Source organism: Mesorhizobium sp. CAU 1741 (assembly GCF_039839275.1).
Taxonomy (GTDB): domain Bacteria; phylum Pseudomonadota; class Alphaproteobacteria; order Rhizobiales; family Rhizobiaceae; genus Aerobium.
On the sequence record NZ_JBDOQP010000002.1, the window covers coordinates 1,189,318 to 1,245,154 of the forward strand.

The 55,837-nt window shown below is 63.2% G+C and carries 57 protein-coding genes and 1 pseudogene (1 of these 58 cut by a window edge); 25 read left to right on the forward strand and 33 right to left on the reverse strand.

All coding sequences use genetic code 11. The features are described from left to right. The 6 genes from ahcY to AAFN84_RS12570 form a co-directional block, all read right to left on the reverse strand. A protein-coding gene (ahcY, locus tag AAFN84_RS12545) for an adenosylhomocysteinase (protein WP_347514883.1) crosses the window boundary here: on the reverse strand, window positions 1-1,223 show its 5' portion. It extends 175 nt beyond the left edge of the window; 1,223 of the gene's 1,398 nt are visible here — the first part of the coding sequence; its start codon is at window positions 1,221-1,223; the stop codon falls past the left edge of the window. A gap of 149 nt (window positions 1,224-1,372) precedes the next feature. Continuing rightward, window positions 1,373-1,672, reverse strand: a complete 300-nt coding sequence (locus tag AAFN84_RS12550; protein ID WP_347514884.1) for an HPr family phosphocarrier protein — start codon at window positions 1,670-1,672, stop codon at window positions 1,373-1,375. After that, on the reverse strand, window positions 1,669-2,070 hold the full coding sequence (locus AAFN84_RS12555) for a PTS sugar transporter subunit IIA (RefSeq protein ID WP_347514885.1): 402 nt from the start codon (window positions 2,068-2,070) through the stop codon (window positions 1,669-1,671). The genes AAFN84_RS12550 and AAFN84_RS12555 overlap by 4 nt, the downstream gene beginning before the upstream one ends. Window positions 2,071-2,379: 309 nt before the next feature. After that, window positions 2,380-2,832 (reverse strand): HPr kinase/phosphorylase, encoded by a 453-nt coding sequence (locus AAFN84_RS12560; protein WP_347514886.1) that lies wholly within the window; start codon window positions 2,830-2,832, stop codon window positions 2,380-2,382. Next, entirely contained in the window at window positions 2,832-4,514 is a 1,683-nt protein-coding gene (locus AAFN84_RS12565; RefSeq protein WP_347515130.1) for a sensor histidine kinase, read from the reverse strand. Before AAFN84_RS12565 ends, AAFN84_RS12560 begins: the two co-directional genes overlap by 1 nt. Window positions 4,515-4,748: 234 nt before the next feature. Next, window positions 4,749-5,450, reverse strand: a complete 702-nt coding sequence (locus AAFN84_RS12570; RefSeq protein ID WP_347514887.1) for a response regulator transcription factor — start codon at window positions 5,448-5,450, stop codon at window positions 4,749-4,751. Between the two features lie 358 nt (window positions 5,451-5,808). On the opposite strand from AAFN84_RS12570, the gene AAFN84_RS12575 reads away from it, so the two are divergent. From AAFN84_RS12575 to AAFN84_RS12595, 5 genes are all read left to right on the forward strand, one after another. Then, complete coding sequence (locus AAFN84_RS12575) at window positions 5,809-7,419, forward strand: phosphoenolpyruvate carboxykinase (RefSeq protein WP_347514888.1); 1,611 nt, start codon at window positions 5,809-5,811, stop codon at window positions 7,417-7,419. Window positions 7,420-7,689: 270 nt separating this feature from the next. Next, window positions 7,690-9,915, forward strand: coding sequence for a methyl-accepting chemotaxis protein (locus tag AAFN84_RS12580; RefSeq protein ID WP_347514889.1), 2,226 nt, complete (start codon window positions 7,690-7,692; stop codon window positions 9,913-9,915). A gap of 94 nt (window positions 9,916-10,009) precedes the next feature. Further along, window positions 10,010-10,447: an alternative ribosome rescue aminoacyl-tRNA hydrolase ArfB gene (gene arfB, locus AAFN84_RS12585; RefSeq protein ID WP_347514890.1), complete on the forward strand. Its 438-nt coding sequence runs from the start codon at window positions 10,010-10,012 to the stop codon at window positions 10,445-10,447. Window positions 10,448-10,553: 106 nt separating this feature from the next. Continuing rightward, window positions 10,554-11,012: a peptidoglycan-binding protein LysM gene (gene lysM / locus AAFN84_RS12590; RefSeq protein ID WP_347514891.1), complete on the forward strand. Its 459-nt coding sequence runs from the start codon at window positions 10,554-10,556 to the stop codon at window positions 11,010-11,012. A gap of 74 nt (window positions 11,013-11,086) precedes the next feature. Beyond that, window positions 11,087-11,710: an alpha-ketoglutarate-dependent dioxygenase AlkB gene (locus AAFN84_RS12595; RefSeq protein ID WP_347514892.1), complete on the forward strand. Its 624-nt coding sequence runs from the start codon at window positions 11,087-11,089 to the stop codon at window positions 11,708-11,710. Here the strand turns inward: AAFN84_RS12595 and coaA are convergent. Genes coaA through hisB form a run of 8 tightly spaced genes read right to left on the reverse strand, consistent with a single transcriptional unit; the run spans window position 11,697 to window position 16,604 of the window. After that, complete coding sequence (coaA, locus tag AAFN84_RS12600; RefSeq protein ID WP_347514893.1) at window positions 11,697-12,659, reverse strand: type I pantothenate kinase; 963 nt, start codon at window positions 12,657-12,659, stop codon at window positions 11,697-11,699. The genes AAFN84_RS12595 and coaA overlap by 14 nt on opposite strands. A 29-nt stretch (window positions 12,660-12,688) precedes the next feature. Beyond that, window positions 12,689-13,012, reverse strand: a complete 324-nt coding sequence (locus tag AAFN84_RS12605) for a phosphoribosyl-ATP diphosphatase (RefSeq protein ID WP_347514894.1) — start codon at window positions 13,010-13,012, stop codon at window positions 12,689-12,691. A gap of 20 nt (window positions 13,013-13,032) precedes the next feature. Continuing rightward, a complete protein-coding gene (gene hisF / locus AAFN84_RS12610) occupies window positions 13,033-13,815 on the reverse strand; it encodes an imidazole glycerol phosphate synthase subunit HisF (protein WP_347514895.1) in 783 nt (260 codons plus the stop codon). Continuing rightward, the gene (gene hisA / locus AAFN84_RS12615) at window positions 13,812-14,552 is read right to left on the reverse strand and encodes a 1-(5-phosphoribosyl)-5-[(5-phosphoribosylamino)methylideneamino]imidazole-4-carboxamide isomerase (protein ID WP_347514896.1); all 741 of its coding nucleotides are present in this window, start codon (window positions 14,550-14,552) and stop codon (window positions 13,812-13,814) included. Before hisA ends, hisF begins: the two co-directional genes overlap by 4 nt. 4 nt (window positions 14,553-14,556) lie before the next feature. Beyond that, the gene (locus AAFN84_RS12620; RefSeq protein WP_347514897.1) at window positions 14,557-14,847 is read right to left on the reverse strand and encodes a DUF1330 domain-containing protein; all 291 of its coding nucleotides are present in this window, start codon (window positions 14,845-14,847) and stop codon (window positions 14,557-14,559) included. Between the two features lie 10 nt (window positions 14,848-14,857). Continuing rightward, on the reverse strand, window positions 14,858-15,508 hold the full coding sequence (gene hisH / locus AAFN84_RS12625) for an imidazole glycerol phosphate synthase subunit HisH (protein WP_347514898.1): 651 nt from the start codon (window positions 15,506-15,508) through the stop codon (window positions 14,858-14,860). A 1-nt stretch (window position 15,509) separates the two neighbouring features. Continuing rightward, entirely contained in the window at window positions 15,510-15,989 is a 480-nt protein-coding gene (locus AAFN84_RS12630; protein WP_347514899.1) for a DUF2628 domain-containing protein, read from the reverse strand. 9 nt (window positions 15,990-15,998) lie between these two features. Next, on the reverse strand, window positions 15,999-16,604 hold the full coding sequence (gene hisB, locus AAFN84_RS12635) for an imidazoleglycerol-phosphate dehydratase HisB (RefSeq protein ID WP_347514900.1): 606 nt from the start codon (window positions 16,602-16,604) through the stop codon (window positions 15,999-16,001). Window positions 16,605-16,767: 163 nt separating this feature from the next. On the opposite strand from hisB, the gene hslV reads away from it, so the two are divergent. The 5 genes from hslV to AAFN84_RS12660 all read left to right on the forward strand — a co-directional run bounded on the left by hslV (window position 16,768) and on the right by AAFN84_RS12660 (window position 21,437). Then, the gene (gene hslV, locus AAFN84_RS12640; RefSeq protein WP_347514901.1) at window positions 16,768-17,316 is read left to right on the forward strand and encodes an ATP-dependent protease subunit HslV; all 549 of its coding nucleotides are present in this window, start codon (window positions 16,768-16,770) and stop codon (window positions 17,314-17,316) included. Then, window positions 17,306-17,875, forward strand: coding sequence for a GNAT family N-acetyltransferase (locus tag AAFN84_RS12645; RefSeq protein ID WP_347514902.1), 570 nt, complete (start codon window positions 17,306-17,308; stop codon window positions 17,873-17,875). The genes hslV and AAFN84_RS12645 overlap by 11 nt, the downstream gene beginning before the upstream one ends. Beyond that, window positions 17,872-19,023, forward strand: a complete 1,152-nt coding sequence (locus AAFN84_RS12650) for a hypothetical protein (RefSeq protein WP_347514903.1) — start codon at window positions 17,872-17,874, stop codon at window positions 19,021-19,023. Before AAFN84_RS12645 ends, AAFN84_RS12650 begins: the two co-directional genes overlap by 4 nt. A 12-nt stretch (window positions 19,024-19,035) precedes the next feature. Then, window positions 19,036-20,343: an ATP-dependent protease ATPase subunit HslU gene (gene hslU / locus AAFN84_RS12655; protein ID WP_347514904.1), complete on the forward strand. Its 1,308-nt coding sequence runs from the start codon at window positions 19,036-19,038 to the stop codon at window positions 20,341-20,343. Window positions 20,344-20,489: 146 nt separating this feature from the next. Next, window positions 20,490-21,437: a DUF1402 family protein gene (locus tag AAFN84_RS12660; protein ID WP_347514905.1), complete on the forward strand. Its 948-nt coding sequence runs from the start codon at window positions 20,490-20,492 to the stop codon at window positions 21,435-21,437. 6 nt (window positions 21,438-21,443) lie between these two features. On the opposite strand, the gene AAFN84_RS12665 is transcribed toward AAFN84_RS12660, so the two are convergent. From AAFN84_RS12665 to AAFN84_RS12680, 4 genes are read right to left on the reverse strand one after another with little or no spacing between them, the layout of a single operon-like run. Further along, window positions 21,444-21,812, reverse strand: a complete 369-nt coding sequence (locus AAFN84_RS12665) for a helix-turn-helix domain-containing protein (protein ID WP_347514906.1) — start codon at window positions 21,810-21,812, stop codon at window positions 21,444-21,446. Next, complete coding sequence (locus AAFN84_RS12670; RefSeq protein ID WP_347514907.1) at window positions 21,812-22,363, reverse strand: Smr/MutS family protein; 552 nt, start codon at window positions 22,361-22,363, stop codon at window positions 21,812-21,814. The genes AAFN84_RS12665 and AAFN84_RS12670 overlap by 1 nt, the downstream gene beginning before the upstream one ends. Beyond that, window positions 22,363-23,466, reverse strand: coding sequence for a murein transglycosylase A (locus tag AAFN84_RS12675; RefSeq protein WP_347514908.1), 1,104 nt, complete (start codon window positions 23,464-23,466; stop codon window positions 22,363-22,365). The genes AAFN84_RS12670 and AAFN84_RS12675 overlap by 1 nt, the downstream gene beginning before the upstream one ends. Before the next feature lie 30 nt (window positions 23,467-23,496). Further along, window positions 23,497-24,201, reverse strand: a complete 705-nt coding sequence (locus AAFN84_RS12680; protein WP_347514909.1) for a Tim44/TimA family putative adaptor protein — start codon at window positions 24,199-24,201, stop codon at window positions 23,497-23,499. 159 nt (window positions 24,202-24,360) lie between these two features. Here AAFN84_RS12680 and AAFN84_RS12685 point away from each other — a divergent pair, with 159 nt between their 5' ends. Beyond that, window positions 24,361-24,846, forward strand: coding sequence for an FxsA family protein (locus AAFN84_RS12685; protein WP_347514910.1), 486 nt, complete (start codon window positions 24,361-24,363; stop codon window positions 24,844-24,846). Window positions 24,847-24,951: 105 nt separating this feature from the next. Beyond that, the gene (gene secB / locus AAFN84_RS12690; protein ID WP_347514911.1) at window positions 24,952-25,464 is read left to right on the forward strand and encodes a protein-export chaperone SecB; all 513 of its coding nucleotides are present in this window, start codon (window positions 24,952-24,954) and stop codon (window positions 25,462-25,464) included. Window positions 25,465-25,523: 59 nt separating this feature from the next. On the opposite strand, the gene dnaQ is transcribed toward secB, so the two are convergent. From dnaQ to AAFN84_RS12715, 5 genes are read right to left on the reverse strand one after another with little or no spacing between them, the layout of a single operon-like run. Then, window positions 25,524-26,255 (reverse strand): DNA polymerase III subunit epsilon, encoded by a 732-nt coding sequence (dnaQ, locus tag AAFN84_RS12695; RefSeq protein WP_347514912.1) that lies wholly within the window; start codon window positions 26,253-26,255, stop codon window positions 25,524-25,526. A 53-nt stretch (window positions 26,256-26,308) separates the two neighbouring features. Then, entirely contained in the window at window positions 26,309-26,902 is a 594-nt protein-coding gene (gene coaE, locus AAFN84_RS12700) for a dephospho-CoA kinase (RefSeq protein WP_347514913.1), read from the reverse strand. Beyond that, window positions 26,899-27,729, reverse strand: coding sequence for a shikimate dehydrogenase (locus tag AAFN84_RS12705; RefSeq protein WP_347514914.1), 831 nt, complete (start codon window positions 27,727-27,729; stop codon window positions 26,899-26,901). The genes coaE and AAFN84_RS12705 overlap by 4 nt, the downstream gene beginning before the upstream one ends. 6 nt (window positions 27,730-27,735) lie before the next feature. Continuing rightward, entirely contained in the window at window positions 27,736-28,335 is a 600-nt protein-coding gene (locus tag AAFN84_RS12710; protein WP_347514915.1) for a Maf-like protein, read from the reverse strand. Between the two features lie 26 nt (window positions 28,336-28,361). After that, a complete protein-coding gene (locus AAFN84_RS12715; protein ID WP_347514916.1) occupies window positions 28,362-29,183 on the reverse strand; it encodes a pyruvate, water dikinase regulatory protein in 822 nt (273 codons plus the stop codon). 402 nt (window positions 29,184-29,585) lie between these two features. Between AAFN84_RS12715 and hemE the strand changes: the two genes are divergently transcribed. From hemE to AAFN84_RS12755, 8 genes are all read left to right on the forward strand, one after another. Continuing rightward, window positions 29,586-30,617, forward strand: a complete 1,032-nt coding sequence (hemE, locus tag AAFN84_RS12720) for a uroporphyrinogen decarboxylase (RefSeq protein WP_347514917.1) — start codon at window positions 29,586-29,588, stop codon at window positions 30,615-30,617. Then, window positions 30,614-31,147, forward strand: coding sequence for a protoporphyrinogen oxidase HemJ (gene hemJ, locus AAFN84_RS12725; RefSeq protein ID WP_347514918.1), 534 nt, complete (start codon window positions 30,614-30,616; stop codon window positions 31,145-31,147). Before hemE ends, hemJ begins: the two co-directional genes overlap by 4 nt. Before the next feature lie 162 nt (window positions 31,148-31,309). Next, on the forward strand, window positions 31,310-32,575 hold the full coding sequence (rho, locus tag AAFN84_RS12730; RefSeq protein WP_347514919.1) for a transcription termination factor Rho: 1,266 nt from the start codon (window positions 31,310-31,312) through the stop codon (window positions 32,573-32,575). A gap of 63 nt (window positions 32,576-32,638) precedes the next feature. Then, the gene (gene mnmE, locus AAFN84_RS12735) at window positions 32,639-33,964 is read left to right on the forward strand and encodes a tRNA uridine-5-carboxymethylaminomethyl(34) synthesis GTPase MnmE (RefSeq protein ID WP_347514920.1); all 1,326 of its coding nucleotides are present in this window, start codon (window positions 32,639-32,641) and stop codon (window positions 33,962-33,964) included. A gap of 131 nt (window positions 33,965-34,095) precedes the next feature. After that, window positions 34,096-35,967 carry a tRNA uridine-5-carboxymethylaminomethyl(34) synthesis enzyme MnmG gene (mnmG, locus tag AAFN84_RS12740; RefSeq protein WP_347514921.1) on the forward strand — a complete coding sequence of 624 codons (1,872 nt, stop codon included), beginning with the start codon at window positions 34,096-34,098 and terminating at the stop codon, window positions 35,965-35,967. Next, window positions 35,964-36,602 carry a 16S rRNA (guanine(527)-N(7))-methyltransferase RsmG gene (gene rsmG, locus AAFN84_RS12745; RefSeq protein WP_347514922.1) on the forward strand — a complete coding sequence of 213 codons (639 nt, stop codon included), beginning with the start codon at window positions 35,964-35,966 and terminating at the stop codon, window positions 36,600-36,602. Before mnmG ends, rsmG begins: the two co-directional genes overlap by 4 nt. 33 nt (window positions 36,603-36,635) lie before the next feature. Beyond that, window positions 36,636-37,433, forward strand: coding sequence for a ParA family protein (locus AAFN84_RS12750; RefSeq protein WP_347515131.1), 798 nt, complete (start codon window positions 36,636-36,638; stop codon window positions 37,431-37,433). A gap of 35 nt (window positions 37,434-37,468) precedes the next feature. Then, window positions 37,469-38,347 (forward strand): ParB/RepB/Spo0J family partition protein, encoded by an 879-nt coding sequence (locus AAFN84_RS12755; protein ID WP_347514923.1) that lies wholly within the window; start codon window positions 37,469-37,471, stop codon window positions 38,345-38,347. 25 nt (window positions 38,348-38,372) lie between these two features. Here the strand turns inward: AAFN84_RS12755 and holA are convergent, their stop codons facing one another. Then, a complete protein-coding gene (holA, locus tag AAFN84_RS12760; RefSeq protein WP_347514924.1) occupies window positions 38,373-39,416 on the reverse strand; it encodes a DNA polymerase III subunit delta in 1,044 nt (347 codons plus the stop codon). Window positions 39,417-39,544: 128 nt separating this feature from the next. On the opposite strand from holA, the gene AAFN84_RS12765 reads away from it, so the two are divergent. Continuing rightward, entirely contained in the window at window positions 39,545-39,949 is a 405-nt protein-coding gene (locus tag AAFN84_RS12765) for a hypothetical protein (protein ID WP_347514925.1), read from the forward strand. Window positions 39,950-40,027: 78 nt separating this feature from the next. Here the strand turns inward: AAFN84_RS12765 and lpdA are convergent, their stop codons facing one another. The 9 genes from lpdA to AAFN84_RS12810 form a co-directional block, all read right to left on the reverse strand. Continuing rightward, the gene (gene lpdA / locus AAFN84_RS12770; protein WP_347514926.1) at window positions 40,028-41,434 is read right to left on the reverse strand and encodes a dihydrolipoyl dehydrogenase; all 1,407 of its coding nucleotides are present in this window, start codon (window positions 41,432-41,434) and stop codon (window positions 40,028-40,030) included. Between the two features lie 27 nt (window positions 41,435-41,461). Next, the gene (locus tag AAFN84_RS12775; RefSeq protein WP_347514927.1) at window positions 41,462-42,211 is read right to left on the reverse strand and encodes an SDR family oxidoreductase; all 750 of its coding nucleotides are present in this window, start codon (window positions 42,209-42,211) and stop codon (window positions 41,462-41,464) included. Window positions 42,212-42,235: 24 nt separating this feature from the next. After that, on the reverse strand, window positions 42,236-43,471 hold the full coding sequence (odhB, locus tag AAFN84_RS12780) for a 2-oxoglutarate dehydrogenase complex dihydrolipoyllysine-residue succinyltransferase (RefSeq protein WP_347514928.1): 1,236 nt from the start codon (window positions 43,469-43,471) through the stop codon (window positions 42,236-42,238). Window positions 43,472-43,527: 56 nt separating this feature from the next. Continuing rightward, a complete protein-coding gene (locus AAFN84_RS12785) occupies window positions 43,528-46,518 on the reverse strand; it encodes a 2-oxoglutarate dehydrogenase E1 component (protein ID WP_347515132.1) in 2,991 nt (996 codons plus the stop codon). Between the two features lie 151 nt (window positions 46,519-46,669). Next, window positions 46,670-47,572, reverse strand: a complete 903-nt coding sequence (gene sucD, locus AAFN84_RS12790; protein WP_347514929.1) for a succinate--CoA ligase subunit alpha — start codon at window positions 47,570-47,572, stop codon at window positions 46,670-46,672. A 23-nt stretch (window positions 47,573-47,595) separates the two neighbouring features. Continuing rightward, on the reverse strand, window positions 47,596-48,789 hold the full coding sequence (gene sucC, locus AAFN84_RS12795; RefSeq protein WP_347514930.1) for an ADP-forming succinate--CoA ligase subunit beta: 1,194 nt from the start codon (window positions 48,787-48,789) through the stop codon (window positions 47,596-47,598). Window positions 48,790-48,799: 10 nt separating this feature from the next. Beyond that, a complete protein-coding gene (mdh, locus tag AAFN84_RS12800; protein ID WP_347514931.1) occupies window positions 48,800-49,765 on the reverse strand; it encodes a malate dehydrogenase in 966 nt (321 codons plus the stop codon). A gap of 218 nt (window positions 49,766-49,983) precedes the next feature. After that, the gene (gene zapE / locus AAFN84_RS12805) at window positions 49,984-51,150 is read right to left on the reverse strand and encodes a cell division protein ZapE (protein ID WP_347514932.1); all 1,167 of its coding nucleotides are present in this window, start codon (window positions 51,148-51,150) and stop codon (window positions 49,984-49,986) included. Window positions 51,151-51,281: 131 nt separating this feature from the next. Then, window positions 51,282-51,839: an AprI/Inh family metalloprotease inhibitor gene (locus tag AAFN84_RS12810; RefSeq protein WP_347514933.1), complete on the reverse strand. Its 558-nt coding sequence runs from the start codon at window positions 51,837-51,839 to the stop codon at window positions 51,282-51,284. A gap of 276 nt (window positions 51,840-52,115) precedes the next feature. Here AAFN84_RS12810 and AAFN84_RS12815 point away from each other — a divergent pair, with 276 nt between their 5' ends. The 4 genes and pseudogenes from AAFN84_RS12815 to AAFN84_RS12830 all read left to right on the forward strand — a co-directional run. Continuing rightward, window positions 52,116-53,174 (forward strand): MBL fold metallo-hydrolase, encoded by a 1,059-nt coding sequence (locus AAFN84_RS12815; protein WP_347515133.1) that lies wholly within the window; start codon window positions 52,116-52,118, stop codon window positions 53,172-53,174. 58 nt (window positions 53,175-53,232) lie between these two features. Then, window positions 53,233-54,117, forward strand: coding sequence for a diaminopimelate epimerase (gene dapF / locus AAFN84_RS12820; protein ID WP_347514934.1), 885 nt, complete (start codon window positions 53,233-53,235; stop codon window positions 54,115-54,117). Further along, window positions 54,114-55,409: a tRNA (N(6)-L-threonylcarbamoyladenosine(37)-C(2))-methylthiotransferase MtaB gene (mtaB, locus tag AAFN84_RS12825; RefSeq protein ID WP_347514935.1), complete on the forward strand. Its 1,296-nt coding sequence runs from the start codon at window positions 54,114-54,116 to the stop codon at window positions 55,407-55,409. The genes dapF and mtaB overlap by 4 nt, the downstream gene beginning before the upstream one ends. 17 nt (window positions 55,410-55,426) lie before the next feature. Continuing rightward, window positions 55,427-55,837 (forward strand): annotated as a pseudogene (locus AAFN84_RS12830) (signal recognition particle-docking protein FtsY); the annotation flags it as partial.

A 55,837-nucleotide genomic window follows, 5' to 3' on the forward strand; every position in this document is an offset into this window, starting at 1 on the left:
TTGGTCCAGAGTTCGATCTGCGCCAGAACCTGATTGGTGAACGAGGCGGACATGACGAAGCTCGGATGGCCGGTGGCATTGCCCAGATTGAGCAGGCGGCCCTCCGACAACAGGATGATGCGCTTGGAATCGGGGAACTCGATCAGATCGACCTGCGGCTTGACGTTGTTCCACTTCAGATTGCGCAGAGCCTCGACCTGGATCTCGTTGTCGAAGTGGCCGATGTTGCCGACAATCGCCATGTCCTTCATCTTGCGCATGTGGTCGATCGTGATGACGTCCTTGTTGCCGGTCGTCGTGATGATGATGTCGGCCGATGATGCAGCGTCCTCCAGCGTGACGACCTCGAAGCCGTCCATGGCGGCCTGAAGCGCGCAGATCGGGTCGATCTCTGTCACCTTGACGCGCGCGCCCGCGCCACGCAGCGACGCAGCCGAGCCCTTGCCGACATCGCCATAGCCGCAGACCACGGCGACCTTGCCGGCCATCATCGTGTCGGTGGCGCGGCGGATGCCGTCGACCAGCGATTCCTTGCAGCCATACTTGTTGTCGAACTTGGACTTAGTGACCGAGTCGTTGACGTTGATCGCCGGGAAGGGCAGCAGGCCCTTCTTCTGCAACTGGTAGAGCCGGTTGACACCGGTGGTCGTCTCCTCGGTGACGCCCTTGATCGCCTCGCGCTGCTTGGTGAAGAAGCCCGGGGTTGCCTCCATGCGCTTCCTGATCTGGGCGAAGAGGATTTCCTCTTCCTCGTTGCCCGGCTTCGACAGCACGTCCTCGCCAGCCTCGGCGCGGGCGCCGATCAGGATGTACATGGTGGCGTCGCCACCATCATCGAGGATCATGTTCGACTGGCCGCCATCGGCCCACTGGAAGATGCGGTCGGTGTAGTCCCAATACTGGGTCAGCGTCTCGCCCTTGACGGCGAACACAGGCGTGCCGGTCGCGGCGATCGCGGCGGCGGCATGATCCTGCGTGGAGAAAATGTTGCAGGAGGCCCAGCGCACTTCCGCGCCCAGCGCCTGCAGCGTCTCGATCAGAACCGCAGTCTGGATCGTCATATGCAGCGAACCCGTGATGCGGGCGCCCTTGAGCGGCTTGGTCGTGCCGAACTCTTCGCGGCTGGCCATCAGGCCCGGCATTTCCGTTTCCGCGATCTCGATTTCCTTGCGTCCCCAGTCCGCAAGCCCAATGTCCGCAACGATATAGTCCTGGCCGCTCATGCCGTGTGCTCCCAATCCGATGAATCCGTCCGAGCCGCGTTCCGCCTGGAACGGGCATGCATATGGCGCTGCCGAGTAGCAGAAATGCGCCGATTCAGCAATCCATATAAAGAAATCTTTATTCGTGCATGTCGGAAGACTGCTTCGCGTCAGCAATCCTCGCCGAAGCGGCAGGAGACGAGCTCCTCCAGCGCGGCCATGACCGAGGCGGCCTGCGGCCCGCGCGCCGAGACTGAAATCGCGCAACCGGGGCTCGCCGCCAGCATCATCAGCCCCATGATCGAGGTGCCCCCGACCTTGACGCCATCCTTCTCGACCTCGACGGCCGCGTCGTAGCTGGCCGCGATCTGCACAAACTTGGCCGAGGCGCGGGCGTGCAGGCCGCGCTTGTTGACGATCATGAGTTCCTTGCGGATCGTTTCAGTATCGGGTGCGGCTGCGTCGTTCATTTTCCTGCCAGAAGCTGGCTCGCCACATTGATGTATTTGCGCCCCGCCATCTGGGCCTGCTGCAGCGCCGTCTCCATGTCGCCGCCGGCGCGCACGCTTGTCAACTTGATAAGCATCGGCAGGTTCACACCGGCGATGACCTCGACCTTGCCCGCGCTCATGACGGATATTGCAAGGTTGGAGGGGGTGCCGCCGAACATGTCGGTGAGAATGATTACGCCGGTCCCGCTGTCGGCGCGGGTCACGGCGTCGACGATATCGGTGCGGCGCTGCTCCATGTCGTCGTCGGCGCCGATCGAAACCGTCTCGAACTTTTCCTGCGGTCCGACAACATGCTCCACCGCATGGCGAAACTCTTCAGCCAGACGGCCATGAGTCACGAGAACAAGGCCGATCATACGGCAGGCCACCCCGTTGGACGCAAAATGCGGCGTTTTGACGGATCTGCATCCTGCGCGCTATCCACGGACCGGCACATGCGGCCCGTCTCGGCATTGTCAGAACTGGTCACTTGCCACTCCCGTCACGCTTGTCAGGTACGATCCGGCCTGCCCCCCCGGCATCCCTGCCGGCAATCGACCATCGGTCGGGGCAAGGCGACAAGGGCGCTATCTTGTCAGCGGTTTGGCCTTTGACAAGCCCCAATCTTCAGAGCAACACGCCAAATTGACGCATGGAGCCGTCCAATGAGGCCGTTGCACGGCTGCTCATCGACATCCAAGCGTCGACCGAACCCATGAGGTGATCGCCTGAGTGGCGGCGATTGTGCCGCGTTCCGCAATGTCGAGCCTTGGCAGATCGACACCCAGGATCGTCTCCATCTCATCGCCGCGATAGCGGGGCGCGGCTTCCGCGTCCACCAGCGCGACGACGCCGTCGATGACGGCGCGGCCCTCGTGCGCGACGGGGGACGGTCCAAAACCCCAAACTTCGACGAGGCCGGCAATGCTGTGCGGGACCGAGGCCACGAGCCGGCCATGCCGCACGTCGACCCAGACCCGGTCGTCGGCCACCAGCGCGGCAAAGACGTGCCTGTTGCGATGGTGATCGAGAATCGCAAGCGCCAGCGTCGACTTTCCGGCGCCAGAGCGTCCGGTGACGAGCAGCCCGGCCGTGCCAACCACCAGCGCCGTCGCATGGAGATTGACGGGCTGTACCATCACTTCTCGGCGGGAAGCGTCATGACGAACCGCGCACCGCGAAAATCGCCGGGCTTGCTGCCGGGGATGTTTTCCGCCGTCAGCCGGCCGCCATGTGCTTCGACGATCTGGCGGCTGATCGACAGTCCGAGCCCCGAATTCTGGCCGAATGCCTCGCCGGCCGGCCGGTCGGTGTAGAAGCGCTCGAAGATGCGTTCGATCGAATCAACGCGGATGCCGGGACCGTTGTCGTCGACGGCGACGACCACGTGGCGCGGGAGGCGCGAGAGGCTGATGGTGATCCGCCCACCGACTTCCGGAGCAAAGGAGCGCCCATTCTCGATCAGGTTCGTCAGCACCTGCCCCAGCCGCAAATCGTGGCCCGAAACGTAGAAATCGCGCGCCTGATGCTCCTTCTTGTCGATCTGGACCACGATCTCGGCGGATTTCTTCTTCTGGCGCCCGGTGCCGCGTGAGGCTTCGGCAAGATCCGTTACCAGTTTGAGGAGATCGACACGCGAGGCATCGTCGCGCGCGAGCTCGGCGTCGAGGCGAGAGGCGTCGGAGATGTCCGTGATCAGCCTGTCGAGACGGCGCACGTCGTGCTGGATCACCTCCATCAGCCGCTCACGCGAGTGTTCGTTCTTGGCAAGCGGCAGGGTCTCGACGGCGCTGCGCAGCGATGTCAGCGGGTTCTTCAGTTCATGCGAAACGTCGGCTGCGAAACTCTCGATCGCTTCGATGCGGGCGTAGAGCGCGTTCGTCATGTCGCGCAGCGCGACCGAAAGATTGCCGATCTCATCCTGGCGATCGGAAAAGTCGGGGATCTCCTCCCTGCTCCTGACACCGCGCCGCACGCGGATCGCCGCGGCCGACAGCCGGCGCAACGGATTGGCGATCGTCGAGGCAAGCAGCATCGACAGGATCGCCGTGACCACGGCAGCGACGCCGAAGACGCGCAGAATGGCCCGGCGCTCGGCGGCGACGATGCGATCGATGTCGCCACCCTGGGTGGACAGCATCAGGGCGCCGAGAACGGCGCGGTAGCGCTGCACCGGAACCGCCACGGAGACGATCTGCTCCCCCTGCTCGCTGACCCGGACAAGCGTCGCCGGGCTGCCCTGGAGCGCGCTGATCACTTCGGGAAACGCGGTTCCGCTGCCTCCAGGCTGTTCGCGATAGACGGGGAGGTCGGACCGGGTGAAGAAACCGAGGAAGAACTTCTCGACGCGCTTCCAGAAGCCCGGCTCCTCTTCCAGTACAGGCGGGAGCCCGTAGCGAAGGATCTGGCCGCGCGAATAGAGCTGGCGGGAATCGAGCAGCAGGCTGGCGTCGCGGTCGAAGATGCGCGCACGCGTCAGCGTCGGAGAGATCAGACGCTGGAGGACCGGTGCCACCCGCTCCGGATTGATCGGGAAGTCGAGACTGTCCAGCTGACCTGACCCCGGAGCCAGGCTCTCGCCCGCCTGCAGCTCGAGCAACCGCTCGGGATCGATGGTGATCGCGTTGCTCTCGACGGTCGCGGAGGCGGCGATCGCACCAGCGATGATCTCGCCTTGCGTCATCAGGCTTTCGATGCGCGCCTGAACCAGGCCATCGCGGAACTGGTTGATGTAGAGGATGCCGACGACCATCACGCCCAGGGCCGCGAGGTTCAGAATGAGAATCCGGCGCGTCAGGCTCGAAAAGACGTAATTGCCCATCACGCGGCGGATGGGCAGCAGAACCCGCCCCGCCAGCCGGGAACCCGACCGGCCCGCCGATCGGGAATGCGTCAGGCGATTTTCGGTGTCTGCCGCCACGGGCTAGCGCCTTTCACCGCTGAGCGGTATCGGGTCCGCTCGTGCGGAGGCGGGTAGCGGAACAATGTCTTGGCCCCGTTGCGAACAGTCTCTGGCAGAACGTTTCCATCTCACCATGAAGCTCAGTTCAGGCTCTCACGCCTCGCGGAAGCGGTAGCCTACACCATACAGCGTTTCGATCATGTCGAAATCGTCATCGACCGACTTGAACTTCTTGCGCAGGCGCTTGATGTGGCTGTCGATTGTGCGATCGTCGACATAGACCTGCTCGTCATAGGCCGAATCCATCAGTGCGTCGCGGCTCTTGACCACCCCGGGGCGCTGCGCCAGCGAATGCAGGATGAGAAACTCGGTCACCGTCAGCGTTACCGGCTCGCCTTTCCATGTGCAGGTATGGCGCTCCTGATCCATCACCAGTTGCCCGCGCTCGAGCGAACGCGCCTGCTGTCCCGTCGGCTTGGCGCCGACCTCGCGCGCATTGGCGCGACGCATCACGGCGCGTACCCGCTCCACCAGCAGGCGCTGCGAGAATGGCTTCCGGATAAAGTCGTCCGCGCCCATCTTGAGGCCGAACAGTTCGTCGATCTCGTCATCCTTGGAGGTCAGGAAGATGACCGGCATGTCGCTCTTCTGCCGGAGCCGGCGCAACAGCTCCATGCCATCCATGCGCGGCATCTTGATGTCGAAGATGGCGAGGTTGGGCGGCCGCGCGACGAGTCCCTCGAGCGCGGAGGCCCCGTCCGTGTAGGTCTCGACACGATATCCTTCCGCTTCCAGCGCAATGGAAACGGATGTCAGGATATTGCGGTCGTCGTCGACCAGCGCGATCGTTGCCATGTCTGGCGGCTCCCTCATGATCGGGTGTCCCTTCCTGCAATCAAGAAGGGCTTATAGGCGGACAAATTAGGTACAAAATGTGGCAGGCACTCCCGTCGACCCCGCGCTACGCTTTGCGGGTTGGACGGGCCACGCTCTTCCCCTTGCCCGGCACCTGTCAGCTAATATGCGCGCCACGGGAAAGAAATTAAACAGCTACAAACGATTTAAACTCACCGCGAAAATTTTAAATCGATTAATGATTTGAAATCAATAGTCTTTTCTGTTTGGGAACCTGATGGCTTCAACGTTGTTCAATCTGTTGAAGGTCTATTGGGCTCTCGAGGCTCCCTGTTTGGCATGATCTTTGGTGGTGAGGATGACGGAAATCGGCCTGCGCAATCGCACTAACGGGATCGAATCCTGCGGCCTGAAAACGGCCGGCACGGTCCACTACAATCTCGGCGTAGCCGAACTGGTCGAGCATGCCTTGCGCCGGGGCGAAGCGCGGCTGACCGCCCACGGGGCACTGGTTGCCGAGACGGGCCAGCACACTGGACGCTCGCCAAAGGACAAGTTCGTCGTCCGCGATGCCTCCACGGAGGATCACGTCTGGTGGGACAACAACAAGCCGATGTCGCCGGCCCACTTCCAGACCCTCTACGATGATTTCATCGCCCATGCCGAGGGCCTCGACCTCTATGTGCAGGACCTGATCGGCGGAGCCGACGAGGCCAACAGCCTGCCGACGCGTGTCGTGACCGAATTTGCCTGGCATTCCCAGTTCATCCGCAACCTGCTGATCCGCCCGGCCCGCGAGACGCTGCCGTCGTTCGTACCCAAGATGACGATCATCGACCTTCCGTCGTTCCGCGCCGATCCGGCGCGCCATGGCTGCCGGACCGAAACGGTTATCGCGATCGACTTCTCGCGCATGCTGGTTCTCATCGGCGGCACGTCCTATGCCGGCGAGATGAAGAAGTCGGTCTTCACCGCACTCAACTACCTGTTGCCCGCCAGTGGCGTGATGCCGATGCACTGTTCGGCCAATTCGGGTCCGGATGGTGATGCGGCAGTCTTCTTTGGCCTGTCTGGTACGGGAAAGACAACCTTGTCCGCCGATCCAAGCCGTACACTCATCGGCGACGACGAGCATGGCTGGGGCGATGACGGCATCTTCAACTTCGAGGGCGGCTGCTACGCCAAGACGATCAAGCTGTCGGCCGAAGCCGAGCCGGAAATCTTCGCCACCACGCGCCGCTTCGGTACCGTGCTTGAGAACGTCGTCCTCGACGAGGCACGCGTTCCGGACTTCGACGACGGGTCGCTGACGGAAAACACGCGCTGCGCCTACCCGCTCGATTTCATCCCCAACGCCAGCGCGAGCGGCCGTGCGGCACACCCGCGCAACATCATCATGCTGACCGCCGACGCGTTTGGCGTCATGCCTCCGATCGCCCGGCTGACGCCGGCGCAGGCGATGTACCACTTCCTTTCCGGCTACACCGCCAAGGTGGCCGGCACGGAAAAGGGCGTCACCGAACCGGAAGCGACGTTCTCCACCTGCTTCGGCGCACCATTCATGCCGCGCCACCCGGCCGAATACGGCAATCTGCTGCGCGACCTGATCGCGCGCCATGGCGTGACCTGCTGGCTCGTCAATACCGGATGGACCGGCGGTGCCTATGGCGTGGGCCGGAGGATGCCGATCAAGGCGACCCGCGCGCTGCTGACCGCAGCACTCGACGGCTCTTTGAACGACGCGGCCTTCCGCACCGATGCCCATTTCGGCTTCGAAGTGCCGGTGACCGTACCGGGTGTCGACGAATCGATCCTCGACCCGCGTTCGACCTGGGCCGACAAGGACGCCTATGACCGCCAGGCCGCGCGCCTGGTCGGCATGTTCATCGACAACTTCGCCAAGTTCGAGGACCATGTCGACGCCAATACGCGCAATGCGGCGCCGCGGGTGCAGGAAGCCGCCGAGTAGACGTTCCGCGACCGATCTCCAAAGGCCCGGCGCTTGCGTCGGGCCTTTTCTTGTTGCGCCGCAGAAAATGCGGCCGCGCGACGTTGGGTCATTCACGGTGATTTAATCAAATCGGGGTTCTGTGCTTGCAGAGGGTTCGCCGCTCGCTGCGAACGGACATGATGTCGCTTCCTCTGCCGTTTCGGCATGTCGTTCTCCTTCATCGTGTCCACGCACATTTCTCCCGTTGCTGCCATCGGCAGACCGGAGCGCAGACCCAAAGGCTCGGCCATGACATTCCCCGCACTTCGTATCTCACACCGCATCGGGATGATCGCGCTCGTGGGGGTCATCGGCGTCATCGCCGTCAGTGGCCTGTTCCTCTACGAACGTCATCTCATAGGACAGATCGAGGCGACGGAGGCGCAGGCCGGCCAGGCGGCTCAGGTCACCGGAGCGTTGCAGACCGGGTTCCTGCAGTTGCGCCGGCACGAGAAGGATTTCTTCCTGCGCAAGGATGAACGCTACGTCGAAAGCCACCTCGCGCGTAGTGCGGAGGTGGCGACATCGATAGAGGCGATCGAAGCGATCATTGCCAAGAACCAGCACCGCGACGTCCCCGAGCCAGGCGTCCTGACCGCTGGTTTCGCGCGCTACAACGCCGCGTTCGCCGAAGCGGTGGAGGTCAACCGTCAGCTTGGCCTGACGCCGGAAAAGGGACTGCAGTTCGAGATGCGGGCGGCGACGGATTTCCTGTCGGACCAGCTCGCCGGGATACCCTATCCCATCCTCAAGGTGGATGCGGCAGCCATCTTCATGCGCGAAAAGGACTTCGTCGTCACCCCGAGCGATGCCAATCGGGCGCGGGTTGAGGAGGCGATCGAGACACTGCGGGCGCGCCCGAAAGGCGTCTTCGGGTCGACCACCGGCCATTCAGCGGCAATGATGACGCTTGCCGCCTATGAAGCAACGTTCGCCGATTTCGCATCGATGGCGGCCCGCAACGCCGCGCTCCAGAAAGAGGTGTCGGCAGCCTTCGCCGAAGTTGAACCCATCTTCGAGCGCATCCAGGGCGAGATCCAGGCTGTCCGTGCCGAGGCGCGCACGGCACGCCAGGCAACGGCGGCGTCGATCGACCGCATGCTGACCATCGCGGTTGCCGGCGTTCTTCTTCTGGTCATAGCCGGAGGCTTCTTCGTGTGGCGCTCGGTTGCAAGACCGATTTCGCGCACGGCCAATGCCATGCGAGCGCTGGCGTCCGGCGAACTCGACGTCGAGGTGCCGGGCCTCGGCCGACGTGACGAGATCGGAGAAATCGCCTCCGCCTTCGACCTTTTCCGCGAAAACACCATCCGCAAGGTCAACGAGGAGCGCGATGCCGAAGAAGCGCGCCAGCGCCAGGCGCTCGACCGCGAGGCGCGCGAGCAGGCCGAGAAGCAGCGCGAGGCGGCCGAATTGCAGCATGCCGTCGATGTGCTCGCCGACGCGATGAGCCGGCTGGCCGACGGCGACCTCGCGCAGCGTATCGATGAGCCCTTCACCACCGCGATGGAAAAGCTGCGGGCCGATTTCAACAATTCGGTCGCCAAGCTGCAGACGGCGCTGGCGGCCGTTGGCGACAACGCCAATGCGATCCATGCGGGTTCGGGCGAGATCCGCCATGCGTCGGATGATCTGTCCAAGCGCACCGAGCAGCAGGCCGCATCCGTCGAGCAGACCGCTGCGGCGCTCGAGGAACTCGTCACCACGGTTCGCGATGCCAGCCGCCGCGCCGAGGAAGCCGGCGAACTGGTTGCACGCACGCGCCAAGGCGCGGAACGCTCCGGCGCGATCGTGCGCGACGCGGTGACGGCGATGGATCGTATCCAGTCATCGTCGACCCAGATCAGCGGCATTGTCGGCGTCATTGACGAGATCGCGTTCCAGATCAATCTCCTGGCGCTCAACGCCGGTGTCGAAGCCGCGCGCGCCGGCGAGGCGGGCAAGGGCTTTGCGGTGGTTGCACAGGAAGTGCGCGGACTGGCCCAGCGCTCGGCAAACGCCGCCAAGGAAATCAGCACGCTGATCGGGGCTTCCGGAGATCAGGTGAAGTCGGGCGTCGCGCTTGTCGGCCAGGCGGGTGAGGCCCTGCAGGCGATCGCCGCCGAGGTGCAGGAGATCAGCGACAATGTCGTCGCGATCGTCGAGGCATCGCGGGAGCAGGCAACCGGCCTCGGCGAGATCAACATCGCCGTGAACCGGATCGACCAGGGAACGCAGCAGAACGCCGCGATGGTCGAACAGACGACCGCGGCCAGCCACAAGCTCGCTGGCGAGGCATCGTCCCTGAACCAGCTTCTGTCGCAGTTCAAGCTCGGCAGCGAGGGCGGGCAGGCGGTGTCGCTGCGCCCCTCCCCAGTCCGTGCAGCGCCGGTGACCCGTACCGCTTTGAAGTCGGTCACCGCAACGCGCACAGGCGGCGCGGCCGCCGTCGCCGTCGTCGCGGCACCTGACCCCGATGGCTGGGAGGAATTCTAGGCCAGCGCCACTCAGGCAAGGCTTCGCCTTCCCTGTTCGACGCCGACGTCCTATCTCTGGGGTGATACCGGCAGACCAACAGGAGACGATCGCCATGAGCGGAGGGCAGGAACTGGCGATCAGGCCGGGAATCAGCATTGGCGAGGACGAGCTGGAAGAACAGTTCATCCGTTCTTCCGGCCCGGGCGGCCAGAACGTCAACAAGGTGGCGACCGCGGTGCAGTTGCGTTTCGATGCGGCAAACTCGCCGAGCCTGGATGAGCGCATGAGGGAGCGTGCCATCAAGCTGGCCGGCCAGCGCGCCACCAAGGATGGCGTCATCGTCATCGAGGCGAACCGGTTCCGCACGCAGGAACTCAATCGGGCCGATGCCCGCGAACGGCTGATCGAGCTGCTCGCCCGCGCCTCCGAGCCGCCGCCCAAACCCCGCAAGAAGACCAGGCCCTCCAAGGGAGCGGTCGAACGCCGCCTCAAGGCAAAGGCCGGCCGCTCGGGCATCAAGAAGATGCGCGGCCGCGTGACGCAGGAATAGTCGCAGCACGGTCTGCGCTTGGCATGCAACTGGGTGCTTTTCTTTTCACCCCGACTGGGACACTCTCCTGCCATCGGCCAGATCCGGTCAACAGGGAGACAGCGTCATGGGTCTTTTCAGTTTTGCGAAGTCTATCGGCAAGAAGCTCGGCTTCGGCGACGACGAGGAGCCGCAGGTCGAGGCCCTCAAGAAGGAGCTCGACTCACACGGCCTCGGCACCGAAGGCGTCGAGATCGAGGTGGTCGGCAACAAGGCCGTGCTGAAGGGCAAGGTCGCGGACCAGGCAACGCTCGAGAAGGCCATCATCGCCATTGGCAACACGCAGGGCGTCGAATCCGTCGAAACGGCCGTTGCGGTAGAAGCTGAAGCGGACAAGGCCGAGAAGGAGCCGGTTCTCTACACCGTGAAGAAGGGCGACAATCTCTGGAAGATCGCCGAAGCCCAGTACGGCAAGGGCAAGGGCCCGAAACACGAGCTGATCTTCGAAGCGAACCGGCCGATGCTGACGCACCCCGACAAGATCTATCCGGGTCAGGTGCTGCGCATCCCCCTGCTCGAAGGCTGATCGACGCAACCTCTTGAATATTTTCCTATCCGGCGGCTATCATGCCGCCGGTTTCGGTATTCGAGAGGCAGAAAGTGCAGGTCCTACCCCGTGGCGTCCGCCACGTCCCCGGTTTCCTCGACGCGGATGCCCAGCGGGCTCTGGTCGAGGACATACGCGATGTCGTCAGGCAGGCCCCGCTCTACGTTCCCGCGATGCCGCGGACGGGGAAGCCGATGAGCGTTCGCATGACCAATTGCGGTGCGCTCGGCTGGGTCACCGACAAGGAACGCGGCTACCGCTACCAGCCGACACATCCCGCAACGCAGGCGCCGTGGCCGGCCATACCCGCATCCCTGCTGCAGCTGTGGGACCAGTTCAGCCAGTATCCGGCGCCGCCGGAAGCCTGCCTCGTGAATTTCTACGAAGCGAGCGCCAAGATGGGCCTGCATCAGGATCGCGACGAGCAGGCTTTCGATGCGCCTGTGGTCTCGATTTCCCTTGGCGATACGTGCCTGTTTCGCGTCGGCGGGACCAAACGCACGGACCCAACGGTCTCGTTCAAGCTGGGAAGCGGCGACCTCGTGGTGCTTGGCGGCGAGGGCCGGCTCGCCTTCCACGGCGTCGACCGCATCTATCCTGGAACGTCCGCGCTTCTGAAGAGCGGTGGGCGCATCAACCTGACCCTGCGCCGGGTATCGCCGCTCAAAGCTTCCTGAGCGCCACTTCCTGGATCAGGTGGTTCTGACCCTTGCGCAGAACGAGGTCGGCGCGTGGACGCGTCGGCAGGATGTTCTCTTTCAGGTTTTTCAGGTTGATGTTCTCCCACAACCCCTCGGCCATTGCGCGGGCGGCGTCCTCGGAGAGTTGCGAGTAGCGGTGAAAGAAGGATTCCGGATCCTTGAACGCGGTCTCCCGCAGCCGCATGAAGCGGTCGATATACCACTGGTGGATCATCGATTCATCGGCGTCGATATAGATCGAGAAGTCGAAGAAATCCGAGACGAAGGGCACGAAGGTGCCGTCCGGGGGCAGCGCCCTCGGCTGAAGGACGTTGATGCCCTCGAAGATCAGGATATCGGGCCGGTCGACCGTGACGTAAGTGCCCGGCAGCACGTCGTAGGTCATGTGCGAGTAGAGCGGTGCCTGGACGTTGGGCTGGCCAGACTTGATCGCCGACAGGAAGCGCAGCAGCGCGCCGACGTCGTAGCTCTCGGGAAAGCCCTTGCGTTCCATAAGGTTATCGCGCCGCAACACGTCGTTGGGCAGCAGAAAGCCGTCGGTCGTGACGAGATCGACCTTCGGGCTCGCGGGCCAGCGCTGCAGAAGCTCCTTCAGCACGCGCGCGGTCGTCGACTTGCCGACCGCCACGGACCCGGCAATCCCGATGATGAAGGGCGTCTTGCGCACCTCGTTGTCGGAATTGAAGAAGATGCGGCGCTGCTGGAAGAGCAGTTGGCTCGCCTCGACATGAGCCGACAGCAGGCGGGACAGCGAAAGGTAGATGCGCCTTATCTCGTCGAGATCGACGGGATCGTTGAGCGACCGCAAGCGGCGAACTTCGTCTTCGGTGAGCGTCAGCGGCGTATCCGCGCGGAACTGCGCCCAATGCTCGGCCGAAAAAACGCGGTAGGGCGAATATTTTTCGCCGGGAGTGAGCTGGTCCATGCGCATGATGTTTCGCTGATTCCCGATCTTCAGCCAGCGCCGCGCGCGGCTTTTTCTGCCGTGCCCGACTGACCGGTACGCGACTCCAGCTCGGCCATGACGTCGTCGACGGTAACGCCGGAGAGCGCGAGAACGACAAGCCAGTGGTAGATCAGATCCGCACTTTCCGAGACGACGGCCGCGCGGTCGCCGCGTACCGAGGCAATCACGGTTTCCACCGCCTCCTCGCCCATCTTCTGGGCGGCCTTGTCGACACCCTTGGCAAAAAGCTTCGCCGTCCAGGAATCGGAGGCTCCCGATCGTCCACGCTGGGCGACGATCCGCTCGAGCTCGCTGAGCGAAAACTGGGACACTGTTAGGGTCCTCCCTGCAGTCACGCGGCGTCGAGCCGCATCGGCAGGCCAGCTTTTGCCATGTGCGCCTTGGCCTGCGCAATGGTGTAGGTGCCAAAATGAAAGATCGACGCCGCAAGCACCGCCGTCGCATGCCCGTCGCGTATGCCATCGACCAGATGGTCGAGGTTGCCGACACCGCCGGAGGCGATGACGGGCGCACGCACGGCGTCCGCTATGGTCCGCGTCAGCGCGATATCATAGCCGGCCTTGGTGCCATCCCGGTCCATCGACGTCAGCAGGATTTCGCCGGCGCCGCGCTCCACCATGCCGACGGCAAACTCCACCGCATCGATGCCGGTCCGCTCGCGGCCGCCATGGGTGAAGATTTCCCACCGATCTGCCTCGCCTGCCCCGGAAACCTTCTTGGCGTCGATGGCGACGACGATGCACTGGTTGCCGAACTTGTCAGCGGCTTGCGTGACGAAATCCGGGTCCTTCACCGCCGCCGTGTTGATCGACACCTTGTCGGCGCCGGCCAGTAGCAGCTTGCGGATGTCGCCGACCTGCCGTACCCCGCCGCCGACCGTCAGCGGCATGAAGCAATGCTCGGCAGTGCGCGCGACGATGTCGAAGATCGTCTCGCGATTGTCGGACGATGCGGTAATGTCGAGAAAGCAGAGTTCGTCGGCGCCTGCAGCGTCATAGGCCCGCGCCGCTTCGACGGGATCGCCGGCGTCGATCAGGTCGACGAAGTTGACGCCCTTCACAACGCGGCCATCCTTGACGTCCAGGCAGGGGATGACGCGGGCTTTCAGTGTCATGCGGCCGCCCTCGCCTTCCGCAGAAGCGCTAGCGCCTCAGTGGGATCGATGCGGCCATCGTAGAGCGCGCGGCCGGATATCGCACCTTCGAGCCGTTTCGCATCGGGCATCGTCATGCGCACGATGTCGGCAAGCGAGGCGAGGCCGCCGGAGGCGATCACGGGAATGGACACGGCCTCGGCCAAGTCGATGGTCGTATCCCAGTTGATGCCGGCAAGCACGCCGTCGCGGTCGATGTCGGTGTAGATGATCGCGGCGACACCCGCGCCCTCGAACTTCTTCGCCAGTTCGACGGCTTCAAGCGACGAGGCTTCAGCCCAGCCTTCGACCGCCACCTTGCCGCCGCGCGCATCGATGCCCACCGCGACCTTGCCCGGGAAAGCCTTGCAGGCCTGCCTGACCAGATCGGGATCGCGGACCGCCACCGTGCCGAGGATGACGCGCGCCAGTCCCTTCTCCAGCCAAGCCTCGATATGCGCCATGCTGCGAATGCCGCCGCCGAGCTGGACCGGGTTCTTCGTGGCGTTCAGGATCGCCTCGACTGCGGCACCGTTGCGGCTCTCACCGGCAAACGCCCCGTCGAGATCGACGACGTGAAGCCATTCGAAACCCTGGTCCTCGAAAATGCGGGCCTGTGCCGCGGGATCGGCATTATAGACGGTGGCCGAGTCCATCTCGCCGAGCTTGAGGCGGACGCACTGGCCCTGCTTGAGGTCGATTGCGGGAAACAGGATCACGGTGTCAGGCACCCTCGACGATAGCGAAATGCGCGTTCGAAAACCGTTGGCGCAGTGCCAGCGCCGCCTGGTATTCGGGTGAGTTGTAGCAATCGAGCGCCTTCTGGTAGCTGTCGAACTCGATCACCACCAGACGCGACGCGGCAGGTCCTTCGAAGACTTCGCCCTGACCGCCACGCACCAAAAACTTCGCGCCGTATTTCTCGAAGGCCACGGCGTTCGCTGCAACATATTGCGGATAGTTTTCCGGATCGGTGATGTCGACCATCGCCATCCAGTAGCCCTTCTTGGTCATGGCCGCTTCCTTATGGTTTCCAGCGCAGGAAATTGGCGATCAAGGCCAGGCCCAGCGCCTGGCTCTTTTCGGGGTGAAACTGAGTCCCGGCCTTGTTGTCGCGGGTTACCATCGCGGTGACAGCGCCGCCATAGTCTGCAACCGCGACGACGTCTTCGTGGTGCTTTGCCGCCAGATGGTAGGAGTGGACAAAATAGGCGTGCAGGCCGTGCTCGCCGGTGGCTATCCCGTCGAGAAGCGGATGCGGTTGTTTCACGTGAATCGTGTTCCATCCGATCTGCGGAATCTTCAACGCGGTATCCGACGGCGTGATCTCCTTCACGTCGCCTTCGATCCAGCCGAAGCCGTCGGTAATCGTCTTTTCCAGCCCGCGTGAAGACATGAGTTGCATGCCGACGCATATCCCGAGGAAAGGCCTGGCCCTTTCTTCGACCGCTTCGCGAAGCGCCTCGACCATGCCCGGCACGGCATCGAGACCGGCGCGGCAGTCTGCATAGGCGCCGACGCCCGGCAGCACGATGCGGTCGGCGCTTCGCACACGATCGGCATCGGCGGTCAGGTCGATCTCGGCCTCAATGCCCGATTCACGTGAAGCGCGCTCGAATGCCTTGGTCGCGGAGCGCAGATTGCCTGACCCGTAATCGATGATCGCAACCCGCATCTCAGCCCCTTCCCGGATAGCCGAGCATGCCGAGCACTGGCCCGCTGCCTCGTGCATCGTGGCGCGTCGGCGTCTGTGTCGCCGGCTGCGGCGGCACCTCCGGTCGCTCGTCTGGCTCCTCCTCGTCCACGCCTGCGAGATAGCGGATCTCCGCATCGCGCCCGTCATTCGCCTCGACCACGCCCCATTCGCGCCAGCCGCGGCGGCGAAGTGCGGCGATTTTCAGCGTCGAGGCTTCGAGGCCGACCAGAACCGCCAGCATCAGCGATGCGATCGTGGCGACATTGCCAAATCCGGCGAAGGAGCCGATCGCAGCCAGCACCATTCCGGCCACGACCACGGCGAGCGTCTCGATCCACAGCCTGTTGAAGAGCAGCCAGACGACAGGAAGGAGAAACGCCAGGAAGTGGAAGCCGTCCCGGACGAGAACGGCCTCGTCGCTGCCGCGGGCCGGCGGCTCCATCACCACATAACTTGCCATGTCACGCCCTCATCCGTTCAAGGTGCCCTTGGTCGAGGGGATCGCGCCCGCCTGGCGCGGATCGGCCTCGATCGCCGCGCGCAGGGCGCGCGCAACGGCCTTGAAGCATGTCTCGGCAATATGGTGATTGTTGGTGCCGTAGTGGTTCAGCACGTGCAGCGTGATGCCCGCATTCTGCGCCAGCGCCTGGAAGAACTCGCGCACGAGTTCCGTGTCGAAGGTGCCGATCTTGGGCGACGTGAAGTCGACATGCCAGACGAGATAGGGGCGGCCCGACACGTCGACCGCGGCTTTCGTCAGCGTCTCGTCCATCGCGAGATCGATCGACGCGTAGCGCGCTATGCCGCGACGTTCACCAAGCGCCTTGGCGATCGCCTGCCCGATGGCGATGCCGGTATCCTCGACCGTGTGGTGGTCGTCGATATGCAGATCGCCCTTTGCCTCGACCGTCATGTCGATCAAGGAATGACGCGAAAGCTGGTCGAGCATGTGGTCGAAGAAGCCGACGCCAGTCGACATCGACGATGCGCCCTTGCCGTCGAGATCGACGCTGACCGCGATCTCGGTTTCCTTCGTCTTGCGCGAGACGCTCGCCTTGCGGTCCTGGCTGGTCATGGTTCAGAGCCCTGCTTGTGCCAAAGCGTGAGCCTCATATCAGCATGATCGGCCGAATGCCAGCGTGGCGCGGTTTGCATTCGCGCCGCCCACGCATACATATGCCATCACGCGGCCGGCGCTGAATCCACGTAGGCTGGCCGAAGGCAGTATCGGAGTAGATATGTCGAACGAATTGACCATGCACGCGACGACGATCGTCACGGTGCGAAAAGGCAACAAGGTGGTGATCGCCGGCGACGGGCAGGTAAGCCTCGGCCAGACGATCATGAAGGGCAACGCGCGCAAGGTGCGCCGACTCGGCAAAGGCAATGTGATCGCCGGTTTCGCCGGCGCCACGGCGGACGCGTTCACGCTTCTGGAACGGCTCGAGGCCAAGCTCGAGCAATATCCCGACCAGTTGACCCGCGCCTGCGTGGAGCTGGCCAAGGACTGGCGCACGGACCGCTACCTGCGGCGGCTCGAGGCGATGATGCTGGTGGCCGACAAATCCGTCACGTTGGCCCTGACCGGCACGGGTGACGTACTCGAACCCGAACACGGCGTTATGGCGATCGGATCGGGCGGCAACTACGCATTGGCTGCCGCGCGCGCGCTTATCGACACCGACAAGGACGCCGAGGAGATCGCGCGCAAGGCGATGGAAATCGCGGCGGACATCTGCGTCTACACCAATGGTAGCGTCGTCGTCGAAACGCTCGATGCCGAATGACAGCCTTGCCATAGGCTTCGTGCCGGTGGCGCCTGCCCACTACCCGCTTCTCGAGGAGTGGCTGGGGCGCCCGCACATGCGCGAATGGTGGGGCGATCCGGACCAGGAACTCGGCCACATCCGCGACATGGTCGAAGGCCGGGACACGACCCGACCCTTCATGCTCACGCTGGACGGCGTGGCGATCGGCTACATCCAGTACTGGTTCATCGGTCATCATCAAAACGAGGAATGGATCCGCGACCATCCCTGGCTTGCGGAATTGCCATCCGAAACGGTCGGCATCGATCTGTCGATCGGCGATCCGTCCCTCCTGTCGCGCGGCATCGGCTTGGCAGCCCTGAAGGCGTTCGTCGCGATGCTTCTGGATCACGGGCACGAGACAATCATCATCGATCCCGACCCTGCAAATGGCCGCGCGGTACGCGCCTATGAGAAGGCGGGTTTCCGGCCGGTGCCGCAGCTCGTCGGTCGCTCGGGCGACGCCCTGATCATGCAATACGATACCGGCCACGTGGACCAGCCATCCCGCGAACCGTCCAAGAAAGACACGCCTTGATCAGCGCCCGGACACTCGAAAGCGCGGTTCAGGCAGGGATCATCTCTCTCGACCAGCGGAACCGGCTGCAAGCGTTGGAGCATGGCGCCGTTGAGCCGGATGCCGGGGATGCGGGCTCCGGCGACGAGAATCTGCGGTTGGTCGGCGGCGGCAACGATCTGTTCGTTACCGTTGGCATCGTTCTCCTGACCGCCGGCGTCTATTTCGTCCTTGCCACCATGCTCGCGGGCCAGACGATCTGGATGGCCGGCGTGCTGGCGATCTTTGCATGGGTGGTGGCGGAATTCGTCACCCGACAGCGCCGCATGAAGCTCTCCTCAACAGTGCTCAGCCTGGTGTTCGTTGGCGCCGCAGCGATCGGCGTATCGCTGGTTGCCGACCGCTTTTATCCGATACGACAACCGGAGTCGCTGTGGCAGCTCCTGGCGCTGCGGCAGATGGTGGCGCCAGCCGGCTATATCGCCTTCGGCGGCACCATCATTGCCGCGCTGATGTATTTCTGGCGGTTCCGCGTGCCGATCCTCGCCGGCGTGATCGCCATTGCCGCGACCCTGCTCGCGTTCCTGCAAACGGCGATCCTGCTCTATGACGGCGTCGCGGCCGGTACCGTCGCGGCCCCCGCGCTGGAGACAATGCCGGAGATGATGCGCGCGGCGCTTTACATGCCACTGGTCTGTGGCCTCGTCGTTTTTGCCATCGCCGTCGCGCTCGACCTGCATGACCGCGAGAGACGCACCATTTGGTCCGACTGCGCGTTCTGGCTGCATGTTGTTTCGGCGCCAATGCTGGTGCATCCGCTGTTCATCATGGCGACCGGACAGGACGTGGTTCTCGGCACGATCGAACCGGACGGCAATGCCACCGTCATGCTGGCGGTGCTGATCCTCGGCTTCGTCTACGTGGCGCTCGCGATCGACCGCCGCTCGCTGCTGGTGCCGACGCTTGCCTATTTCGGCTCGCTGGGCATCTATTATCTCGTCAATTCCGCCGCAAATTCGACCGGCATCCCGCCATTCGCGCTGATCCTGCTGGTGGTCGGCGCCCTCATCATCAGCTTCGGCGCGGGGTGGCAGCACATACGCCGCTTGATCGTACGACCGACGCTCCCCACATCCGTGCTCGACAGGCTCCCTCCCATCAAGGCTTAAGCGTACAAGTAGATGACAACTTTTTCCCCCCGCGAGATCGTCTCGGAACTCGACCGCTACATCATCGGCCAGAAGGACGCCAAGCGCGCCGTGGCGATTGCGTTGCGCAACCGCTGGCGTCGCCAGCAACTCGACGGCCAGATGCGCGAAGAGGTGATGCCAAAGAATATCCTGATGATCGGGCCGACGGGTGTCGGCAAGACCGAAATCTCCCGCCGGCTGGCCAGATTGGCCGGCGCGCCGTTCATCAAGGTGGAAGCCACCAAGTTCACCGAGGTCGGCTATGTCGGCCGTGACGTCGAGCAGATCATCCGCGACCTGGTCGAGGTCGCCATCGGCCTCACCCGCGAGAAAATGCGCGAGGACGTCAAGGCGCGTGCCCACATGAACGCCGAGGAACGTGTGCTCGAAGCGCTGGTGGGCAAGACCGCCAGCCCGGCAACGCGCGATTCCTTCCGCAAGAAGCTGCGCGACGGCGAGATGGACGACAAGGAAATCGACGTCGAGGTCGCCGATACGGGCACTGGCGGTATGCCCGGCTTCGAGATTCCCGGCATGCCGGGTGGCGTCGGCATGATCAATCTCAGCGACATGATGCAAAAGGCAATGGGCGGCAACCGCACGAAGACGCGCAAGACGACCGTCAAGGAATCCTATGGCCTGCTGATCAATGATGAGTCCGACAAACTCCTCGACCAGGATGAAGTCGTTCGCCGCTCGCTGGAATCGACCGAAAACAACGGCATCGTGTTTCTCGACGAGATCGACAAGGTCGCGGTGCGCAACGACGTTTCGGGCGGACCCTCGCGCGAAGGCGTGCAACGCGACCTGCTGCCGCTTGTCGAAGGCACAACGGTGGCGACCAAGTATGGACCGGTGAAAACCGATCACATCCTGTTCATCGCTTCCGGCGCGTTCCACGTGTCCAAGCCCTCGGACCTGCTGCCTGAACTGCAGGGACGCCTGCCGATCCGCGTCGAACTGCGGGCGCTGGAGAAAGACGACTTCCGCCGTATCCTGACCGAAACCGAAGCGAGCCTCATCAAGCAGTATATCGCCTTGATGGCCACCGAGGGCGTGGAACTGACCTTTACCGACGATGCGATCGACAGCCTTGCCGGTATCGCCGTCGACCTCAATGCAAGCGTCGAGAACATCGGTGCAAGACGTCTACAGACGGTGATGGAACGCGTGCTCGACGACATCTCCTACAATGCGCCTGACAGGGCCGGGTCCGAAGTGACCATCGATGCCGCCTATGTCGACAAGCATGTCGGCGACCTCGCCAAGAATACCGACCTCTCGCGCTTCATCCTGTAGCAAAGCGGGAACGAAATACGACGGCGGCGTCTTTGGCGGACACGTGAAAATGCTGACGGACGATTGATCATGCCGGCACTCGACTTGTAAGGCTCGAGCACGTATTTTGCCCGTCCTGTCGAGCCAGGCTTTTCACAAGGTCCCACATGAATTTTGCGACGCGGCTTCTCGTCTGCCTCTGTATTGCCGTTGCGGCCGCACCAGCGGCCGCGGCGACGCTCGTGCCGCCGGGCAACCGGCACGAGAAGCAGCCCGCCGTCCCCGCGGCATCCGCCAACAGGACACGGGCGGCGCAATCCACCTATGAGGCGAAATACAAGAAGGTGTACGCGCTGTTGCAGAACGACAGCGACCTGCGCTCGAAGATCAAGAGCGCAGCCACGAAATACGGCATCGATCCTCTGCACATCGCCGGCGCCATCGTCGGCGAGCATACCTACAATGTCGACGCCTATGACCGGCTCCAGACCTACTACGTCAAGGCGGTCTCTTATTTCCAGACGAGCTTCTCGTTCGCCTATGAAGGCGAATCGATCGGAGATTTCATCAAACGCCCGCAGTTCTCGGCGTGCGAGAACGAGAGTGGCAGCTATGACGTCTGGTCTTGCCGCGAGGCGGTCTGGAACCGTTCGTTCAAGGGAAAGACGGTCGATGGCAAGAGATTTCCCAACGACCGGTTCAGCGCCGTCTTCTTCCAGCCCTTCTACGCGGGGCAAACCTTTGGCATCGGCCAGCTCAACCCGCTGACGGCTCTGCAGATGAGCGATCTGGTCGCGCGGGTGTCGGGCCATCCGAAGCTAGACCCGACCGACGCTAGACAGGTCTACAAGACGATCATGGATCCGGACCTGACGCTGGCTTATGTCGCCGCGACGCTGAAAATGTCGATCGATGCCTATCGCGACATTGCCGGCTTCGACATATCGAAGAATCCCGGCATCACCGCGACGCTCTACAATGTCGGCAATCCCGAGCAACGGGCGCGGGCTTTGAAGGCGGAGAACGCCAAGCGGGGTTCTGCGCGGCTGCCGGTGGAAAACTATTACGGCTGGCTGGTGAACGACAGGCTCGACGAGTTGAAGGCGCTCTTCTGAGCCGATTCACCGCGGTTTTCCGTCCGTTCCGCCCATTACGTGCAGCATCTGCAAAAGGTCCGCCTCCGACAATTGTCCGATCGTAGCCGAGAGCCGATTGGCAACGAGCGTCGCATTCGCAGACAGACCGGTGGTGTCGACGACGACGCGCGGGTGCGACGCTTCGGCGAGACGCTGCAACTCCTCCGCCTCGTCCCAGATGATGTTGAAGTAACCGACGATCTTCTGGACCAGCGCCCAGTTCGGCGCCGTTCGGCGGCCATGTTCCAGCGCCGAAAGATAGGCTGCGCTAACACCGAGCGCCTGGGCCATCTCTTTCTGCGTGACGCCTTTTTGCGCCCGAAGTTCGCGCATGCGCTGGCCGAACGGCGTCATCACACGCCCCCGGCCCGCCGCAGGCGCACATAGATGGCGCCGCCGCCGCCGTGCCGACGCGACGCCGCCTCGTAGCCGCCGACCAGTCCGCGAAATGCCGGTGTCGCAAACCAGGCCGGCACCGCGCGGCGCAGGACGCCGTCGCTGCCGAGAGACGAGCCCTTCCCTGTGACGACCAGGACGTGCCGGCGGCCATCGGCGTGGGCGCGGTGCAGAAACGACAGCAGCAACGCGTGCGCCTCGCTCTGCGTCAATCCGTGCAGGTCGACCTTGCCCTCGATCGGAAGCCGGCCCTTGGCGAGCTTGGTGCGAGTTGGAAGGTCTATTCCATGCTGTGGCCGGGGCTGGTCGGGATGGCGCTGGCGAGACGGCTGGGTGTCCGAGGGACGCGCCGGGGCGGGTGGCGGGGCATCGAGCAGTTGCGCGAACTCCTCGGGTTCGTCGAACTCGTCCTCGAGTGCCTTGCCTGGCATCGGGGTGACGGAGCGCGCGACCTTGCCCCACAGGATGCGGTCTTCAGCAGAAAGCTTCCTGTCGGACGACCTGGCCATCAGGCGCCCGCCTCGGCAAGGCCGCGCGGCAGCAAGGCGAACATGTCCGCTTCGTGCTTGATAACCCCGGCGATCTCGCCGGCGGCATCACCGGACCCGGCGAAAAGGTCGCCGCGCGCCGGACCGACGATCGCCGAGCCGGTATCCTGCGCGATCATCAGGCGACGAAAGCCGGTCCCGCCAAATGCATCGAGCGTTGGCGCATCGACGAAAATCGGCGCGCCGAACGTATGCAGCAGCCGATCTACCGCGATCGACCGGCCCGCAGTGAGCGGCACCTTGGCGGCGGCGACCGGCCCAAGGGCGGGATCGTCGACCGGGGCCTCGCGGAAGAAGATGTAGGAGCGGTTGTGATGCAGGATTTCGCTGACACGGTGCGGATTGGCGCGGAACCAGGCGCGGATTGACTGCATCGTCACCTCGGCGGCCGGTATCTCGCCTGCTTCCGCCAGAACCCGGCCCGGTCCGGTAAAGCGCTGGCCCGACTTGGCGGCATAGGTCACGCGGCGCGTGGTCCCATCCGGCATAACCAGCCGGGCAGCCCCCTGCACGTGGATGAAAAAGGCATCCACAGGATCTGCCAGCCAGGCGAGCGGCGCGACGCGATCCCCGATCGCCCCGGCCTCGATTGCCGCCCGGTCGTGATATTCGACGATCCCCTCGCGTGCCTGCCGCGCGAAAGCGAGGTACGGATCAAGTCCTAGCGGCCGGTTGATATCGTCGATCCTGACCAGGTCGGACGGAATGCCGAGCAGTGGCACCGCAAACGCGCTGGTGCGGCACGGAGAAGCGGGCACCTCGGGCTCGTAGAAGCCGGTCACAAAACCTTTGCGCGCCTCGCCCGGCAGGATGCGAAAGGGACGGAAATGCCGCTCGAAAAAGTCTCGCGCCTCCACATCGCGCAATGACGGCGCTTCCCGTGCCGCAGCGAATGCGGGCTCGAATGCTCCCGCTACGACGCCCAACGAACCTGTCTTGTATGGATTGCCCTGCGATTTCAGCGCGCACAGGCGGAAAGCCGAATAGGCATCGGCCAGCGCATCAGAGTCCCAGCCCGGCAACGCCTGGTAACTGATCGTGCGGAAAAGCGGAGACAGCGGCACCGCACGGTCTCCCTCTTTGGCGGAAACGGATCAGTCGTCGGCTTCGGTGGCGACGAGCTTCCAGTTGGGATCGCGCGAGCGCGTGTCGCGCGCGAAGGTCCACACATCCTTCACTTCCGCCACGGTCTCGGGGTCGCCGTCGATCACTTCGCCGCCGCCATCCCGGGTGGCGGAAATCAACTCGCTGACGACGCGCAGCGTGACATGGGCTTCGCTGCCCTTCATCTCCGCATTGACGATTTCCGCCTTGTCGATGCCGACGAAGGACGACTGGATCTTTTCCGAACGGCTTTCCCGATCCGCAATCGCGGCAACGAAGCCGTCATAGACCTCGCGGGAAAGCAGATTCTTGAGCGTCCGGCGGTCACCATCGGCATACGCCATGACGATCATCTCGTAGGCCATCTTGGCACCTTCGACGAAGGACTTGGGCTCGAACGAAGAATCCGCGTCGCGAATCGCGCGCAGCCCCTTGTTGAGATCCGTTCCCGGCGCGGCGAAGCTGTCTATCGCGGCATAAACGGACTCTGCCTCGGCGCCGCCCTTGCGGCGCGGCAGGGAAACGACGTTTTCGCTGGCGGTAGCGTCTTCGTTCTTTTTGCCGGATCGTGCCGAGTAGGGGTCGAACGGCGGACGCTCGCTGCCGGTCCGACGGCCGAGCACGTTGCGCAGCTGGAAGAAGATCACGATAGCCGCGACCAGAAAGAAGATCGTGCCGAAGTCAAAGAATTCCATATCGTCCGCCAAACCTCTCACCCCGGCCATGCCTTCGCTCGGGCCGGCTATCTCCTGCATATAGAACGCATCAGGCGATCATTCAAATCAAAGCCGCGATACCCTATCTAAACAGATCACGTCGTCGAGTCTCGATGACCTCAGAAGAAAGCAGGAACAGTGATCCCTCGGCTCGCGCCCCTCATATTCATCCTCATGCCGCTGATTGAGATCGCGGTCTTCGTGATCGTCGGCGGAGAGATCGGCGCGCTCGCCACCGTCGGCCTCGTCATCGCCACGACGATCCTCGGCGCCATTCTCCTGCGCGTCCAGGGCTTTGGCATCATGACCAGGCTTCGGGAAAGCATGGAGCAAGGCGGCCGGCCCGGACGCGAATTGGTCCACGGCTTCATGGTGATGATCGCCGGCGTGCTGCTCTTCCTGCCTGGCTTCGTCACCGATGCGATCGGACTGGTGCTGTTCATTCCCGCCGTGCGCGACTTCGCCTGGCGCTACCTTGCAAGTCGTATCGTCGTGGTGACCCCAAACGGACCTCAGGGCTACAGACGGCCGCGCGACAGCCGCACCATCGACCTGGACGCCAACGAATACGCCCAAGAGGAACCGGAGGAGAGCGCCCCGCGCAGGCTTCGCGACGACCGGTAGACGGCGCAAAGGCCGGCCCACGCTTGTCACGCCGGACATGCCATGATAGCCAAGCCGTCGATTTGTTACCGGCCGAAACTGGCTGTAGAAGAAGGATTCCGGCTGATGGCCAACACACCAGAAGAGACCCCGACCGGCGCCGCGGCTGGTGCCGCGAACGGCGCCGCGCCGACGCTCAACGTGCTTGCGCAGTACGTCAAGGATCTCTCGTTTGAAAGCCCCGGAGCTCCGGCTTCGCTTCGCGGACGTGAAAAGGCTCCGGCGATCTCGATCAACGTCAACGTCAATGCGAATCCGATTTCGGAGACCGAATACGACGTCACGCTGACGCTGAACGCAAAGGCGATGGCCGACAAGGACGTCCTTTTCAACGCGGAACTGGTCTATGGTGGCGTGTTTCGCGTTGCAGGCTTCCCAAAGGAGCACATGCTGCCGATCCTGTTCATTGAGTGCCCGCGCCTGCTTTTCCCGTTCGCGCGCCAGATCATCGCCGAGAACACCCGCGCCGGCGGTTTCCCACCGCTGATGATCGACCCGATCGACTTCGCGCAGATGTTCCAGCAGCGCATGGCTGAGGAACAGGCCAAGGCAAAGACTGCACCCGTTCAGCCAAGCTGATCGGGGTCAACGCCTCGTGATTTGCGAAAGCCCGGGAGACCCGGGCTTTTTGCTGCGCGCTAATCCGGCGCTTCAGCCAGCTCCCGGCGATAGGCGGGATCAGTCTCCAGCCAGATCGCCTCTGCACCAAGCGTTTCTACAAGCGCACGATGCGCCTGCACGTCCTGCGAGCCGAGCCGGGGCGCAAGCGGGCGTTCCCGGGGCCGTATCACGGTCGTGACTTCGGTCACGCCGGTGACCACAACGGTCGTCGCCTGGACTTCCAAGCTCAGCGCGGCCTGCTTGCCGCCGATCAGCTCAATATAGACCTCGGCGAGCAGCTCCGAATCGAGCAATGCTCCATGCTTCGTGCGGTGGCTGTTGTCGATGCCATAGCGCCGGCACAGCGCATCGAGCGAATTCGGACCCATCGGATGCTTGCGGCGGGCAATTGCCAGCGTGTCGATGACAAGGCCGGGATCGATGGGACCGCGCCCCAGCCGCGAAAACTCCGAATTGAGGAAGCCGATGTCGAAATTGGCATTGTGGGCGACAAGTGTCGCGCCCTCGATGAAATGCTCGAGTTCGGTGACGATCTGGTCGAAACTCGGCTTGCCGACCAAGTCGGTAGCGCTGATACCATGGACGGCCTGCGCCTCGGGATGGATCGCGCGCCCCTGCGGATTGATATAGTAGTGAAACGACCTTCCGGTCGGAAACTTGTTGACGAGTTCGATGCCGCCGAACTCGATAATGCGGTCCTCGCGGGGGTCGAGGCCGGTGGTTTCCGTGTCGAAGATGATTTCACGCATCGATTTGCTCCAGTCGCGCGAGCATCGCCGCATCTGGCGATGCAGTACAAGGTTCAGGCGGGCTTGCCCCCAGGCAATTGCGCGATGATATCCCTGACGCTGGCGCGCGCAGCTTCCATGCCCTTGCTGGAATCGACGATAAAGTCTGCGCGCCGACGCTTTTCCGCGTCCGGCACCTGTCGGGCGAGAATAGCCTCGAATTTCTGTTCGGTCATACCCGGCCGGGCCAGAACCCGTTCGCGCTGGACCTCGGCCGGCGCCGAGACGACAACGATACGGTCGACGCGGTTCTCGCCGCCCGTCTCGAACAGGAGCGGGATGTCGAGAAGTATGACCGGCGTGCCGGCGTCTCGATGACGCTTCACGAACGCATCCGAGTCGGCTCTCACCAGCGGATGCACGATCCTTTCCAGGTCTCGAAGCGCATCCGGTTTGCCGAGGACGGCTTGCGCAAGTTTGTCACGGTCGACCGTCCCCTGAGATACCACGCCCGGAAAGCGTTCCTCGATCAGATGTGCCGCGACGCCGGAATAGAGGCGGTGGACGGCCTCGTCGGAATCGTGGACCGGCACGCCGGCGTCGCGAAACATCGATGCCGTTGTCGACTTGCCCATGCCGATCGAGCCAGTGAGTCCGAGAATGATCATCCATGCCGCTCCAGATCGGCGACGACGATGTCGCGAAGTGCCGTCGTCACGACGGGGCGGTGGCCGAACCAGCGTTCGAAGCCCGGAACCGCCTGGTGCAGCAGCATGCCGAGACCGTCTACCGTCCGCAGGCCGCGCGCAGCGGCTTCCGCCAGCAACGGTGTACGCAACGGCACATAGACGATATCGGTGACGATCGCGTGGTCAGGCAGCAAGGCGACGTCCATGAGGCTGCCACCGTCGCCGTGCATGCCCAGCGAGGTAGTGTTCACGACCAGGGCGGCGTCTCGCGACAGCTCAGCAACCTCGTGCCAGCCATGTGCCGAAATTCCGGCCCCAAAGCGATCCGCGAGCTCCTGCGCCCGCATGACGGTGCGATTGACGAGCCTGATGTCGCGGATTCCGGCCTGCACGAGGGCGTGAACGACGGCGCGAGCCGCCCCACCGGCACCAAGAACCAGCGCGCTTTCCGCGTCGCGCCATTGGTACGCGGCAGCATCGAGATTGGCGCTGAAGCCGATCGCATCGGTATTGCCGCCGTGGATTAGATCGTCGTCCAGCCACAGCGTGTTGACGGCGCCAATGAGTTCGGCGGCCTCGTCCAGACGATCGGCAAGCACCAGTGTCGCTTCCTTGTGCGGTATCGTCACGTTGCCACCAGCGAAACCCCGCTCGCGGAACTGGCGAACGAAATTCGCAAGGTCGCCCGGCGCAACATCGATGCGCTCATAGCAGCCGTCGATTGCCAGCACCTCCAGCCAATGGCCATGGATCATCGGCGAGCGCGAATGCGCGATCGGATGCCCAATGACGAACGCCTTTCTCATCGCGTATCAGCCATCGATGGCGCCGCGCCGGCGCAGTTCGCCCAGCAGCGGCATCAGCGGCAGGCCGACGATGGTGAAGTGATCGCCGTCGATGGTTTCGAAGAGCTGGATGCCCTCGCCCTCGATCTGGTACGCCCCCACACTCGACAGCGCCTTTTCGCCGACACGTGACAGATGCCGTCCGATGAAGGCCGGCTCCAGTGGCCGCATGGTCAGGTTCGCGACGCCGACGTCCCGCCACAGAACCTCACCGTCACGCATCAGGACGACGGCGCTGTTGAGCTGGTGTGTCTTGCCCGACAGCGAAAGCAAACGGCGGCGTGCTTCCTCCATGTCCTTTGGCTTGTGCAGCACTTCCTCATCCAGCGACAATGTCTGGTCGCAGCCGATCACCAGCGTGCCGGGGTAGCGCTGGGAGACGTCGAGCGCCTTGGCTTCGGCCAGCACCAGTGCGAGATCGCCAGGCGTGAGGCCCGAGCCAGCGATGGCGTCTTCCACGGCGCGTTCATCTGTCTCCGGACGCACCGCCTCGAAGGCGATGCCCGCATCGGCGAGCATCTTGCTGCGAAACGGGCTTGCCGACGCAAGCACGATCTTTTCGGCCATGGCTCTGTCCTCCTTTGCCGAAGGCGTTAGCGCGCCTTGCCGCGCAGCGCAACGATGGCCGCGGCCGTTTCCTCGATCGAGCGGCGGCTGACGTCGATCATCGGCCAGCCATGGCGCGCACAAATCTGACGGGCGTAAGCAAGTTCCTGCGCGATGACCGTACGATCGACGTAACTCTGCGAATCGTAGCCGACCGAGCTTCCCATCAGGCGGTTCTGGCGAATGTGCGAGATGCGTTCTGCCGTGGCGACGAGCCCGACCACGAGCGGCCGCTTCGCGTAGACGATGCTTTCTGCAATCGGCACGCCGAGCACGATCGGAACGTTGGCGGTTTTTATGCCACGATTGGCGAGATAGATGCTCGTGGGGGTCTTCGACGTACGCGAGATGCCGATGAGAACGACGTCTGCTTCCTCGATGTCGGCCGGCAGTTGCCCGTCATCATGCTCCATGGTGAAGTTCAAGGCATCGATCCGGCGGAAGTAGTCGGCGTCCAGGACATGCTGCGCGCCGACACGACGCCCGGCAGGCGTCCCCAGATAGGACTGGAACACGGTGAGCACCGGCTCCAGCACGGAAACGCAGGGCAGCCCCATCGATGCGCAGCGCGTATCGAGGATGCCTGCGAGTTCCTGGTCGACGACGGTGTAGAGGACGATGCCCGGCGTCTCGTCGATTTCCTCCAGCACCTTGCGGAGCTGACGCTCTGTCCGGATCAGCGGATAGATATGCTCGATGGCGCGCGCATCCTTGTATTGGGCCGCGGCTGCGCGGCCGGCTGCGAGCAGGGTTTCGCCTGTCGCGTCCGAGATCAGGTGGAGATGAAAGAAACTTTGAGGTTTGTTCACAGATATCGCCGCAGCCTGTTGAGAGATGTGGACAACTTTGGGTCGCGAGCCGTGCCCTTCGCGTCGACTGTATCAGACGGCGATTTGTCCACAATTCGGTCCATCGCGGAAATCGCAGCAGCGATGTGCGGGACTGTGGGGATTATGCTGATCGGTTCACAGGAGTGTCCGGAGCTGGCTTGAGAGCATAAGTTTCAAGCTACTGCTTTTCCGTCGTTTTCTCAGGCTATCCCCGTTGTTGACACGGTGCCGTGGAGTTGTCCTGCGTCGCTTTGCGCGTTGAGATATGGGCGCAATAGGGGAACAAGCGGGAATTGCCGATTCCAACAGACTCTTAGAATCAGAATAATCTCTTAAAGATTCCTTTATTTAAGATTTAGGGATCCGACCTGGAGGGGAACCATGAGCGACAGACGTGTCGTCGTCGACGTGCTGAAGGGAGAGACGGTGTTTCCACCTCCCATCTGGATGATGCGCCAAGCGGGCCGCTATCTCCCGGAATACAAGCAGGCACGCAAGCAGGCGGGCAGCTTTCTCGACCTGTGCTACAACCCCGACTTCGCCGTCGAGGTCACCTTGCAACCCATTCGCCGTTTCGGGTTCGATGCATCGATCCTCTTCTCCGACATTCTCGTCGTGCCACACGCGCTTGGCCGCGACCTTCGCTTCGAGGAGGGACGGGGGCCCTTGATGACGCCGATCGGGGCGGATGAAGTCCGGAACCTCGACGGCAGTGGCTTCCACGATCATCTGGCGCCGGTCTACGAGACGGTGCGCAGGCTGCGTGCCGAGCTTCCGCCAGAGACGACGCTGCTCGGCTTTTGCGGCGCGCCGTGGACGGTCGCGACCTATATGATCGCCGGACACGGCACGCCGGACCAGGCGCCCGCGCGGCTGTTCCAGCATCAGTACCCCGACGCCATGCGCGATCTTCTCGACAGGCTTGCGATGCGCTCGGCCGAATATCTCATCCGACAGATCGATGCCGGCGCCGATGCGGTGCAAATCTTCGATTCATGGTCGGGTGTGCTCGACGAAGCGAGTTTCGAGACCTGCTGCATCCAGCCAGTCGCCCGGATGGTCGAGATGGTGCGCGACGCGCATCCGGATGTGCCGATCATCGGTTTCCCCAAGGGTGCGGGTTCGCGCTACGATCGGTACCGTCAGCAAACCGGTGTCACGGCGCTGGGGCTCGACTGGACGGTGCCATGGAGCCAGGCGCAGGCGCTCCAGCAGCAAGGCGCAGTGCAGGGCAATCTCGATCCGATGCGCCTCGTCGCTGGCGGTGCGGCGCTGGATGACGGCGTGGATGCGATCCTCGACGCGCTCGGCGGCGGACCGCTGGTCTTCAATCTCGGCCACGGCATCACGCCCCAGACGCCCGTGGAGCATGTCGAACGGATGATTGCGCGCGTCAGGGAGGCAAAACGATGAGCCGTAACGAACCGAATACCCGCCAGAGCCCGATGATGCGGGCCGCCGCCGCGATCGTCATCGCGGTGCTGCTTGCAGCCCTCTTGTTCTGGCTCGATCCGCAAGGCCTCTATCCCTGGGTCAAGGCGGCGCACGTGATTGCCGTGATCTCCTGGATGGCGGGAATGCTCTACCTGCCGCGCCTCTTCGTCTATCACGCGCAGGCGCAGGTTGGCTCGGAGAAGTCGGAGACCTTCAAGGTGATGGAGCGGCGGCTTCTGCGCGCGATCATCAATCCGGCGATGATTGTAACCTGGGTGCTTGGTCTCTGGCTGGCCTGGCGCGGCTTCGCGTTTTCGGGTGGCTGGCTGCACGCAAAGATCGGCCTGGTCGTGCTTCTGTCGGGCATGCACGGCTATTTGTCGGCGTCCACACGCCGGTTTGCCGAGGACCGGAACACGAAATCCGCGGGCCATTGGCGCGTCATGAACGAGGTTCCGACCGTGTTGATGATCGCGATCGTCATTCTTGTCGTGGTAAAACCCTTCTAAAGACGGAACGGAATTCCCATATTGCGCTTTACCGGGATGGGAGTTAAGAGTCTCATCCTCTCTCCCCGCATGGCGTAGTGGTTCACTGACTTTCTCAGGCGCGTTCGACGCGCACACCGACGCCGCGCATTCCTCCTCTACTGCCTATCCAGAGTCCGCCACATGCAGGAAATGAAACTTCAGGAGCTCAAGAGCAAAGGCCCGACCGATCTGATCGCGTTCGCCGAATCGCTCGAGGTCGAGAACGCCAGCGTCATGCGCAAGCAGGAGCTGATGTTCGCAATCCTCAAGAAGCTCGCTGCGCAGGAGGTCGAAATCATCGGCGAGGGCGTCGTCGAGGTGCTTCAGGACGGCTTCGGATTCCTGCGCTCGGCCAATGCAAATTACCTGCCGGGCCCCGATGACATCTATATCTCGCCCTCGCAGATCAGACGGTTTTCGCTGAAGACCGGCGACACCGTCGAAGGCCCCATCCGCGGCCCCAAGGAAGGCGAGCGGTATTTCGCGCTGCTCAAGGTCAACACGATCAACTTCGAGGATCCGGAGAAGATCCGCCACAAGATCCACTTCGACAACCTGACGCCGCTCTACCCGAACGAACGGCTGCGGATGGAGACCGAAAACCCGACTGGCAAGGATTTGTCGGCGCGCGTCATCGATCTCGTTGCACCGCTCGGCAAGGGCCAGCGCGGGTTGATTGTCGCGCCGCCGCGCACCGGCAAGACGGTGTTGCTGCAAAACATCGCTCATTCCGTCGCGACCAACCACCCGGAAGCTTATCTCATCGTTCTGCTGATCGACGAGCGACCGGAGGAAGTGACCGACATGCAACGCTCGGTGAAGGGTGAGGTCGTCTCCTCAACCTTCGACGAACCTGCGGTGCGGCACGTCCAGGTCGCGGAGATGGTGATCGAAAAGGCCAAGCGGCTCGTCGAGCATGGACGCGACGTCGTCATCCTGCTCGACTCCATCACGCGTCTCGGCCGGGCGTACAACACGGTGGTGCCATCATCCGGCAAGGTGCTGACAGGCGGCGTCGATGCAAATGCACTGCAGCGGCCGAAGCGCTTCTTCGGCGCGGCGCGCAACATCGAGGAAGGCGGCTCACTGACCATCATCGCCACGGCGCTGATCGACACCGGCAGCCGTATGGATGAAGTGATCTTCGAAGAATTCAAGGGCACCGGCAATTCGGAAATCGTTCTCGACCGCAAGGTTGCCGACAAGCGCATCTTCCCGTCTATGGACATCCTCAAGTCCGGTACACGCAAGGAAGACCTGCTCATCGCGCGCCAGGACCTGCAGAAGATCTTCGTGCTGCGGCGGATTCTCGCTCCGATGGGCACCACCGACGCAATCGAGTTCCTCATCGACAAGCTGAAGCAGACGAAGACCAATACGGACTTCTTCGACTCGATGAATACCTAGAACAGCTCCGTTTCGGCTCTGTAACGATTCGTATCCGAAACGAGCGTTGTGGCGAGGGCGCGCATGGCGCACGGCCTGTTTGCTGACACGATCTATGCGCTTTCGTCAGGAGCCATGCCGTCCGGCGTTGGCGTAATCCGCATGTCCGGCCCGCATGTCCGGCAGGCGGTCCGTGAGATCGCCGGCATCGTTCCATCCGACCGCTTGGCAACGCTGAGACCATTCTCCGATCCCGATGGCCATATCATCGACCGCGGCATTGTCCTGTTTTTCCAAGGACCGAGGAGCTTCACCGGCGAGGACTGCGCGGAACTCCATCTTCACGGCGGGCGCGCCGTCGTGGCGGCAATGCTCACTGCTCTCGGGAAGATGCAGGGTTTGCGCCAGGCCGAGGCGGGCGAATTCACGCGCCGCTCATTCCTTCTGGGCAAGGTCGACCTAACGGGTGCCGAGGCCCTTGCCGATCTGATCGCTGCCGAGACGGAGAGCCAGCGTAGACTTGCGCTCGAAAATGCGGATGGACGGCAAAAGGCGCTCTACGATGGTTGGGCGCGGCGCTTGCTGCATGCGCGCGCAATGATCGAGGCGGAGCTCGATTTTGCCGATGAGGGAGACGTACCCGGATCCGTTGCCGCGCAGATATGGTCGGATGTCGGAAAGCTCGTCGGCGAACTGCATGCGCATATTGACGGTTATCACGCGTCGGAAATCATTCGGGACGGGTTCCGCGTTGTCTTGCTAGGGCGGCCAAATGTCGGAAAGTCCAGCCTGCTGAATGCGCTTGCGCGGCGCGACGTCGCCATCGTAACGGATATTGCGGGCACCACGCGCGATCTTATCGAAGTGACGCTCGATCTCGGCGGCCACAAGGTCGTTGTTACAGACACTGCCGGCATCCGCTCAACAGACGATCCGATTGAACGGATCGGTGTTGACCGCGCAAGGCAGGCAGCGGATCGTGCGGATCTTGTGCTGGTGCTCGATGACACGGAGCCTGGCGTCGGGCCGACCGAGACGTTTTGGACCGGACCTGCGCTGCGGGTCGGTACAAAGGCTGATATGCTATCGAATACGGCATCGGACCAAGACTTCTGGGTCTCGGCTATTCGAGGCGATGGGATTGGTGATCTGTTGGTCGAAATCGAAACGCGTGCAAAGCGCGCTACCAACATTACTGGTGAGGCGATTCCGTCGCGGGTGAGGCATGTTGAGCTGCTGCGTGCGGCAGGACGACATATAGAGCGCGCTCTTGCGTCAGATGACGTTGACCTGGAACTGCGCGCCGAGGAGCTGCGTCTGTCCGCATCCGCCTTGGAACGGATCACCGGTCAATCGAATGTCGAGGACTTGCTCGGGGTGATTTTCTCGCAGTTTTGTGTCGGGAAGTGACTCACGTGAAACGCCGACTTGGCTGACTCACGTGAAACAGCCAGCATCACCTGCCAAAGATCGTTTCACGTGAAACCGCAGCTTGACTTGACCCCTGGCTCGGAACATGTGTCTGCGCGATGGAGTTTCCGATGAGTACGAAATTTGACGTGGTAGTAATTGGGGGTGGCCATGCCGGCTGCGAGGCGGCGTCAGCTTCCGCGCGTCTTGGCGCAGCCACCGCACTGGTCACCATGCGACGCGATAGCATCGGCGTCTTGTCATGCAATCCCGCCATCGGCGGGCTGGGCAAGGGGCATTTGGTCCGCGAAATCGATGCGCTGGACGGGTTCATGGGACGGGTCGCGGATGCGGCGGGCATTCAGTTCCGTCTGCTCAACCGGCGCAAGGGGCCGGCTGTGCGCGGGCCGCGCACCCAGGCAGACCGAAAGCTTTACCGCAACGCCATGCAGGACGCGATTGCCGCGCAACCCAATCTGACGGTCATCGAAGGAGAAGTCTTCGATCTGGAAATCGTCGACGGGGCAATTGCCGGGGTGGTTCTGGCAGACGGCAGGCAGATTTGTTGCGGCAGTGTCGTGCTGACGACCGGCACGTTTCTGCGCGGACTAATCCACATCGGAGACGAGCGTTTTCCAGCGGGCAGGATGAACGAGAACGCATCCATCGGCCTTTCCGCGAGCATGGCACGTCATGGATTTACATTGGGGCGTCTCAAGACCGGCACTCCGCCGCGCCTGGATGGGCGCACCATCGACTGGGCGAGTCTCGACCGCCAGTTGGCGGATGAAGACCCCAAGCCCTTCTCGCTCCTCACGGACCGGATTGCCAATCCGCAGATCGCCTGTGGGGTGACGCGAACGACCGAGGCGACGCATTGCGTGATCCGGGCTAACCTCAGCCGCTCCGCGATGTATTCCGGCTCCATAGAGGGAGTGGGGCCGCGCTATTGCCCGTCGATCGAGGACAAGATCGTCAAGTTCGGCGATCGGGATGGGCATCAGATTTTTCTTGAGCCAGAAGGCCTTGATGATGACACCGTGTATCCGAACGGCATTTCAACGTCGTTGCCGCGGGATGCGCAAGACGCACTGATTGCCACTATCCCGGGGCTTGAGAATGCGTCAATAATGCAGCCAGGCTACGCGATCGAGTACGATCACGTTGATCCACGTGAGCTGTTCCCGACCTACGAGACCCGTCGTATCAAAGGTCTGTTTCTCGCCGGGCAGATCAACGGCACCACGGGCTACGAAGAGGCGGCAGCCCAGGGGCTGATGGCTGGGCTCAACGCAGCTCTTCGGAGCAGCGGCGGGGATGGCATCATTTTCGGGCGCGGCGATGCCTATCTCGGGGTGCTCGCCGACGATCTGGTCGGGCGCGGCGTCACCGAGCCTTACCGCATGTTCACGTCTCGTGCGGAGTTCAGGCTCTCGTTGCGTGCGGACAATGCCGACGAGCGGTTGACCCCAAAGGCGATCGCCCTTGGTATTGCGGGCCCGGAACGCACACAACGCTTTATTGCGATGTCTGAACGGCTCGATCGCGCGCGTCGAATGGCGCAGGATCTTTCTCTCACTCCAAACGCAGCGCGCAAGGCGGGGATTGATCTGAACCAAGACGGTCAGCGGCGCACGGCGTACGAGCTGATGTCGTACCCCGATATCGATATTAGCCGGCTACGACAGGTATGGCCCGAACTCGGCGAAATCGATACGTCGACGGCCGAGCGACTGGAGACAGAGGCGCGCTACGCCGTCTATCTCGATCGGCAAAAGAGTGATGTCGCGATATTGCGCCGCGAGGAAGCCCGGTCCATCCCGGACGACCTTTCTTATGATGCACTACCCGGCTTGTCGAACGAGCTCAAGCACAAGCTCTCGACGCGGCGCCCGAGGAGCCTTGCGGAGGCGCAGCGTGTCGATGGTATGACGCCGGCGGCGCTGGCAATCATCATCGCAACGCTGCAGCGGTTTGAGAAACAAGAGCGTGGTGCGGCGTGAGCGCGCGTCTCGACGGTCTTCGTGACGCAGCCGGAACGGTTTCACGTGAAACGCTTGAGCGACTTGAGAGCTTCGAACGAGATTTCCGAAAGTGGTCGGCGAAGATCAATCTGGCGGCTCCATCGACGCTCGACACCCTGTGGCGGAGGCATATCCTTGACAGTGCGCAACTCGCGCCGTTGGCACCAGAGGCGCTGAAGTGGCTCGATCTCGGCTCCGGAGGCGGATTTCCGGGAGCTATCATGGCGATCCTGCTGCGAGAGCGGCCCGGCGCCAAGATCGACCTCGTCGAAAGCAACAACAAGAAGGCATCGTTTCTCCGATCCGTCCTCGCATCATGCGAAGCGCCGGCAACGGTGCATGTCTGCAGGATCGAGGAAGCCGTCGGTCGCGTGGGTCAACCGGATGTCGTGACGGCGCGGGCTCTCGCGCCGCTGCCAAAACTTTTGACGCTGGCCGCGCCCTGGCTCCGCACCGATGCAAGGGCGCTGCTTCATAAAGGGCGGGATTACGCGGCGGAGATCACTGAAAGTCATGACGCATGGCGGTTCGATCTGATAGAACATCGGAGCAGAATCGATCCGGAAAGCCGAATCCTCGAGATTTCGGGCCTTCTACCGCATCGATCCGCCTGATGTATCAACGAAACCGTCCGACAGATGAACATCATGACCTCGCGGCCCCGCATCATTACCATCGCCAACCAGAAGGGCGGCGTCGGCAAGACGACTACGGCAATCAACCTCGCCACCGCGCTTGCCGCGATCGGCGAGCGCGTGCTGATCATCGACCTGGATCCGCAGGGTAACGCCAGCACGGGGCTCGGCATCGATCGGCAGGATCGCAGCGTATCGTCCTATGATCTCCTAACGGGAGAGGCTGACATTGCACAGTCGGCGATGCCAACAGCAGTTCCTGGCCTTTCGGTGGTGCCGTCTACGCTTGATCTCCTCGGCATCGAGATGGAGATTGCCGCGGCGCCCGACAGAGTGCTGCGTCTGCGAAACGCGTTGCGCCAGCCGGCGGGCAATCCGATCGAATTTAGCTACGTGCTGATCGACTGCCCCCCATCCCTCAACTTGCTGACATTGAACTCCATGGCGGCTGCGGATTCGGTTCTCGTGCCGCTGCAATGCGAGTTCTTCGCGCTCGAGGGACTGAGCCAGCTCCTGCAGACGGTCGAGCAGATTCGCAGTTCGATCAATCCCGACCTGACGATCCAGGGGATCGTGCTGACGATGTTCGATGGGCGGAACAATCTTGCCAACCAGGTGGTGGAGGACGTGCGCGCGCATATGGGCGACAAGGTCTACGAGACAGTGATCCCGCGCAATGTGCGGGTCTCGGAAGCGCCGTCCTACGGAAAGCCTGCGATCCTCTACGACCTCAAATGCACCGGTAGCCAAGCCTATCTGCAGCTCGCTTCGGAAGTGATCCGGCGGGAACGACGGCTGCGGGCCGCCTGACTGGCGCTTTGCCCTTGTGATGATGCGGAACCGACATGAGTGAAGATCCTTCAAGAAAACGTCTCGGGCGCGGACTGGCCGCACTGATCGGCGAGATCGACAAGCCGGCAGAGCCAGGCTCCAGTGCCGCGCCACGTGTCAGCGCCGACAACCGCGTACCGATCGAGTTCGTCGCGCCGAACCCGCGCAATCCCCGTCGCAGCTTCGGCGAGGCCGAACTGGCGGATTTGACGCAATCGATCCGCGAGCACGGCATCGTGCAGCCGGTGGTGGTGCGCAGCTCGAACGGCGGCCGGTATGAGATCATCGCCGGTGAGAGGCGGTGGCGCGCGGCACAGAAGGCGGGGCTGACTGAACTTCCGGTCATTATCCGTGAGGTCGATGACCGCGTCGCGCTCGAACTCGCCATCATCGAAAACGTGCAGCGGGCCGATCTCAATCCTGTCGAGGAAGCGATGGGCTACCAGCAGCTCATCGACGAGCACAACTATACGCAGGCCGATCTCGGCCAGGTGATCGGCAAGAGCCGGAGCCATGTCGCCAACACGCTTCGGCTGTTGAAGCTGCCTGACGTGATCCGCGAGCTGCTCGTCGACGGCTCGCTCTCCGCGGGGCATGCCCGCACGCTGGTCACGTCGAGCGACCCCGCCACACTGGCCCGCCGGATCATCGATGAAGGGCTATCGGTGCGGCAGGCCGAAGCCCTGGCGCAACAGCCCGATATCACGCCGCAGAAGACCCGGTCCAGCGCGCCGGCCGAAAAGGACGCGGACACGCTTGCATTGGAAAAGGCGCTGTCCGATGTCACGGGCATGAAGGTCACGATCACCCACGGACAGCGCGGCGGTGATCTCAAGATCGCCTATAAGACGCTCGAGCAACTCGACGAGCTGTGCCGGCGCTTGCAGCGATAGTGTATCGTTAACAAATACTTAGCGGTCATCGACGCGCCGCGCGCGCTGCCTCGACCAACAGCGCGATCAGTGCTTGCCTTGCGGTTGCCATCGCGAGATCAGGCCGCTGCCGCGTCAGAAGCACGGCGGCCTGCAGCCGGTCGAGAGCGCGGCCCAGAGCTTCCACCGACCAGCGCTGGAGTGCAGCTTCCACCAGCTTTCGCCGCGCGAAGAAGACGGGTGGCCGTGCTGCCGCCACCACCGCACCGGCAGGTTTCGACGCCGTCTCCATCTCGTCGCGCATGACGTGCAGAAATTGGAACTGCCGCATGGCGGCGGACAGCATCACGAAGGGGTGCGATCCGGAGGAAACGAGACGCGAATAGGTCGTGTCGAAGGATCGGCTGTCGCCCGTCAGGACGGCATCAACGACGGTGTCGACGCTCAGTCCCGAAACGTCGCCGCCCAAGGCGAGGACGTCCTCCACCGTCACCTCGCCTGTGCCGTGACAGTAAAGGGCCAGCTTCTCAAGCTCGCTCCGCGTCGCGAGGCGGTCGCCACCGAGGTTGCCCTTCAGAATCTGGCGGGCCTCAATGCCGATCCGAAGCCCGTCGCGTGCAAAAATCTCGTCAATGACGGCATCGATGGATCGGCCTTCGTCGGCATAGCAGGGCAATGCCATGGCCGCCGCCGCAGTCTCCGCCGCACTTCTTAGCGCGGAACCCTTCTTGAGATCGCCTGCTTCGATGACGATCACCGAGTCGCGCGGGGGCGTTGCCGCAAGGCTCTTGATCTCATCTGCGAGGTGCTTGTGGGCGCCAGCACCCTTGATCCAGATGAGGCGCCGGGGTGAAAACATCGGCACGGTTGCGGCTTCGTCGGTCAGCCGTCCGGGCGAGGCTTCGATCTCGCTTGCGTCGAGCCGAACCGATGCGAACGGGTCATCGGCGTCGAGCCCGGTCTGTTTCACGAATGTCATTGCGCGTTCCGAGACCAGGCCGCGATCAGGCCCGTAGATCAGGACGATGCGGACATTGTCATCCGGGCGCCGCAGCCAGGAATCGACCTCGTGTGCTTTCTTCTGTGCCATGGCCTCTGGCTACCACAAAAGACCGCCCTGGGAAGCGTCGTTTCGCCGTCAGATCGCCCAAATGGAACCAGTTTCAGCAATATGGCGTTGTTAGGCCATCGAGAGCATGGATGAAACGGAGAGCGACAATGGCAGACCCCAGAACCCCGGATCCCCGCCATCAGGGTGATCCACTTTCTCCCGACGCACCGCACGCGGTGCCGAATGCACCGTACCGTGATCCGGCCGCTGATCCGCGGATCGCGAACCAGACCATTATCCAGCCGAGCAGCGGTCGTGGCGGCATAATCATCGCTGGCATCGTGGCAGCGCTGCTCGTGGTCGCCGTCATCGCGTTCACCTCCGGTCCGGCTACCGATCCGGGAACAACGGCTGTGATCCCCGAGACCACGGAATCTGCGCCGGTTGACGATGCCGCGCCTGCGACGGAAGCCGCACCGAGCGAGCCTGCTGCTCCGGTTGAAGAGCCGGCAGCGCCGGCTGATGATGCACCGGCAGCGCCTGCCGATGAGGCTCCAGCCGCCAATCAGTAAGCAAGCGTTGGTTGCGTAAGCGTCACGAAAAGGGCGAGCCGCTAGGCTCGCCCTTTTTCATGCCGTGTCGCTTCTTCCCTACATGTGGATCGGCTTCGAGAAGGTCGCAAGCGCGGCCTCCTTGACGGCTTCCGACATCGTCGGATGCGCGTGGCAGGTGCGAGCCAGATCTTCTGACGAGCCGCCGAATTCCATCAGCACGGCTGCTTCGTGGATCATTTCTCCGGCGCCGAAGCCAACGATATGAACACCAAGTACCCGGTCGCTGGCCTTGTCGGCAAGAATCTTGACGAACCCTTCGGTTTGAAGCATCGCCCGGGCACGGCCGTTGGCTGTGAACGGAAACTTGCCGGCCTTGTAGTCTATGCCGGCCTTCTTGAGTTCCTCTTCCGTCTTGCCGACCGACGCGACTTCAGGGCTCGTATAGACAACGCTCGGTATGACGTCGTAATTCACATGACCTGCCTGTCCGGCGATGATCTCGGCGACTGCGACGCCTTCCTCCTCCGCCTTGTGCGCGAGCATTGGCCCGGCGACCACGTCGCCGATGGCATAGACGCCGGTCACCGAGGTGAGGAAATGCTTGTCGATCTGGACGCGGCCGCGCTCGTCAAGCACGACGCCAGCCTTTTCGAGGCCGAGATTCTCGGTGTAAGGCTTGCGTCCGGTGGAGACGAGCACGGCATCGGCCTCGATCGTCTCGGCATCGCCGCCCTTCACGGGTTCGAAGGTTACCGTCGCGCCCTTGCCGGCCTTCTTCACCCCCGTCACCTTGGCGCCGAGCCTGAACTCGATGCCCTGTTTCGCCAGCATGCGCTGGAACTGCTTTGCGACGTCGCCGTCCATGCCTCCGAGGATCGTGTCGAGATATTCGACCACGGTGACCTTGGTGCCGATCCGGGCCCAGACCGAACCGAGCTCCAGGCCGATGACGCCCCCACCGACCACGACCAGGGTCTCGGGCACCTTGTCGAACTCGAGCGCCCCGGTCGAGGAGACGATCACCTTCTCGTCGAACGCGACGTCGACGCCCGGGATGCCGGCAATGTCGGAGCCCGTGGCGATGACGATGTTCTTGGTCTCGATCTCCTGGGTCTTGCCGTCTTCGTCGGTCACCGAGAGCTTGCCTTCACCGAGTACCTTTCCGGTACCCTGGAAAGTGTCGATCTTGTTCTTCTTCATCAGGAAGACGAGACCTTTGGTGTTCTGCTCGACGGTATTGATGCGATGCGCCATCAGCTTCTTGATGTTGACCTTGGGCTTCGAAATCTCGATGCCGAGCGCATCGAAGGAATGCTCGGCCTCCATAAACATCTCGGTGGCATGCAGCAGCGCCTTGGAGGGAATGCAGCCGACATTGACGCATGTCCCGCCATAGGTGTCGCGCTTTTCCACAAGTGCGGTCTTCAGCCCCAGTTGCGCGGCCTTGATGGCGCAGACATATCCGCCCGGCCCGGCTCCGATCACGACGACATCATAACTCATGAGAAATCCCTTCCTTGCGCATGCGACTTAGCGGCCGCCGCTGACATTCAATAAGGCGCCGGTCGTATAAGGCGACGCGTCCGACAATAGCCATAAGACGGCGCTGGCGACTTCGCCGGCCGTGCCCTCGCGCTTCATCGGCACCATGCCGCGCATCGCGGCGATGCGATCCGGCTGGCCTCCCGAGGCGTGGATTTCGGTGTCGATGATGCCCGGACGCACGGCATTGACGCGAATGCCTTCGTTGGCCACCTCCCGCGCGAGGCCGAGCGTGAAGGTATCGATCGCGGCCTTGGAAGCGGCGTAGTCGACATATTCACCCGGAGAGCCGAGCGTCGCGGCGATCGACGACAGGTTGACGATCGCGCCGCCCTCGCCGCCATGCCGCGTCGACATGCGCTTGACGGCCTCGCGTGCGCACAGCATCGTGCCGATGACGTTGACGCGCATCATGCGATCGAGCCGCTTGACGCTTATCTCGTCGACCCGCGCCTTGCGATCGACAACGCCGGCGTTGTTGACGAGGCCGTCGAGCCGTCCGAAGCGCGAATCGACCGCTTCGAACATCGACATGACGTCGCGCTCGATGCCGACGTCGCCCTGGATGGCAAAAGCGTCGCCGCCCGCAGCGACGATCTCCGAGACGACAGCGTCCGCAGCAGCCGAATTGGCGACATAGTTGACCGCGACGCGCCATCCAGCCGCAGCGGCCAATCTGGCTGTCGCCGCCCCGATACCCCGGCCGGCGCCGGTAATCAGCAGAGCCTTGGTTGCCATCTCCGCATCTCCGTCAATTGACGATCAGAGATCGAGCACCAGACGCTCGGGATCCTCGAGAGTCTCCTTCACGCGGACGAGGAAGGTCACAGCCTCCTTGCCGTCGACGATCCGGTGATCGTAGGAGAGCGCCAGATACATCATCGGACGGATGACGACCTGGCCGCCGACCACCACCGGGCGGTCCTGGATCTTGTGCATACCCAGAATGCCGGACTGGGGCGCGTTGAGGATCGGTGTCGACATCAGCGAACCGTAGACGCCGCCGTTCGAAATCGTGAAGGTGCCGCCCTGCATGTCGGCCACCGAGAGCTTGCCGTCGCGCGCGGCAATGCCGAGACGCCCGATTTCCTTTTCGATCTCGGCAATCGTCATCTGGTCGGCGTCGCGGACGACGGGCACGACAAGCCCCTTCTCGGTGCCGACAGCCACGCCGATATGGGCGTAGTTCTTGTAGATGAGATCGGTGCCGTCGATCTCGGCGTTGACGGCCGGGATCTCCTTGAGCGCGTGCGTCACCGCCTTGGTGAAGAAGCCCATGAAGCCGAGCTTGACGCCATGCTTCTTCTCGAACAGGTCCTTGTATTTGGAGCGCATCTCCATCACGGGCTTCATATCCACCTCGTTGAAGGTGGTGAGCATCGCGGCGGTGTTTTGCGCATCCTTGAGGCGGCGCGCGATGGTCTGGCGCAGCTTGGTCATGCGCACCCGCTCTTCACGCGTCGCATCGTCGCCCGAGGATGGGGCGCGCGCGGCGGCCGGCGCGGCGGGGGCAGGGCTGGACGTGCCCTTCGCGATCGCGTCGAGCACGTCGCCCTTGAGCACCTGGCCGCGCTTGCCACTGCCGGCGACCTGGTCGGTGGCAATGCCAGCTTCTGCCGCGGCCTTGGCCGCCGACGGTGCCGGCGGCATGTCGGTCTTGCCAGCCTCTGACGCAGTGGCTGCCGGCTTGGCGGCTTCCGCCTTCGGCGCCTCGGCCTTGGGCTCTTCCTTCTTGGCGGGCGCCGGTGCGGCCTTGCCGGCGCCTTCGCCGATCATGCCGAGCAGCGCGCCGACTTCGACCGTCTCGCCTTCGTTGACGGTGATCTCGGACAGCGTGCCAGCCGAAGGCGCCGGCACCTCGACGGTCACCTTGTCGGTTTCCAGCTCGACGATGGGCTCGTCGGCGGCGATCGCGTCACCCGCCTTCTTGAACCACTTGCCGACGGTCGCCTCGGCGACCGACTCTCCGAGGGTAGGGACGCGAATTTCGGTTGCCATTTGTCTTATCCGTTGCCTGGTTTTCGCTTCGCTGAACTTGGTCTGCCGTCGTTGGTCTATTCGCCGCCGAGCGCATCGTCGAGGAACGCCTCGAGCTGTGCCAGGTGCTTGGACATCAGGCCTGTCGCCGTCGATGCGGCAGCCGGACGGCCGGTGTAGCGAACACGCTGGTGCTTGGCGTCGATGTGGGCGAGGACCCACTCCAGATACGGGTCGATGAACGACCACGCGCCCATGTTCTTGGGTTCTTCCTGGCACCACACCATCTCGGCGTTGCGGAAACGCGACAGTTCGGTGATCAGCGCCTTGGCCGGGAAGGGATAGAGCTGCTCGACGCGCAGCAGGTAGATGTCGTTGATGCCGCGCTTCTCGCGCTCCTCGTAGAGATCGTAATAGACCTTGCCGGAACACAGCACGACGCGGCGGATCTTCGAATCCTTGGCCAGCTTGATGGGCTGGTCAGGAAGCAGCTGGGCATCGTCCCAAAGCAGCCGGTGGAACGAGCTCTCGCCCGACATTTCCGACAGCGTCGAGATCGCCCGCTTGTGGCGCAGCAGCGACTTCGGCGTCATGACGATCAGCGGCTTGCGGAAGTCACGCTTCAACTGCCTGCGCAGGGAGTGGAAGTAGTTAGCCGGCGTCGTCAGGTTGACGACCTGCATGTTGTCCTCGGCGCACATCTGGAGGAACCGCTCCAGGCGTGCGGACGAGTGTTCGGGCCCCTGTCCCTCATAGCCATGCGGCAACAGGCAGACGAGGCCGGACATGCGCAGCCACTTGCGTTCGCCAGACGAGATGAACTGGTCGAAGACGACCTGCGCACCATTGGCGAAGTCGCCGAACTGGGCTTCCCACAGCGTGAGCGCGCGTGGCTCGGCGAGCGAATAGCCGTATTCGAAGCCCAGTACCGCCTCCTCAGAGAGCATCGAGTTGATGACCTCGTAATTCGCTTGCTGCGGACCGAGATTATTGAGGGGGATGTAGCGATCTTCGCTCTGCTGGTCGTAGAGCACCGAATGGCGCTGCGAGAACGTGCCACGCTCGGAATCCTGGCCGGAAAGCCGGATCGGATTGCCTTCCATAAGGATGGAGCCGAAGGCGAGTGCCTCGGCCGTGGCCCAGTCGATGCCCTCGCCCGACTCGATCGCCTTGCGGCGGTTGTCGATGAAGCGGCCGACGGTACGATGCACCTCGAAATCGGCCGGTACCTCGGTGAGCTTCTTGCCAATCTCTTTAAGCGACTTCAGCGGCATCGCGGTCTTGCCGCGGCGCTGCTCGTCCTGATTATCGGCGGTGCGCAGGCCCGACCAGGCACCGTCCAGCCAATCGGCCTTGTTGGGCTTGTAGGATTGGCCGGACTCGAACTCGGTTTCGAGATGCGCGCGCCAGTCAGCGCGCATGGCATCGATCTCCTCCTGGGAGATGAGACCGTCGGCGATCAGCTTGTCGCTGTAGATCTGCAATGTGGTGCGATGGGCGCGGATCGCCTTGTACATCAGCGGCTGCGTGAAAGCCGGCTCGTCGCCTTCGTTGTGACCGAAGCGGCGATAGCAGAACATGTCTATCACCACCGGCTTGTGGAACTTCATGCGGAACTCGGTCGCCACCTTCGCAGCATAGACCACCGCTTCCGGATCGTCGCCGTTGACGTGGAAGATCGGCGCCTCGATCATCTTCGCGACGTCGGACGGGTAGGGCGAGGAACGCGAAAGGCGCGGATTGGTGGTGAAACCGATCTGGTTGTTGATGATGAAATGGATCGTGCCGCCGACGCGGTGTCCGCGCAGGCCCGACAAACCAAGAATTTCGGCGACCACGCCTTGGCCGGCAAAGGCCGCATCTCCGTGCAACAGCAGCGGAAGCACCTTGGCCCGCTCTTCGAGCGGCACGATCTCGCCGCGGGCGCGGCCGAAGATCTGGTCCTGCTTGGCGCGGGCCTTGCCCATCACCACAGGATTGACGATCTCGAGATGCGACGGGTTGGCGGTGAGCGACAGGTGGACCTTGTTGTTGTCGAATTCGCGGTCCGACGAAGCACCCAGATGGTACTTCACGTCGCCCGAGCCTTCAACATCTTCGGGCGTGAACGATCCGCCCTTGAATTCGTGGAAGACGGCGCGGTGAGGCTTGGCCATCACATTGGTCAGCACGTTGAGACGTCCGCGGTGCGCCATGCCCAGCACCACTTCCTTGAGACCCAGCGCGCCGCCGCGCTTGATGATCTGCTCCAACGCCGGGATCAGCGCCTCGCCGCCGTCGATGCCGAAGCGCTTGGTGCCCTTGTACTTGACGTCGATGAACTGCTCGAAGCCTTCCGCCTCAATCAGCTTGGAAAGGATCGCCTTCTTGCCGTTAGGGGTGAATTCGATCCCCTTGTCGGGGCCTTCGATGCGCTCCTGGATCCAGGCCTTCTCTTCCGGATTGGAGATGTGCATGAACTCGACGCCGAGCGTCGAGCAGTAGGTGCGCTTGAGGATGTCGAGCATCTGCCGGATGGTGGCGTATTCCAGCCCCAGCACATGGTCGATGAAGATCGGACGGTCGTAGTCGGCCTCGGTGAAGCCATAGGCTTCGGGCGACAGTTCGTTGTAGTCCTCAAGCGGCTTTGCAAGCCCCAGCGGATCGAGATTGGCGTGCAGGTGACCGCGCATGCGATAGGCGCGGATCATCATGATGGCGCGGACGGAATCGCGCGTCGCCCGCAGCACGTCCGCGTCGGAGATCGCTTGGCCCTTGCCGGAAGCCTGCTCGCGCGTCTTCTTCTCGAAATGCGTCTCGACCGCGCCCCAGTCGCCGTCCAGTGCGGAAACCAGCTCCCCGTTCGCCTGCAGCGGCCAGTTCGAACGCGTCCAGGACGCGCCTTCGGCACTCTTCCGGACATCGGTCGCATCATCCTTCAGCGCGGAGAAGAACTCCTGCCACTCGGGGTCGACCGAGCCGGGATTGTCCTGCCAAGCCGCGTGAAGCGTCTCGATATAGTCGGCGTTGCCGCCATAGAGGAACGAGGTGAGAGAAAACTGGTCGTTGGCCTGATCTTGCCGCGCCATCTTGATCTTTCGGAGCACCTGCTCCGACTCCTTCAACTTATGCGGCCCAGGCCGCGTTTCGGGCGGTGTCGCCCCTGTCCCTCGATCGAAGTGGTCCAAGCCACCTCAGTTCCAGCAAAATGTGCCGGGCGGATGACCGCCCGGCAGACGTTCAGCCCTTGATGGCTTCCACCAGCGTCTTGCCAAGGCGGGCCGGCGACGGCGAAACGCGGATGCCCGCGTCCTCCATGGCCGCGATCTTGTCTTCCGCGCCGCCCTTGCCGCCGGAAATGACGGCGCCGGCATGGCCCATCGTGCGTCCGGGAGGGGCGGTACGGCCCGCGATGAAGCCGGCCATCGGCTTCTTGCGGCCCTTCCTGGCCTCGTCCTTGAGGAACTGCGCGGCCTCTTCCTCCGCCGAACCGCCGATCTCGCCGATCATGATGATCGACTGGGTCTCGTCGTCGGCGAGGAACATCTCGAGCACGTCGATGAATTCCGTCCCCTTCACCGGGTCGCCGCCGATGCCGACCGCCGTGGTCTGGCCGAGGCCTTCATTCGTCGTCTGGAACACTGCCTCATAGGTAAGCGTTCCCGAGCGCGAAACAACACCGACCGATCCCTTGCGGAAGATCGAGCCCGGCATGATGCCGATCTTGCATTCGTCGGGAGTGACGATGCCTGGGCAGTTGGGGCCGATCAGGCGCGACTTCGACTTGTCGAGCTTTGCCTTCACCTTGACCATGTCCATCACCGGAATGCCTTCCGTGATGCAGACGATCAGTTCCATCTCGGCCTCGATGGCCTCGATGATGGCGTCAGCGGCACCTGCCGGCGGAACGTAGACGACCGATGCGGTCGCGCCGGTCCTGTCCCTGCCTTCGGCAACCGAAGCGAAGATCGGCAGGGTCTCGCCCTGTGCGCCGGTCCAGCTTTCGCCACCCTTCTTCGGGTGGATGCCGCCGACCATCTTGGTGCCGTGATAGGCGAGCGCCTGCTCGGTGTGGAATGTGCCGGTCTTGCCGGTAAGGCCCTGAACGAGGACCTTGGTGTCTTTGTTGATGAGGATGGACATTAATTCTGATCCTTCAAAATCCGTTAGCCGGCGATCGCCGCGACGATCTTCTTGGCGGCGTCGTCGAGATCGTCGGCAGCGGTGATCGCAAGGCCGGACTCGTTGAGGATCTTCTTGCCAAGCTCGACATTGGTACCTTCGAGGCGCACGACCAGCGGCACCTTGAGGCCCACTTCCTTGACGGCGGCCACGACGCCCTCGGCGATGACGTCACACTTCATGATACCGCCGAAGATGTTGACGAGGATGCCCTCGACGCGCGGATCAGCGGTGATGATCTTGAACGCCGCGGCGACCTTCTCCTTCGAAGCGCCACCACCGACGTCGCAGAAGTTGGCCGGCTCCTTGCCGTAGAGCTTGATGATGTCCATCGTCGCCATGGCGAGGCCGGCGCCATTGACCATGCAGCCGATATTGCCGTCGAGCGCGACGTAGGCCAGGTCCCACTTGGACGCCTCGATCTCCTTGGCATCCTCCTCGGTCTCGTCACGCAACTGCTTGACGTCGTCGTGGCGGAAAAGTGCGTTGCCGTCGAACGACATCTTGGCGTCGAGCACGCGCAGGCGGCCGTTTTCCATGACGATCAGCGGGTTGACCTCGAGCAGGCTCATGTCCTTCTCGACGAATGCCTTGTAGAGGATCGGGAACAACGTCTTGCCGTCCTCGGCGGCTTCGCCGCTGAGCTTCAGCGCGTCGTTGATCTTCCCGACGTCGGCTTCGGTGACACCGGCTTCAGGATCGATCGCCACGGTGATGATCTTCTCGGGAGTCTCTTCGGCGACAGCCTCGATGTCCATGCCGCCCTCGGTGGACACCACGAACGCGACGCGGCCGACCGAACGGTCGACGAGGATCGATAGGTAGAGTTCGCGATCGATGTCGGCGCCGTCCTCGATGTAGAGGCGGTTGACCTGCTTGCCAGCCTCGCCCGTCTGCTTGGTCACCAGCGTGTTGCCGAGCATGTCTTTGACGTTGGCGACGACTTCCTCGACCGACTTCGACAGGCGCACGCCGCCCTTGGCGTCCGCGCCGAGTTCCTTGAACTTGCCCTTGCCGCGTCCACCGGCGTGGATCTGGCTCTTCACCACATAAAGCGGACCTGGCAGCGACTTGGCGGCTGCTTCGGCTTCGCTCGCCTTCATGATGGCGACGCCCTCGGCGACCGGGGCGCCATAGCCCTTGAGGAGCTGCTTGGCCTGATATTCGTGAATGTTCATGCGTGGCTCCTTACTTGCCGAGGCTCGGCGCAATGCCGATGCAGGCCTCGCACAGGCCCTGGACCGACTCGACGGACTTGTCGAACATCTTCTGTTCTGCCTTGTTCAGCTCGATCTCGATGACGCGCTCGACGCCGCCCGCGCCAATCACCACTGGCACGCCGACGTAGAGGTCCTTGAGACCGTACTGTCCGGACAGATGCGCCGCGCAAGGCAGCACGCGCTTCTTGTCCTTGAGGTAGGCTTCGGCCATCGAGATCGCCGAGGCCGCAGGTGCATAATAGGCCGAGCCGGTCTTGAGCAGGCCGACAATCTCGGCGCCGCCGTCGCGGGTGCGCTGGACGATCTGGTCGAGCTTCTCCTTGGAGGTCCAGCCCATCTTGATCAGGTCCGGCAGCGGGATGCCGGCAACGGTGGAGTAACGGGTCAGCGGCACCATCGTGTCGCCATGGCCGCCGAGAACGAAGGCCGTCACGTCCTCGACCGAGACCTTGAATTCCTCGGCGAGGAAAAGGCGGAAGCGCGAGGAGTCCAGCACGCCGGCCATGCCGACGACATGGCTCTTGGGCAGGCCGGAGAATTTCTGCAGCGCCCAGACCATGGCGTCGAGCGGGTTGGTGATGCAGATAACGAATGCGTTGGGCGCGTATTTCTTGATGCCTGCGCCGACCTGCTCCATCACCTTGAGGTTGATGCCGAGAAGATCGTCGCGGCTCATGCCCGGCTTGCGGGCCACGCCGGCGGTGACGATGCAGACGTCAGCGCCCTCGATCGCGGAATAGTCGTTGGCGCCGACAAAGCGCGCATCGAAGCCGTCAACCGGCGAAGACTGTGCGATGTCGAGGCCCTTGCCCTGCGGAACGCCTTCCGCGATGTCGAACAAGACGACATCGCCGAGTTCCTTGAGTCCGATCATGTGAGCGAGCGTGCCGCCAATCATGCCGGAGCCGATGAGGGCAATCTTGTTGCGAGCCATGGTGATTGTTTTCCCTGTTGAGTGCGCCGGTTTGTCTCCGCGCCGGCCTGAAATTAGCGTTGCCGAAACTCTCTCCTGGACACGGGAGGCCGTCCAGATTCGGGCTTGGGCATAGACGCATCGCCGAAAAAACTCAACCGATTCTTACCGCGCGAACATTTTCAATCGTTTAATCAGAAATTTTCTTACGTAAACGTAAGAGTTTCCATCCATAAATCTTACACTGCCACGTTACGGCGTACACTTTCCAGCCATTCCCTGCTCTGCATTTCCGTCAAACGGGATGCCGTCCTGGCAAATTCGAATGCCTCGGTGCCGCTCGTTCCTGCATAAAGCGTTTCCGGCGCCGCTTCGGCGCTGACGACGAGGCGAAGGCGTGCGTCGTAAAGCGTGTCCACGAGCAGGATGAAGCGCTTGGCTTCGTTGCGCTTTTCTGGCCCCATCACCGGTATGTGGTCGATGAACAACGTATCGAACCGACTTGAGATCGCCAAAAAGTCGCGTGCGCCGAGGGGTTTTTCGCACAGATCGGCAAAGCTGAAGCGCGCGACGGTTCCGGCCGCGCGGGGAACCGCGACTTCGCGTCCCTTCACGGAAACCGTCGTCGGGTGGGCCGCCCTGCCATCTGTTGCCGCTTTCCATGCCTCGTTCATCAGCGCATCGGCCTCGCTGCCAAGCGGCTGGATATAGACGGGCATGCGGTCGAGTTTCTCGCGGCGATAATCGGTCGGGCCGTCCAGGGTCATCACCCTGGCATTGCGTTCGAGGATCGCGATGAACGGCTCGAAGAGGCCACGGTTGAGGCCGTCGCGATACAGGTCGCGGGGCGCGACGTTCGACGTCGCGACCAGCACGACACCCTCCTCGAAGAGAGCGGAGAACAGGCGCGACAGCACCATTGCATCGGCGATGTCGGTGACGCTGAACTCGTCGAAGCACAGCACCCACGCATCCTTGGCCAGCGCTTTCGCAACCGGCGGGATCGGATCGCTCTCCCTGGTCTCGCCACGCTTCAGCATCTCACGATGGCGCTGGATGCGATCGTGCACGTCAGCCATGAAGTCGTTGAAGTGAGCGCGCCGCTTGCGGCGCACCGGCACACGCTCGAAGAACATGTCCATCAGCATGGTCTTGCCGCGACCGACGCTGCCATGGATATAGAGACCTTTGACGGGCTCCTTCGTCTGGCGACGCTTCCCAAACAGCCAGCCCAGCGCGCTAGACTTGGACGCCAGCCGCTTGGAGGAGATCTCCTCGATGAGCCGGTCGAGCGCTGTGACGATCGCCAGTTGATTCTCGTCGCTCCTGATTTTCCCGGCCCGCTGGAGATTGTCGTATTCCTCCCGCACGGTGCGGAAGGTCGACAGACCATCATGAGAGGACATGCTTCATACCTGAAGACCGGAGGAGATGCTGCGGCGAGGTCCTGAATGTAGCGGGCCACCAGGACGTGATCAGGTCTTCTAACGAGGAATTGGCGAGCCGGAAAGGCGCAAGTTCCGGCTCGCAGCTAGGCTTAGCGTGACAGAGAGACCGGCTGTCCGGTGCTGGTCTGGCCGTCGAAACGCTCGCCGCCGGAGGAGTAGAGCCGGGCAAGAACGTCGCCATTGTCGTTGTAGAGCGCCAATTGCGATCCGGTCACGTTCCACGACTTGACGCCGTCGAGCGGTGCCGGGCAGCGCAGCGGTCCGGCACGAAAGCCCTGGCCGAAGCGGGTTTGCGGGGTGGCGATGCGGCAGCTCTGGCCCGAAACGCTGGCGTTCCAGACGCCGGCTACGCTGCCGGTGGAGATTTCGGCGGCGCCCTGTGGCGGCGCGGACGCAATCTGCGTCTGGTCCTGGCCCTGGGCCATCGGGTCGGAGCCCGGCGCAGCGGGGAACTGTGCGGGATCGGTCACGCCCGGCTGGGCAGGCGGCGGCAACTGGCCAGTCGTCACGGTGCCGGCCGGCGCGCCCTGCAAGGGTGCCGGAGCGGGGCCTCGCGTATCGAGCTGAGAAAATCGCTCGCTCTGGCAGCCTGCCAATGCGAGTGCGAGTACGGTCGTGGCCAAAACGCCGCTTGTCCTGAAAGCCATCAATTCCCTCCGTCGCGGCGCGGATGCGCCGTGCGTACGTACATAGATCCCTTCAATCGCCAGAATAGTGGCGATCGTGAGGATAATCCAACGCATATGGTTAAATTAGGGTTCCCGGACGCGTGACTTCACGTCAACAGGCGGCCGCCCAGCATGAAGTGGACGCGCTTATCTGGCGCGCGCCTCGATCGCCTCAGGACCGTGCCCCTGTAGGTTCACGTCTTGTAGTGGGCGCGTTCGTCGCTATCTTTGCGGGCCATGGATAGGCGCAGCTTGATGAAATGGATGGGGCTGGGCGGCCTCGCAACGATCGGTGGTGCCTCAGTGGCGGCAAAAGCGAACGCGTCGAACCATTACTACACAGGGCCGGAAAGCGATCATTTCGACGGCACGCTGTTCTTCAACCCGGATGGACATGAGCCGAAGGGATTTCGGGATCTGCTGCGCTGGCAGTTCGGCGGCGGCAAGGCCCGCTGGCCGGCGGAAAGAGAAAGCCCGTTCGCGGCGGCAAAGCCGGAACCGCGCGTCGATGGCGACAGGCTTGTGGTGACCATGGTGGGTCACGCTACATTGCTGGTGCAGACGGCGGGACTGAACATTCTCACCGATCCGGTCTGGTCGCCGCGCGCATCACCGGTGGGCTTTGCCGGCCCGAAGCGCATCACGCCACCGGGTGTGGCGTTCGATGATCTTCCGCCCATCGATCTGGTTCTCCTCAGCCACAATCATTACGATCACCTCGATATCGCAACGCTGCGCCGGCTTCATCAGGCTCACGATCCCCAAATCATCACACCGCTGGGCAACGATACCATCGTGCATCGCGAGATCGCGGCGATGCGCGTCGCCGCGCATGACTGGGGCGAAACCGTGCGGTTCCGGGACGTCGCCGTCGACCTCGAACCCGCGCATCACTGGTCGGCGAGAGGGGCGGGGGACCGCAGGATGGCCCTGTGGTCGGCCTTCGTCGTTTCCAGCCAGGGCGGCAAGATTTACGTGGTCGGCGATACCGGCTTCCACGGCGGTAGAAACTATCGTGCGGCTGCCGAGAAGCATGGGGGATTTCGGTTGGCCATCCTGCCGATCGGTGCCTACGAGCCGCGCTGGTTCATGGAACACCAGCACCAGAACCCGCGCGAGGCGGTGGAAGGCATGCGGCTTGCGAATGCCGCCTATGCCGCCGGCCATCACTGGGGCGTGTTCCGGTTGACTGACGAGCCGGTCGATGAACCCCGCGATCACCTGCAGGCAGCGCTTGAGGCGCAAGGGGTCGGACGCGAGCGCTTCCGTGCCATGCAGCCGGGCGAAGCATGGGATGTTCCGATGGCCCCATAGGGTCCGTGCCGTGTCGCAGCACTGGTAATCCACGGGCTTTTCCGCCATATACCGGGCCATGAACGCGCGCGTCCCCTTCGCCAGAATGAACGGCATCGGCAACGAGATTCTCGTCGTCGACATGCGCGGCCGCAAGGATCGCGTCATGCCTCAGGCGGCCATCGCGCTCGACGCCGAGCCAGCGACCAATTTCGACCAGATCATGGCGGTCTACGATCCTCGTACACCCGGCACACACAACTACATCGAAATCCTCAACGCCGACGGCAGCTTTGCGCAGGCGTGCGGCAACGGTACACGATGCGTCGTTGCCGCGCTCGCGGCGGAGACCGGGCAGAAGGTGTTTTCCTTCGAAACCGTCGCCGGCATCCTCAATGCGCAGGAGCACGAGGATGGATTGATCTCGGTGGATCTCGGCATGCCGCGATTCGGCTGGCAGGACATCCCGCTCAGCGAGGAGTTTCGCGACACGCGCATGATTGAACTGCAGGTCGGCCCGATCGATGCGCCGGTGCTGCATTCGCCGTCCGTCGCCTCGATGGGCAATCCGCATGCGATCTTCTGGGTCGACTCCGATGTCTGGTCCTACGATCTCGACCGCTTCGGACCGCTGCTGGAGAACCACCCGATCTTCCCCGAGCGCGCCAACATCACCATCGCCCAGGTGACGTCGCACGATGCGATGTCGATCCGAACGTGGGAACGCGGCGCGGGCCTGACGCTCGCCTGCGGCTCGGCGGCCTGTGCGGCGGCAGTCTCGGCGGCGCGGACACGGCGGACCGGGCGAACCGTGACCGTGACGGCACCCAGCGGCGGCAGGCTTCTGATCGAGTGGCGCGACGACGATCACGTCATCATGACCGGCCCGGCGGAATGGGAGTTTTCGGGCATGCTCGATCCCGCCACGGGCGCATGGGAACGCGACGTCGAGGGCGCGGCATGAGCGAGGCAAAGGGCATCGACATCGTCACCTTTGGGTGCCGGCTCAACGCCTATGAATCCGAGGTGATGCGCCGCGAGGCAACCGAGGCCGGACTGGGCGAGCTTGATGGCGGCGCGGTGATCGTCAACACCTGCGCGGTGACGGGCGAGGCGGTGCGGCAGGCAAGGCAGGCGATCCGCAAGGCGCGTCGCGACAACCCGCAGGCGCGCATCATCGTCACGGGCTGTGCCGCGCAGACCGATCCCGACAGTTTCGTCGCGATGGGCGAAGTCGACCTCGTGCTCGGTAACGAAGAGAAGCTCAAGGCGCACAACTATCGTGCCCTGCCGGATTTCGGCGTCAACGATTTCGAGAAGGCCCGTGTCAACGACATCATGTCGGTGACCGAGACGGCCTCGCACATGGTCGATGCGCTGGAGGGCCGGGCGCGCGCCTTCGTGCAGGTGCAGAACGGCTGCGATCACCGCTGCACCTTCTGCATCATCCCCTATGGACGCGGCAATTCGCGCTCGGTGCCGATGGGCGCGGTGGTCGACCAGGTCAAGCGGCTGGTCGGAAACGGCTATCTGGAGGTCGTGCTGACCGGGGTCGACATGACCAGCTATGGTGCCGACCTGCCGGGGAGCCCGCGCCTCGGCCGGCTTGTCAGGACGATCCTGGGCCAGGTGCCGGATCTTGCACGCCTACGGCTTTCATCGATCGATTCCATCGAGGCGGATGACGACCTGATGGAAATGATCGCGACCGAGCCGCGGCTGATGCCGCATCTGCATCTGTCGCTGCAGGCCGGCGACGACATGATCCTCAAGCGCATGAAACGCCGGCATCTGCGCGACGATTCCATCCGCTTCTGCGAGGACGTTCGACGCCTGCGCCCCGACATTGTCCTTGGCGCCGACATCATCGCCGGCTTCCCGACCGAAACCGAGGCGATGTTCCAGAATTCGCTGAAGATCGTCGCGGAATGCGGTCTGACGCATCTGCACGTGTTTCCATTTTCGCCGCGCGAAGGAACGCCTGCAGCGCGCATGCCGCAGGTCGATCGCGCTGTCGTCAAGGACCGCGCTGCGCGGCTGCGCGCGGCCGGTGATGCCGCGCATCGGCGACATCTCACATCACTGGTCGGGAGCCGGCAGCGCGTGCTGGTCGAGCGCGAGGGGATCGGACGCACGGAAGGTTTCACGCTGGTGCGCCTCGACCACGGCGGACCCGGCACGATCGTCGATGCCCACATCGCCGGCCAGGATGGCGCGAGCCTGCTGGCGCAGCCGCTTGCCGTGCGCGCGGCCTGAGAAACAGACGGAACACGATGGCCCTCGGATTCATCAAGAAGATATTCTCCTTCGGCAAGAAGGAAGGCGAGGGCGACGCCACGCCGGCCGACGACACCGCCACGCTCGCGGCGGCACCTGCCGAAAGCGCAGAGGCTCCGGTCCACGGCACGGTGCCCGACTTTCTTCGCCGTCCGAAGGAGGACGAGACGTCGGTCCCGGCTGAGACGGCATGGGCGCCGGACACCGCAGACGTGCAGGTGCCGGCCTCCCATCCCGTTCCGGAAGTGCCTGTTGAAGTACCGGAACCGCCGCGCGATCCTCTTCCAGAGCCAGAGCCAGAGCCAGAGCCAGAGCCAGAGCCAGAGCCAGAGCCAGAGCCAGAGCCAGAGCCAGAGCCAGAGCCAGAGCCAGAGCCAGAGCCAGAGCCAGAGCCAGAGCCAGAGCCA

Excerpts from the sequence above, each read along its gene's own strand:
- AAFN84_RS12550 (WP_347514884.1), bottom strand. The coding sequence starts at position 1,672 with ATGAACGACGCAGCCGCACCCGATACTGAAACGATCCGCAAGGAACTC.
- AAFN84_RS12555 (WP_347514885.1), bottom strand. The coding sequence starts at position 2,070 with ATGATCGGCCTTGTTCTCGTGACTCATGGCCGTCTGGCTGAAGAGTTT.
- AAFN84_RS12560 (WP_347514886.1), bottom strand. The coding sequence starts at position 2,832 with ATGGTACAGCCCGTCAATCTCCATGCGACGGCGCTGGTGGTTGGCACG.
- AAFN84_RS12565 (WP_347515130.1), bottom strand. The coding sequence starts at position 4,514 with ATGGGCAATTACGTCTTTTCGAGCCTGACGCGCCGGATTCTCATTCTG.
- AAFN84_RS12570 (WP_347514887.1), bottom strand. The coding sequence starts at position 5,450 with ATGGCAACGATCGCGCTGGTCGACGACGACCGCAATATCCTGACATCC.
- AAFN84_RS12575 (WP_347514888.1), top strand. The coding sequence starts at position 5,809 with ATGACGGAAATCGGCCTGCGCAATCGCACTAACGGGATCGAATCCTGC.
- AAFN84_RS12580 (WP_347514889.1), top strand. The coding sequence starts at position 7,690 with ATGACATTCCCCGCACTTCGTATCTCACACCGCATCGGGATGATCGCG.
- arfB (WP_347514890.1), top strand. The coding sequence starts at position 10,010 with ATGAGCGGAGGGCAGGAACTGGCGATCAGGCCGGGAATCAGCATTGGC.
- lysM (WP_347514891.1), top strand. The coding sequence starts at position 10,554 with ATGGGTCTTTTCAGTTTTGCGAAGTCTATCGGCAAGAAGCTCGGCTTC.
- coaA (WP_347514893.1), bottom strand. The coding sequence starts at position 12,659 with ATGGACCAGCTCACTCCCGGCGAAAAATATTCGCCCTACCGCGTTTTT.
- hisF (WP_347514895.1), bottom strand. The coding sequence starts at position 13,815 with ATGACACTGAAAGCCCGCGTCATCCCCTGCCTGGACGTCAAGGATGGC.
- AAFN84_RS12620 (WP_347514897.1), bottom strand. The coding sequence starts at position 14,847 with ATGACCAAGAAGGGCTACTGGATGGCGATGGTCGACATCACCGATCCG.
- hisH (WP_347514898.1), bottom strand. The coding sequence starts at position 15,508 with ATGCGGGTTGCGATCATCGATTACGGGTCAGGCAATCTGCGCTCCGCG.
- AAFN84_RS12630 (WP_347514899.1), bottom strand. The coding sequence starts at position 15,989 with ATGGCAAGTTATGTGGTGATGGAGCCGCCGGCCCGCGGCAGCGACGAG.
- hisB (WP_347514900.1), bottom strand. The coding sequence starts at position 16,604 with ATGACCAGCCAGGACCGCAAGGCGAGCGTCTCGCGCAAGACGAAGGAA.
- hslV (WP_347514901.1), top strand. The coding sequence starts at position 16,768 with ATGTCGAACGAATTGACCATGCACGCGACGACGATCGTCACGGTGCGA.
- AAFN84_RS12645 (WP_347514902.1), top strand. The coding sequence starts at position 17,306 with ATGCCGAATGACAGCCTTGCCATAGGCTTCGTGCCGGTGGCGCCTGCC.
- hslU (WP_347514904.1), top strand. The coding sequence starts at position 19,036 with ATGACAACTTTTTCCCCCCGCGAGATCGTCTCGGAACTCGACCGCTAC.
- AAFN84_RS12660 (WP_347514905.1), top strand. The coding sequence starts at position 20,490 with ATGAATTTTGCGACGCGGCTTCTCGTCTGCCTCTGTATTGCCGTTGCG.
- AAFN84_RS12665 (WP_347514906.1), bottom strand. The coding sequence starts at position 21,812 with ATGACGCCGTTCGGCCAGCGCATGCGCGAACTTCGGGCGCAAAAAGGC.
- AAFN84_RS12670 (WP_347514907.1), bottom strand. The coding sequence starts at position 22,363 with ATGGCCAGGTCGTCCGACAGGAAGCTTTCTGCTGAAGACCGCATCCTG.
- AAFN84_RS12680 (WP_347514909.1), bottom strand. The coding sequence starts at position 24,201 with ATGGAATTCTTTGACTTCGGCACGATCTTCTTTCTGGTCGCGGCTATC.
- secB (WP_347514911.1), top strand. The coding sequence starts at position 24,952 with ATGGCCAACACACCAGAAGAGACCCCGACCGGCGCCGCGGCTGGTGCC.
- dnaQ (WP_347514912.1), bottom strand. The coding sequence starts at position 26,255 with ATGCGTGAAATCATCTTCGACACGGAAACCACCGGCCTCGACCCCCGC.
- coaE (WP_347514913.1), bottom strand. The coding sequence starts at position 26,902 with ATGATCATTCTCGGACTCACTGGCTCGATCGGCATGGGCAAGTCGACA.
- AAFN84_RS12705 (WP_347514914.1), bottom strand. The coding sequence starts at position 27,729 with ATGAGAAAGGCGTTCGTCATTGGGCATCCGATCGCGCATTCGCGCTCG.
- AAFN84_RS12710 (WP_347514915.1), bottom strand. The coding sequence starts at position 28,335 with ATGGCCGAAAAGATCGTGCTTGCGTCGGCAAGCCCGTTTCGCAGCAAG.
- hemE (WP_347514917.1), top strand. The coding sequence starts at position 29,586 with ATGAGCGACAGACGTGTCGTCGTCGACGTGCTGAAGGGAGAGACGGTG.
- hemJ (WP_347514918.1), top strand. The coding sequence starts at position 30,614 with ATGAGCCGTAACGAACCGAATACCCGCCAGAGCCCGATGATGCGGGCC.
- rho (WP_347514919.1), top strand. The coding sequence starts at position 31,310 with ATGCAGGAAATGAAACTTCAGGAGCTCAAGAGCAAAGGCCCGACCGAT.
- mnmE (WP_347514920.1), top strand. The coding sequence starts at position 32,639 with ATGGCGCACGGCCTGTTTGCTGACACGATCTATGCGCTTTCGTCAGGA.
- mnmG (WP_347514921.1), top strand. The coding sequence starts at position 34,096 with ATGAGTACGAAATTTGACGTGGTAGTAATTGGGGGTGGCCATGCCGGC.
- AAFN84_RS12750 (WP_347515131.1), top strand. The coding sequence starts at position 36,636 with ATGACCTCGCGGCCCCGCATCATTACCATCGCCAACCAGAAGGGCGGC.
- AAFN84_RS12755 (WP_347514923.1), top strand. The coding sequence starts at position 37,469 with ATGAGTGAAGATCCTTCAAGAAAACGTCTCGGGCGCGGACTGGCCGCA.
- holA (WP_347514924.1), bottom strand. The coding sequence starts at position 39,416 with ATGGCACAGAAGAAAGCACACGAGGTCGATTCCTGGCTGCGGCGCCCG.
- AAFN84_RS12765 (WP_347514925.1), top strand. The coding sequence starts at position 39,545 with ATGGCAGACCCCAGAACCCCGGATCCCCGCCATCAGGGTGATCCACTT.
- lpdA (WP_347514926.1), bottom strand. The coding sequence starts at position 41,434 with ATGAGTTATGATGTCGTCGTGATCGGAGCCGGGCCGGGCGGATATGTC.
- AAFN84_RS12775 (WP_347514927.1), bottom strand. The coding sequence starts at position 42,211 with ATGGCAACCAAGGCTCTGCTGATTACCGGCGCCGGCCGGGGTATCGGG.
- odhB (WP_347514928.1), bottom strand. The coding sequence starts at position 43,471 with ATGGCAACCGAAATTCGCGTCCCTACCCTCGGAGAGTCGGTCGCCGAG.
- AAFN84_RS12785 (WP_347515132.1), bottom strand. The coding sequence starts at position 46,518 with ATGGCGCGGCAAGATCAGGCCAACGACCAGTTTTCTCTCACCTCGTTC.
- sucD (WP_347514929.1), bottom strand. The coding sequence starts at position 47,572 with ATGTCCATCCTCATCAACAAAGACACCAAGGTCCTCGTTCAGGGCCTT.
- sucC (WP_347514930.1), bottom strand. The coding sequence starts at position 48,789 with ATGAACATTCACGAATATCAGGCCAAGCAGCTCCTCAAGGGCTATGGC.
- mdh (WP_347514931.1), bottom strand. The coding sequence starts at position 49,765 with ATGGCTCGCAACAAGATTGCCCTCATCGGCTCCGGCATGATTGGCGGC.
- zapE (WP_347514932.1), bottom strand. The coding sequence starts at position 51,150 with ATGTCCTCTCATGATGGTCTGTCGACCTTCCGCACCGTGCGGGAGGAA.
- AAFN84_RS12810 (WP_347514933.1), bottom strand. The coding sequence starts at position 51,839 with ATGGCTTTCAGGACAAGCGGCGTTTTGGCCACGACCGTACTCGCACTC.
- AAFN84_RS12815 (WP_347515133.1), top strand. The coding sequence starts at position 52,116 with ATGAAATGGATGGGGCTGGGCGGCCTCGCAACGATCGGTGGTGCCTCA.
- dapF (WP_347514934.1), top strand. The coding sequence starts at position 53,233 with ATGAACGCGCGCGTCCCCTTCGCCAGAATGAACGGCATCGGCAACGAG.
- mtaB (WP_347514935.1), top strand. The coding sequence starts at position 54,114 with ATGAGCGAGGCAAAGGGCATCGACATCGTCACCTTTGGGTGCCGGCTC.